The organism is Gordonia sp. ABSL11-1, assembly GCF_030315685.1.
Lineage (GTDB): Bacteria > Actinomycetota > Actinomycetes > Mycobacteriales > Mycobacteriaceae > Gordonia.
In genome coordinates, this window is the sequence record NZ_JASXSI010000019.1 from 1 (window position 1) to 57,322 (window position 57,322).

At 68.2% G+C, this 57,322-nt stretch carries 52 protein-coding genes and 1 pseudogene (1 of these 53 cut by a window edge); 28 read left to right on the forward strand and 25 right to left on the reverse strand.

The features are described from left to right. Positions 1-97: 97 nt before the first annotated feature. Together QSJ19_RS19240 and QSJ19_RS19245 are read right to left on the reverse strand one after the other, a co-directional pair. Positions 98-382, reverse strand: coding sequence for a YciI family protein (locus QSJ19_RS19240; RefSeq protein ID WP_286322602.1), 285 nt, complete (start codon positions 380-382; stop codon positions 98-100). 18 nt (positions 383-400) lie between these two features. Then, positions 401-1,000, reverse strand: coding sequence for an amino-acid N-acetyltransferase (locus QSJ19_RS19245; protein WP_286322603.1), 600 nt, complete (start codon positions 998-1,000; stop codon positions 401-403). Positions 1,001-1,194: 194 nt separating this feature from the next. On the opposite strand from QSJ19_RS19245, the gene pgsA reads away from it, so the two are divergent. The 7 genes from pgsA to QSJ19_RS19280 all read left to right on the forward strand — a co-directional run bounded on the left by pgsA (position 1,195) and on the right by QSJ19_RS19280 (position 6,896). Continuing rightward, positions 1,195-1,893, forward strand: a complete 699-nt coding sequence (gene pgsA / locus QSJ19_RS19250; protein ID WP_286322604.1) for a CDP-diacylglycerol--glycerol-3-phosphate 3-phosphatidyltransferase — start codon at positions 1,195-1,197, stop codon at positions 1,891-1,893. A gap of 302 nt (positions 1,894-2,195) precedes the next feature. Next, entirely contained in the window at positions 2,196-2,558 is a 363-nt protein-coding gene (locus tag QSJ19_RS19255; protein WP_286322605.1) for a helix-turn-helix domain-containing protein, read from the forward strand. Positions 2,559-2,707: 149 nt separating this feature from the next. Next, positions 2,708-3,532, forward strand: a complete 825-nt coding sequence (locus QSJ19_RS19260; protein ID WP_286322606.1) for a PspA/IM30 family protein — start codon at positions 2,708-2,710, stop codon at positions 3,530-3,532. A gap of 139 nt (positions 3,533-3,671) precedes the next feature. Then, complete coding sequence (locus tag QSJ19_RS19265) at positions 3,672-4,838, forward strand: glycosyltransferase (RefSeq protein ID WP_286322607.1); 1,167 nt, start codon at positions 3,672-3,674, stop codon at positions 4,836-4,838. Positions 4,839-4,847: 9 nt separating this feature from the next. Further along, positions 4,848-5,042: a DUF3046 domain-containing protein gene (locus tag QSJ19_RS19270; RefSeq protein ID WP_187582058.1), complete on the forward strand. Its 195-nt coding sequence runs from the start codon at positions 4,848-4,850 to the stop codon at positions 5,040-5,042. A gap of 284 nt (positions 5,043-5,326) precedes the next feature. Continuing rightward, complete coding sequence (recA, locus tag QSJ19_RS19275) at positions 5,327-6,370, forward strand: recombinase RecA (RefSeq protein ID WP_286322608.1); 1,044 nt, start codon at positions 5,327-5,329, stop codon at positions 6,368-6,370. 7 nt (positions 6,371-6,377) lie between these two features. Further along, complete coding sequence (locus QSJ19_RS19280) at positions 6,378-6,896, forward strand: regulatory protein RecX (protein WP_286322609.1); 519 nt, start codon at positions 6,378-6,380, stop codon at positions 6,894-6,896. A 40-nt stretch (positions 6,897-6,936) separates the two neighbouring features. Here the strand turns inward: QSJ19_RS19280 and QSJ19_RS19285 are convergent, their stop codons facing one another. The 4 genes from QSJ19_RS19285 to QSJ19_RS19300 are packed head-to-tail and all read right to left on the reverse strand — an operon-like array spanning position 6,937 to position 10,287. Next, a complete protein-coding gene (locus tag QSJ19_RS19285) occupies positions 6,937-7,827 on the reverse strand; it encodes an amino acid ABC transporter permease (protein ID WP_286322610.1) in 891 nt (296 codons plus the stop codon). Then, positions 7,824-8,507, reverse strand: a complete 684-nt coding sequence (locus tag QSJ19_RS19290; protein ID WP_286322611.1) for an amino acid ABC transporter permease — start codon at positions 8,505-8,507, stop codon at positions 7,824-7,826. Before QSJ19_RS19290 ends, QSJ19_RS19285 begins: the two co-directional genes overlap by 4 nt. 21 nt (positions 8,508-8,528) lie before the next feature. Then, positions 8,529-9,557, reverse strand: a complete 1,029-nt coding sequence (locus tag QSJ19_RS19295) for a glutamate ABC transporter substrate-binding protein (RefSeq protein ID WP_286322612.1) — start codon at positions 9,555-9,557, stop codon at positions 8,529-8,531. Position 9,558: 1 nt separating this feature from the next. After that, positions 9,559-10,287: an amino acid ABC transporter ATP-binding protein gene (locus QSJ19_RS19300; protein ID WP_286322697.1), complete on the reverse strand. Its 729-nt coding sequence runs from the start codon at positions 10,285-10,287 to the stop codon at positions 9,559-9,561. Positions 10,288-10,463: 176 nt separating this feature from the next. Between QSJ19_RS19300 and miaB the strand changes: the two genes are divergently transcribed. From miaB to QSJ19_RS19320, 4 genes and pseudogenes are all read left to right on the forward strand, one after another. Further along, positions 10,464-12,050, forward strand: a complete 1,587-nt coding sequence (gene miaB, locus QSJ19_RS19305; protein WP_286322613.1) for a tRNA (N6-isopentenyl adenosine(37)-C2)-methylthiotransferase MiaB — start codon at positions 10,464-10,466, stop codon at positions 12,048-12,050. Beyond that, on the forward strand, positions 12,050-12,688 hold the full coding sequence (locus QSJ19_RS19310) for an Rv2732c family membrane protein (protein WP_286322614.1): 639 nt from the start codon (positions 12,050-12,052) through the stop codon (positions 12,686-12,688). The genes miaB and QSJ19_RS19310 overlap by 1 nt, the downstream gene beginning before the upstream one ends. Positions 12,689-13,314: 626 nt before the next feature. Then, positions 13,315-13,678, forward strand: a pseudogene (locus tag QSJ19_RS19315) (hypothetical protein); the annotation flags it as partial. Positions 13,679-13,807: 129 nt separating this feature from the next. Continuing rightward, positions 13,808-14,227, forward strand: a complete 420-nt coding sequence (locus tag QSJ19_RS19320; RefSeq protein WP_286322615.1) for an acyl-CoA thioesterase — start codon at positions 13,808-13,810, stop codon at positions 14,225-14,227. Positions 14,228-14,276: 49 nt separating this feature from the next. Here the strand turns inward: QSJ19_RS19320 and QSJ19_RS19325 are convergent, their stop codons facing one another. Then, positions 14,277-15,674, reverse strand: coding sequence for a DUF349 domain-containing protein (locus QSJ19_RS19325; protein WP_286322616.1), 1,398 nt, complete (start codon positions 15,672-15,674; stop codon positions 14,277-14,279). 215 nt (positions 15,675-15,889) lie between these two features. Here QSJ19_RS19325 and QSJ19_RS19330 point away from each other — a divergent pair, with 215 nt between their 5' ends. The 4 genes from QSJ19_RS19330 (at position 15,890) to hflX (ending at position 20,115) form a co-directional block, all read left to right on the forward strand. Beyond that, a complete protein-coding gene (locus tag QSJ19_RS19330; protein WP_286322617.1) occupies positions 15,890-16,627 on the forward strand; it encodes a class III extradiol ring-cleavage dioxygenase family protein in 738 nt (245 codons plus the stop codon). Beyond that, positions 16,624-17,571, forward strand: coding sequence for a tRNA (adenosine(37)-N6)-dimethylallyltransferase MiaA (miaA, locus tag QSJ19_RS19335; RefSeq protein WP_286322618.1), 948 nt, complete (start codon positions 16,624-16,626; stop codon positions 17,569-17,571). Before QSJ19_RS19330 ends, miaA begins: the two co-directional genes overlap by 4 nt. Positions 17,572-17,635: 64 nt before the next feature. Beyond that, entirely contained in the window at positions 17,636-18,550 is a 915-nt protein-coding gene (gene dapF / locus QSJ19_RS19340) for a diaminopimelate epimerase (RefSeq protein ID WP_286322619.1), read from the forward strand. A gap of 65 nt (positions 18,551-18,615) precedes the next feature. Continuing rightward, complete coding sequence (hflX, locus tag QSJ19_RS19345) at positions 18,616-20,115, forward strand: GTPase HflX (RefSeq protein WP_286322620.1); 1,500 nt, start codon at positions 18,616-18,618, stop codon at positions 20,113-20,115. Positions 20,116-20,332: 217 nt separating this feature from the next. Here hflX and QSJ19_RS19350 read toward each other — a convergent pair whose 3' ends face one another. The 4 genes from QSJ19_RS19350 to QSJ19_RS19365 form a co-directional block, all read right to left on the reverse strand. Continuing rightward, positions 20,333-20,593, reverse strand: coding sequence for an HPr family phosphocarrier protein (locus QSJ19_RS19350; RefSeq protein ID WP_286322621.1), 261 nt, complete (start codon positions 20,591-20,593; stop codon positions 20,333-20,335). A 147-nt stretch (positions 20,594-20,740) separates the two neighbouring features. Next, positions 20,741-22,834 carry a PTS fructose transporter subunit IIABC gene (locus tag QSJ19_RS19355; RefSeq protein ID WP_286322622.1) on the reverse strand — a complete coding sequence of 698 codons (2,094 nt, stop codon included), beginning with the start codon at positions 22,832-22,834 and terminating at the stop codon, positions 20,741-20,743. A gap of 71 nt (positions 22,835-22,905) precedes the next feature. Then, entirely contained in the window at positions 22,906-23,916 is a 1,011-nt protein-coding gene (locus tag QSJ19_RS19360; RefSeq protein ID WP_286322623.1) for a 1-phosphofructokinase family hexose kinase, read from the reverse strand. After that, positions 23,913-24,683, reverse strand: coding sequence for a DeoR/GlpR family DNA-binding transcription regulator (locus QSJ19_RS19365; protein ID WP_286322625.1), 771 nt, complete (start codon positions 24,681-24,683; stop codon positions 23,913-23,915). Before QSJ19_RS19365 ends, QSJ19_RS19360 begins: the two co-directional genes overlap by 4 nt. Before the next feature lie 196 nt (positions 24,684-24,879). Here QSJ19_RS19365 and QSJ19_RS19370 point away from each other — a divergent pair, with 196 nt between their 5' ends. Then, positions 24,880-26,550: a phosphoenolpyruvate--protein phosphotransferase gene (locus QSJ19_RS19370; RefSeq protein ID WP_286322627.1), complete on the forward strand. Its 1,671-nt coding sequence runs from the start codon at positions 24,880-24,882 to the stop codon at positions 26,548-26,550. Between the two features lie 15 nt (positions 26,551-26,565). On the opposite strand, the gene lexA is transcribed toward QSJ19_RS19370, so the two are convergent. Then, entirely contained in the window at positions 26,566-27,321 is a 756-nt protein-coding gene (lexA, locus tag QSJ19_RS19375) for a transcriptional repressor LexA (RefSeq protein WP_286322628.1), read from the reverse strand. Between the two features lie 243 nt (positions 27,322-27,564). Between lexA and QSJ19_RS19380 the strand changes: the two genes are divergently transcribed. Both QSJ19_RS19380 and nrdR read left to right on the forward strand, forming a co-directional pair. Next, entirely contained in the window at positions 27,565-28,143 is a 579-nt protein-coding gene (locus QSJ19_RS19380) for a LysM peptidoglycan-binding domain-containing protein (RefSeq protein WP_286322629.1), read from the forward strand. Positions 28,144-28,245: 102 nt separating this feature from the next. Next, the gene (gene nrdR / locus QSJ19_RS19385; RefSeq protein WP_286322630.1) at positions 28,246-28,725 is read left to right on the forward strand and encodes a transcriptional regulator NrdR; all 480 of its coding nucleotides are present in this window, start codon (positions 28,246-28,248) and stop codon (positions 28,723-28,725) included. A 13-nt stretch (positions 28,726-28,738) separates the two neighbouring features. On the opposite strand, the gene hrpA is transcribed toward nrdR, so the two are convergent. Next, positions 28,739-32,644, reverse strand: a complete 3,906-nt coding sequence (gene hrpA / locus QSJ19_RS19390; protein WP_286322631.1) for an ATP-dependent RNA helicase HrpA — start codon at positions 32,642-32,644, stop codon at positions 28,739-28,741. A gap of 105 nt (positions 32,645-32,749) precedes the next feature. Between hrpA and QSJ19_RS19395 the strand changes: the two genes are divergently transcribed. Further along, positions 32,750-33,979 (forward strand): aminotransferase family protein, encoded by a 1,230-nt coding sequence (locus QSJ19_RS19395; protein ID WP_286322632.1) that lies wholly within the window; start codon positions 32,750-32,752, stop codon positions 33,977-33,979. Positions 33,980-34,046: 67 nt separating this feature from the next. Here the strand turns inward: QSJ19_RS19395 and QSJ19_RS19400 are convergent, their stop codons facing one another. Beyond that, the gene (locus QSJ19_RS19400; RefSeq protein ID WP_286322633.1) at positions 34,047-34,580 is read right to left on the reverse strand and encodes an alkyl hydroperoxide reductase; all 534 of its coding nucleotides are present in this window, start codon (positions 34,578-34,580) and stop codon (positions 34,047-34,049) included. A gap of 11 nt (positions 34,581-34,591) precedes the next feature. Further along, positions 34,592-35,179, reverse strand: a complete 588-nt coding sequence (locus tag QSJ19_RS19405) for a peroxiredoxin (RefSeq protein WP_286322634.1) — start codon at positions 35,177-35,179, stop codon at positions 34,592-34,594. 132 nt (positions 35,180-35,311) lie between these two features. On the opposite strand from QSJ19_RS19405, the gene QSJ19_RS19410 reads away from it, so the two are divergent. Then, entirely contained in the window at positions 35,312-36,259 is a 948-nt protein-coding gene (locus QSJ19_RS19410) for a hydrogen peroxide-inducible genes activator (RefSeq protein WP_286322635.1), read from the forward strand. Positions 36,260-36,300: 41 nt separating this feature from the next. On the opposite strand, the gene QSJ19_RS19415 is transcribed toward QSJ19_RS19410, so the two are convergent. After that, complete coding sequence (locus QSJ19_RS19415; protein ID WP_286322636.1) at positions 36,301-38,403, reverse strand: DEAD/DEAH box helicase; 2,103 nt, start codon at positions 38,401-38,403, stop codon at positions 36,301-36,303. Beyond that, positions 38,400-39,407: a PAC2 family protein gene (locus QSJ19_RS19420; RefSeq protein ID WP_286322637.1), complete on the reverse strand. Its 1,008-nt coding sequence runs from the start codon at positions 39,405-39,407 to the stop codon at positions 38,400-38,402. Before QSJ19_RS19420 ends, QSJ19_RS19415 begins: the two co-directional genes overlap by 4 nt. 248 nt (positions 39,408-39,655) lie before the next feature. Between QSJ19_RS19420 and QSJ19_RS19425 the strand changes: the two genes are divergently transcribed. Next, positions 39,656-40,300: a hypothetical protein gene (locus QSJ19_RS19425; RefSeq protein WP_286322638.1), complete on the forward strand. Its 645-nt coding sequence runs from the start codon at positions 39,656-39,658 to the stop codon at positions 40,298-40,300. 127 nt (positions 40,301-40,427) lie between these two features. Further along, entirely contained in the window at positions 40,428-41,576 is a 1,149-nt protein-coding gene (locus QSJ19_RS19430; RefSeq protein WP_286322639.1) for a DUF4192 domain-containing protein, read from the forward strand. 10 nt (positions 41,577-41,586) lie between these two features. Here the strand turns inward: QSJ19_RS19430 and QSJ19_RS19435 are convergent, their stop codons facing one another. Beyond that, positions 41,587-42,270 carry an iron-dependent transcriptional repressor DtxR gene (locus QSJ19_RS19435; protein ID WP_286322640.1) on the reverse strand — a complete coding sequence of 228 codons (684 nt, stop codon included), beginning with the start codon at positions 42,268-42,270 and terminating at the stop codon, positions 41,587-41,589. 195 nt (positions 42,271-42,465) lie between these two features. On the opposite strand from QSJ19_RS19435, the gene QSJ19_RS19440 reads away from it, so the two are divergent. Then, on the forward strand, positions 42,466-43,731 hold the full coding sequence (locus tag QSJ19_RS19440) for an acetoin utilization protein AcuC (RefSeq protein ID WP_286322641.1): 1,266 nt from the start codon (positions 42,466-42,468) through the stop codon (positions 43,729-43,731). Positions 43,732-43,738: 7 nt separating this feature from the next. Then, positions 43,739-46,585, forward strand: coding sequence for a bifunctional acetate--CoA ligase family protein/GNAT family N-acetyltransferase (locus QSJ19_RS19445; protein ID WP_286322699.1), 2,847 nt, complete (start codon positions 43,739-43,741; stop codon positions 46,583-46,585). A gap of 39 nt (positions 46,586-46,624) precedes the next feature. On the opposite strand, the gene QSJ19_RS19450 is transcribed toward QSJ19_RS19445, so the two are convergent. Further along, on the reverse strand, positions 46,625-47,638 hold the full coding sequence (locus QSJ19_RS19450; RefSeq protein WP_286322642.1) for a sigma-70 family RNA polymerase sigma factor: 1,014 nt from the start codon (positions 47,636-47,638) through the stop codon (positions 46,625-46,627). A gap of 156 nt (positions 47,639-47,794) precedes the next feature. Beyond that, positions 47,795-48,220 carry a DUF3099 domain-containing protein gene (locus QSJ19_RS19455; RefSeq protein WP_286322643.1) on the reverse strand — a complete coding sequence of 142 codons (426 nt, stop codon included), beginning with the start codon at positions 48,218-48,220 and terminating at the stop codon, positions 47,795-47,797. A gap of 132 nt (positions 48,221-48,352) precedes the next feature. On the opposite strand from QSJ19_RS19455, the gene QSJ19_RS19460 reads away from it, so the two are divergent. Next, on the forward strand, positions 48,353-48,622 hold the full coding sequence (locus tag QSJ19_RS19460; protein ID WP_187582128.1) for a DUF3039 domain-containing protein: 270 nt from the start codon (positions 48,353-48,355) through the stop codon (positions 48,620-48,622). A gap of 3 nt (positions 48,623-48,625) precedes the next feature. Here QSJ19_RS19460 and QSJ19_RS19465 read toward each other — a convergent pair whose 3' ends face one another. After that, positions 48,626-49,843, reverse strand: coding sequence for a YihY/virulence factor BrkB family protein (locus QSJ19_RS19465; RefSeq protein WP_502876265.1), 1,218 nt, complete (start codon positions 49,841-49,843; stop codon positions 48,626-48,628). A 414-nt stretch (positions 49,844-50,257) separates the two neighbouring features. Here QSJ19_RS19465 and QSJ19_RS19470 point away from each other — a divergent pair, with 414 nt between their 5' ends. Further along, positions 50,258-51,991: a DEAD/DEAH box helicase gene (locus tag QSJ19_RS19470; protein ID WP_286322644.1), complete on the forward strand. Its 1,734-nt coding sequence runs from the start codon at positions 50,258-50,260 to the stop codon at positions 51,989-51,991. A gap of 204 nt (positions 51,992-52,195) precedes the next feature. Here QSJ19_RS19470 and QSJ19_RS19475 read toward each other — a convergent pair whose 3' ends face one another. Together QSJ19_RS19475 and QSJ19_RS19480 are read right to left on the reverse strand one after the other, a co-directional pair. Then, a complete protein-coding gene (locus tag QSJ19_RS19475) occupies positions 52,196-52,402 on the reverse strand; it encodes a DUF7455 domain-containing protein (RefSeq protein WP_187582134.1) in 207 nt (68 codons plus the stop codon). Between the two features lie 248 nt (positions 52,403-52,650). Then, the gene (locus tag QSJ19_RS19480; protein WP_286322645.1) at positions 52,651-53,610 is read right to left on the reverse strand and encodes a sulfite exporter TauE/SafE family protein; all 960 of its coding nucleotides are present in this window, start codon (positions 53,608-53,610) and stop codon (positions 52,651-52,653) included. A 256-nt stretch (positions 53,611-53,866) separates the two neighbouring features. On the opposite strand from QSJ19_RS19480, the gene QSJ19_RS19485 reads away from it, so the two are divergent. Further along, positions 53,867-54,256, forward strand: a complete 390-nt coding sequence (locus tag QSJ19_RS19485; protein ID WP_286322701.1) for a DUF952 domain-containing protein — start codon at positions 53,867-53,869, stop codon at positions 54,254-54,256. Positions 54,257-54,363: 107 nt separating this feature from the next. Here QSJ19_RS19485 and QSJ19_RS19490 read toward each other — a convergent pair whose 3' ends face one another. Then, positions 54,364-55,791 carry an RNA polymerase sigma factor gene (locus QSJ19_RS19490; RefSeq protein ID WP_286322646.1) on the reverse strand — a complete coding sequence of 476 codons (1,428 nt, stop codon included), beginning with the start codon at positions 55,789-55,791 and terminating at the stop codon, positions 54,364-54,366. Positions 55,792-55,982: 191 nt separating this feature from the next. Further along, complete coding sequence (ppgK, locus tag QSJ19_RS19495) at positions 55,983-56,777, reverse strand: polyphosphate--glucose phosphotransferase (protein WP_286322647.1); 795 nt, start codon at positions 56,775-56,777, stop codon at positions 55,983-55,985. A 167-nt stretch (positions 56,778-56,944) separates the two neighbouring features. Here ppgK and QSJ19_RS19500 point away from each other — a divergent pair, with 167 nt between their 5' ends. Then, positions 56,945-57,322 carry the beginning of an inositol monophosphatase family protein gene (locus QSJ19_RS19500; protein ID WP_286322648.1) on the forward strand. Its footprint extends 507 nt past the window's final position, so only the first 378 of its 885 coding nucleotides appear in the window; it begins with the start codon at positions 56,945-56,947; the stop codon falls past the right edge of the window.

Consider the following 57,322-nt stretch of genomic DNA (forward strand, 5'->3'; position numbering starts at 1 on the left):
CCCGGGGGCCCGGGCCCGCACCCGATGCAACGTCAACCAACCCGGCAACCCCAACACCAAAACAACAAACCCCGACGGCCCCTATTTCAGCAGTCTCCTAGGAGTCGAAGGGACCGAACACCTGCGTCCACTCGACGACACGCACACCGTCGACGGCCGCGTGCGCGATGAACGGATCGTTCGCCAGGAACGCCTCGGCGCCGTCGAGACTCTCCGCGCGGATCATGATCAGCGCACCGCTACCGTCCGGATACGGCCCGCAGGTCAGCACGTTGCCGGCGCGGAATTCCTCACCCAGCCATTCGCGGTGCAGCGGGCGGTGCTCGTCGCGGCGCGCGGCCTTCATCGGCCCGTAGGCGTAGTGCACGGCGAAGATCGCCATCGTCGTCTCCTGTCGTGGTCAGTTCAGGGTGGCCAGCATGCGGGTGTTGCCGAGAGTATTCGGTTTGACGTAGCTCAGATCGAGGAACTCGGCGACGCCCGTGTCGTAGGACCGGCACATCTCCTCGAAGACCTCGCGGGTGACCGGTGTGCCCTCGATCTCGGCGAAACCGTGCCGCGCGAAAAACGAGGTCTCGAAGGTCAGCACGAACACGCGCGACAGTTGCAGCTCGCGCGCCGCCCCCATCAGCTGGCCGACGAGTCGGTGCCCGATGCCGCGACCGGCGTGGGCGGTGTCGACGGCGACCGTGCGGACCTCACCCAGATCGGCCCACAGGACATGCAGCGCGCCACAGCCGACGACGACGTCGTCGAGGTCCGCCACCCAGAACTCCTGGACCGCCTCGTAGAGCGTGACGAGGTTCTTCTCCAGCAGGATGCGCCCCGCGTACTGGTCGATCAGTTCCTTGATGCGGGGGACATCCGAGGTGCGTGCCCGCCGGATCACGACGTCGCGCTTCCTCGCGGCTGCCGGTACGGACCCGGCCGGGGGCGTGGTCGGGCCCGGCGGAGCGGGTTCCGGTGTCGGGGATGCCGGTTCGGGGGCGACAGGGGACATGGCATCTCACAGTAGTCGCGTCCGCGAGGACACCGCACGAGTGATTTCCGGTCGCGGGCGGCTGTCTCGCGATGCACGATCGTGGTCCGCTGATGCACACCTGACGGATCGTCGGCGGGGGCTGCCGATAGGCTTGGGTACGTGCGGGAGCAGTATCGCCGGGTTGAACGGCGGCCACCACGGATCGGTATGTCATGACCGATCGGATGCGGCGTGCGGTCTCCGAGCACGGCATCGCCGGTGCCGGGCGCGGACCCGACCACATCACCGATCCGGTCGATCCGGTACCCGTGGTCAACATCGCCAACGCCCTCACCGTCTTTCGGATCGTTCTCGTACCGGTGTTCATCGCGGCACTGTTCGTCGACGGTGGTGAAGACACCGGGTGGCGGATCATCGCCGCGCTGATCTTCGGGATCGCCGCGATCACGGACCGGTACGACGGCCGGTTGGCGCGTCGCCGCGGTCTGATCACCGATTTCGGAAAAATGGCCGATCCGATCGCCGACAAGGCGCTCATCGGGGCGGCATTGGTCGGGCTGTCGATTCTCGGGGATCTGTCCTGGTGGGTGACCGCGGTGATCCTGGCCCGCGAACTCGGTGTCACCGCTCTGCGCTTCTGGGTGCTGCGACACGGCGTCATCCCGGCCAGCCGGGGCGGCAAGCTCAAGACCCTGCTGCAGGCAGTGGCCATCGGTCTGTACCTGCTGCCGCTGGCGGGAGCCTGGCATGTCGTGGCCGCCGTGATCATGGGTGTGGCGCTGGTCGTGACCGTTTTCACCGGCTTCGACTACGTGTGGCAGGCCGTCACCTTGCGCAACAGATCGACATCGGGTGCCCGGACGGGGGCCGCCGACCCGGACGGGACCCGGACCGACGCAGGGCAGCGCTGACGCACTCGTCGTCGCCGCGCGTCGTGTTCGCCGACGGCGCAACCGGTGCGACGCGCTCGCCCGGGACGGCACCGGGTGGATTGTTCGACTACTCTCGTCGGCACGAGCCTGGTCTCGGCAGCCGGGGATGTCGGGAACCCGGAACGGGGTCTCGGCGTTGTCCTGATGACGTTGTCGTGATCGAGATGGCGTTGTCGTGACGATGTCGGTCGTGATGATGATGTCGGTCGTGATGATGATGTCGGTCGTGATGATGTCGTCGTCACGACAGGACAGACCACAGAGCAGTGAGGAGGACCTCGATGGCAGTGCTACTGCGGGAGGCGCTCGGCGACAGTCTTCGCCGCGTGCGCACCGCGCAGGGTCGCACCCTGCGTGAGGTGTCCACCGACGCCCGGGTCAGCCTCGGCTACCTGTCGGAGGTCGAGCGTGGCCAGAAGGAGGCGTCGAGCGAACTGCTCGCCGCCATCTGTGACGCCCTCGACGTCGAGATCGCCGAACTGCTGCTGGACGTCGGTCATGCGATGCTCCCGGCCGACAGCGAGCGGCTGATCGGTGCGTCCGAGGCGGCCGCGGCGGCCGCGGAGATGGGCGTGCTGGACGCCAAGGTCGTCATCCCGGGTCCTCCCGGGCGGGCTGAGACCGCCGCTCTCGCCGCGGCCTGAGCTCAGACGTCGATGTTCATCCCACCCGCACACCGTCCGGCGTGCGGGTCGCGGTTTCGTACCGTGAGTGCGTCACCGCGTCCGGGACACAACAGCTAGATTGGTTTAGACAATCCCACCGACCACCGGACTATGGAGTTGACGCAAGCATGGCGAACCCGTTCGTGAAGTTGTGGCGCTACCTGATGGCACTCGGCAACGCGAAGATCGACGAGAACGCGGACCCGAAGATCCAGATCCAACAGGCGATCGAGGACGCTCAGCGTCAGCATCAGGCGTTGTCGCAGCAGGCGGCGTCGGTCATCGGTAATCAGCGTCAGCTGGAGATGAAGCTCAACCGGCAGCTCGAGGAGATCGAGAAGCTACAGGCCAACACCCGGCAGGCGCTGACCCTCGCCGATCAGGCGAGTGCGGCAGGCGATGCGGCGAAGGCGCAGGAGTACACCAACGCCGCCGAGGCGTTCGCCGCGCAGCTGGTGACCGCCGAGCAGAGCGTCGAGGATCTCAAGGTCCTGCACGATCAGTCGCTGCAGGCCGCCGAGCAGGCGAAGAAGGCCGTCGAGCGCAACGCGATGATGTTGCAGCAGAAGCTGGCCGAGCGCTCCAAGCTGCTCAGCCAGCTCGAGCAGGCGAAGATGCAGGAGCAGGTCAGTGCCTCCCTGAACCAGATGAGCGAGCTCTCGGTCCCGGGCAACACCCCCAACCTCGATCAGGTGCGTGACAAGATCGAGCGGCGGTATGCGAACGCACTCGGACAGGCCGACCTCGCCAAGAACACCGTGCAGGGCCGGATGCAGGAGGTCGAGCAGGCCGGGGTCCAGATGGCCGGCCACGCGCGTCTCGAACAGATCCGGGCCAGCATGGGCGGTGGTGCACTGCCCGCGTCCGGGAGTGGGACCGCACAGCCGACCGCGCAGCCCGCACAGCCGGCAGCTCAGCCCACCACCGAACAGCCGCCGCAGACCGGCAACTGATTCAGAAGACGACGCGGCAGCAGTCAGCCGCATCCGACGGCCTCTCACCTCGTGGGAGGCCGTCGTTGTTCCCGGGTTCCCGGCCGACGCGGTCGCCGATCGGCTGTCGCGTGTCGTCCGTCGTCGTGAGGAGTGTGCCGTGGCGCATGTCGCCATCGTTGCGGGACCTGATGCGGGACATGCGTTTCCGGCGTTCGCGCTGGCCGGACGCCTCGCCGCCGAGGGTGTCGAGGCGGTCGTGTTCACCGGTAGCCGGTGGACCGGTGCCGCCTCGCCTCGCGGGATCGATGTCGCGGAGCTCCCGGGGCTCGCCGCCCGCGCCGCCGACGACGACGAGGATGCGGGGGCCAAACTGAGTCGGCGCGCGGCGCGCATCGCGTGCGGATTGGCTCCCCAGCTCGCGCTCCACAAGACCGATCTCGTCATCTCCGACGTCATCACGGTCGGCGGTGCGTGGGCGGCGGAACTGACCGGCCTGCCGTGGATCGAACTGTCGCCGCATCCGCTCTATCGGCCGTCGCGCGGGCTGCCCCCGATCGGCGCAGGTCTCGCGTCCGGTACCGGGTGGTCCGGGCGGGCCCGTGACGCGGCGATGCGGACGGCGACGTCGTGGTCGCTGCGACAGGGTGAACGTCAGCGGGCGCGGGTGCGGACGGCGATCGGGCTCGACGGTGCTCCCGTCCCTCCCGTCGCGCGACTGATCGCGACACTGCCCGCCCTGGAGGTCCACCGGCCGGACTGGCCGGCGGACACGCACCTGGTCGGCCCTCTACTGTGGGAACCGACAGACGAGGTGTTCGCGCAACCCGCGGGCCGGGACCCGCTGATCCTCCTCGCCCCGTCGACCGCGGTGACGGGCGCGGCCGACATGGTGTCCGTCGCCCTCGAGGCGATGCGGCCGGAGATCTTGGGATTCCCTGTACGCGTGGTGGTCTCGGCGCTCGACATTCCCGACGGTGTACCCCACTCGGACTCGGTGGTCGCAGGGACGGCGCGTCAGGACGAGTTGCTGGCCGATGCCGATCTCGTCGTGTGCGGCGGAGGGCACGGGATGCTCGCGAAGGCGTTGTCGGCAGGGGTTCCGGTGGTGACGGTCCCCGGCGGTGGCGACCAGTGGGAACTGGCGAATCGGGTCCTGCGACAGGGCAGCGGACTCCTGGTACGGCCGGTGACCGCCGATGCGCTGGCGGGCTCGATCCGATCGGTACTCACCGATCGGCGCTTCGCCGAGGCCGCCGCCGAAGCCGCCGGATCGGCGCGTGCGACGGTCGATCCGGTCCGCGTCGTGTGCCGGTTGCTCCCGTAGGCTGGCGGGGTGCGATTGACCGAATTCACCGAACTGATCACCACCGAATTCGGGGAACGGTCGGCGGATTCGATCCTGATCGACCATGTCCTGACCGAGTTCGGCGGACGGACCGGCGCCCAGGCCATCGAGGACGGGATCGACCCGCGCGACGTCTGGGTGGCGATCTGCCGGGACTTCGATGTCCCGCGCGAGCGCTGGTAGCGCCACTCCGCCGAAGGGCGCGCCGAGGTGGCGCGGACAGGCCGGCGGACCTCCTCGACACGCTGGCGTGTCACACTTGCCATCGAACACATGTTCGTCCACTCTGGACTCCGACGGAACCGCGTTCCCGTCGTATGCGTCAAAGACACGGGACATGAATGACGTGGAGCCGAGCCGACGAACATTGTCAGACCCCATGGCTAGCGTGCTCATCACAACGGCCACAGCACAGACCCACACACCATCCGGCCGGATCGCCGGTCGAGAGTTCGGAGGAGATTCCCATGGCAGCTGCACCCCAGGATCGGGAGAAGGCGCTCGATCTGGCACTCGCGCAGATCGACAAGAACTTCGGCAAGGGATCGGTCATGCGCCTCGGCGAGGAGACGCGTCAGCCGATCGAGGTCATCCCGACGGGTTCCATCTCGCTGGACGTCGCTCTGGGCATCGGCGGGCTCCCGCGCGGCCGCGTCGTCGAGATCTACGGACCGGAGTCGTCGGGTAAGACGACGGTCGCCCTGCACGCCGTGGCGAACGCGCAGGCGCAGGGCGGCATCGCCGCATTCATCGACGCCGAGCACGCACTCGACCCCGACTACGCGGCCAAACTCGGTGTCGACACCGACGCCCTCCTCGTCTCGCAGCCCGACACCGGTGAGCAGGCACTCGAGATCGCGGACATGCTGATCCGCTCCGGGGCACTCGACATCCTCGTCATCGACTCAGTGGCCGCGCTGGTGCCGCGCGCGGAGATCGAGGGCGAGATGGGTGACAGCCACGTCGGCCTGCAGGCACGCCTGATGAGCCAGGCGTTGCGCAAGATGACCTCTGCCCTGAGCAATTCGAAGACCACGGCGATCTTCATCAACCAGCTGCGCGAGAAGATCGGCGTCATGTTCGGTTCGCCGGAGACGACCACCGGTGGCAAGGCGCTCAAGTTCTACGCATCCGTGCGTCTGGACGTGCGTCGCATCGAGACGCTCAAGGACGGCACCGACGCCGTGGGCAACCGCACCCGCGTCAAGGTGGTCAAGAACAAGGTCGCCCCGCCGTTCAAGCAGGCCGAGTTCGACATCCTCTACGGACAGGGCATCAGCAAGGAGGGCTCGCTGATCGACATGGGTGTCGCCGAGGGCTTCATCCGGAAGTCCGGTTCGTGGTTCACCTACGAGGGGGACCAGCTCGGCCAGGGCAAGGAGAACGCCCGCAAGTTCCTGCTCGAGAACGACGACGTCCGCGACGAGATCGAGAAGAAGATCAAGGAGAAGCTCGGCATCGGAGCCGTCGTCGACGCCGACGAGGTCGCTCCCGCGCCGGTGGAGTTCTGATCGGGTCATGAGCACCACCACGGACCCCGAGGAACGGAAGGGCCCCAGCGCCTGGGACACCGCACTCCGACTCCTCGGGGTCCGTGCGCGTACCCGGCAGGAGATGGTGGACAGGCTGGCCCGCAAGGGTTTCGACCCCGACGACATCGACGACGTGATGACCCGGCTGGACCGTCATCAGCTCCTCGACGACGTCGAGTTCGCGAACGAGTGGGTGCGCTCGCGCCACGCGTACTCCGGCCGCGGCCGGGTCGCGCTACGGCACGAACTGAAGGCCAAAGGCGTCGACGCCGGCGTCATCGAGTCCGCACTGGCCGAGGTCGATCCCGACGACGAACGTGCCGTCGCGGCCGACCTCGTCGCCAAGAAACTCACGCCCAGCCAGGTGGAACGACTCCAGGCCGATCCGGCGCTGCGCGAGACGCTGTTCCGTCGGCTGGTCGGGATGCTGGTCCGGCGCGGCTATCCGCAGGCGACGGCGATCGACGTCGTGAAAGACGCGCTCGACGCCGTCGCGGCGGCCTGAGGGCCGACCGCGACGGCCCTGCGATCAACGACGTCGCGGTCTACTTCTGCCCGAACGGCATGTTCTCCATCGCCGCGAGATCGGCTTCCTCGGCGTCGGGAACGACGGTACCGCGCTTGCCCTTCCGCAGGCGTCCCTCGAGATACGTTGCCAGCGTGGTCAAACCGAAGTTGATGACGATCATCACGATGGCGACCACGACCAGGGCCGGCAGATAGTTGCCGTAGTACGACGCGGACTGGATTCCCGAGCGCACCACCTCGATGTAGCCGATGGCGTATCCGAGTGCGCTGTCCTTCAGTGCGATCACCATCTGCGAGACGAGCGCGGGCAGCATGGCGGTGACGGCCTGGGGCAGCAGGATGACCCGCATCATCTGGGACTTGCGGAGCCCCAACGCCATCGATGCCTCGGTCTGACCCTTCGGCAGCGAGTTGATTCCGGATCGCAGGATCTCGGCGATGACCGACCCGTTGTACAGGGTGAGACCGGTGACGACGGCGGCGAACGCGAGTTGTGACGACGGGAAGATCGCGTAGTCGGCGAAGAGGTAATAGGCGAAGATCATCAGGATCAACACCGGGATCGCGCGGAAGATCTCCACGAACACACCGGACAGGCGTCGCACCCAGCCGTGGTCGGACAGTCGGCCGATACCGAGGACGGCACCGAGGACGAGAGCCAGCACGATCGAGAGGGCGGCGGCCTTCAGCGTTCCCCACAGCCCGGGCAGGATGTAGGTCGTCCACGTGGTCGATGTGATGAAGGGATCCCATTTCTCGCCGCTGAGCTGATCGTTACCGGCGAGGATGACCAGGACGTACACGGCGACGGCGACCAAGATGGCGATGAAGATGACCGCGATGATCCTGTTGCGCAGCCGCGCCTTCGGTCCGGGGGCGTCGTAGAGGACGGTGGCGTCGGCACTCATCGCTTCACCGCCAGTCGCTTGGCCAGATATCCGAAGACGAATCCTTCGGTCAGGGTGATGATCATGAAGCCGATCGCGATGATGACGAAGATCGCGACGATCTGGTCGGAGTACGTCTCGATCTCCTCCTTCATCAGCAGCGATGCCTCCGCGACACCGATCACCGAGGCGATGGTGGTGTTCTTGGTGAGTGCGATCAGCACGCTGCCGAGGGGGCCGATGACCGATCGGATCGCCTGGGGGAGAACGATGATGCCGAACACCTGGGGAAAGGTGAGGCCGAGCGAACGGGCCGCCTCGGCCTGCCCGAGCGGCACCGTGTTGAAGCCGGAGCGCAACGTCTCGCACACGAACGTCGCGGTGTAGAGCACGAACGCGAGCGCCGCGAGCCAGAAGTTGTTGTTCTCGATGAAGTTCTCGTTGTCGGGTGCGAGGGCGAGTCCGAGATTCTGGTAGAGCCCGATCGAGCAGAACAGCACGATCAGCGTGAGCGGGGTGTTCCGGACGATGTTCACGTAGGTCTCGGCGAACCCACGCATCACCGGCACCGGGGACACCCGCATCGCCGCCAGCAGCGTCCCCCAGACCAGCGCACCGATGGCCGAGAAGAAGGTCAGTTTCAGCGTCACCCAGAAGGCCGGCCACAATTGTGGCCCCATGTCCGCCCAGAGTTCACTCATTGCGCGTCAATCCCTTCCGCGTCAGCTCAGGCCCGGCGGGCACGGTGTGGAGGTGGAGTCGAGGAACCCCAGATTCCCGGGATCGGGAGTGAACTTGTACTTCGAATCAGGCGCGTCTGCGCGGGCGATCATCGAGTCCACGGTCGGGTTGCCGATCGCATCGCGTAGCGCACGGTCCCAGGGCGACTCACCGCCGGGGCCGGGCACCATCATCGCGTCGAGCGCCTCGTTCACCTTGGTCACCGCCTCGGGATACTGCTTCGCCATGCCGATGCCGTAGTACTCGGTGGAGAACGGCGTCCCCGCCCTCTTCAGCGCATCCTTGACGCAGGCGTCCTTCGGATAGCTCATGCCGACCAGCTTGAACTCGCCGGGGAAGAAGTTCGCATACCCGGCCAGGATCACCTCGTCGGTCGTCAGCGCGTCGACCTTGCCGCGCCGCAGCGCCTCGACGCACGACGAGTAGGAGTCGTACTCCTGCAACTGCACCGACGGCAGCTGTGCCTTGACGTTCTGCGCGGGAGTCGATCCGGTGACCGAGCACAACTTCTTCCCGGAGTTCAGATCGGTCAGGGTGGAGATGGAGTCGTCGTCCTCGCGGACCAGCAATCCCTGGTAGTTGACCAGGTAGGGTCCGGCGAAGTCGACCTCCTTCTGTCGCGCCGCGGTGATCGAGTACGTCGCGGCGATCATGTCCACCTCGCCATTGTCGATCAACGTCTCACGCTGTGCCGACGGTGTCTCGCGCCAACGGATCTCGGGCCGATCGACCCCGAGCGAGTCGGCGATGTGATCGATGACGAACTCCGAGACCGAGGGGTCGAAACCGGTCACCGACTTGTCGGGGTTGCGGATGCCGAGGCCCGGCTGATCGTACTTGGTACCCAGGACGACGGACCCGCTGCGGATCGAGTCGATCAGGTTGCGAGGGTCGGTGTTGCCGCACGCGGAGACGGTGCCCGCGAGGAGAGCGAGGGCCAGGGCGAGGACGGCGAGACCGGAGAACCGACGTACGCCGGGGTGCGATGTGGATGCTCGGGTGGCCGCCATGTCAGTGGCCCAGGATCTTCCCGAGGAAGTCCTTGGCGCGCTCGGATCTCGGTGCCGAGAAGAAGCTGTCCGGGTCGGAGTCCTCGACGATCGCGCCGTCGGCCATGAAGATCACCCGGTCGGCCGCCTTGCGCGCGAAGCCCATCTCATGGGTGACCACCAGCATCGTCATGCCCTCCCTGGCGAGCGAGACCATGACGTCGAGTACCTCGTTGACCATCTCTGGATCGAGGGCCGAGGTCGGTTCGTCGAACAGCATGATCTTCGGGTCCATGGCCAACGACCGCGCGATCGCCACACGCTGTTGCTGACCGCCGGAGAGTTGCGCCGGGAACTTGTCTTTCTGGCTGGCGATGCCCACACGGTCGAGGAGCTCGAGTGCCCGCTTGGTGGCGTCGTCCTTGCTCTTCCTGCGCACCTTGATCGGGGCGAGGGTGACGTTCTCCAGGATCGTCTTGTGGGCGAACAGGTTGAACGACTGGAACACCATGCCGACGTCGGCACGCAGGCGGGCGAGATCCTTGCCCTCCTCGGGCAGGAGTTGCCCGCCGATGGAGATCTCACCGCCGTCGATGGGCTCGAGACGGTTGATCGTCCGGCACAGTGTCGACTTGCCCGATCCCGACGGGCCGAGCACCACGACGACCTGTCCGGCCGGCACCTCGAGGTCGATGTCGCGGAGCACGTGCAGCGACCCGAAGTGCTTCTGGACGCCCTTCATCACGATCATCGGCGCCGCCTGCCCGGTCGTCGCATCCCCGGTCGTCACGGAATCGTCGCTCGGCGAATCGGTCATAGACGCTCACCTTAATCGTGCCTCGCCCCTGCGTCGCGACCATCGGGTCGATCGCGAACGCCGCGAATGCCGCGCAAGGCCGATTTGCGCAGGCCAGTACCCTGGAAAAGGTGAGCATCGAGTTGTCGCAGCGGCGTGGCGCCCACGGACAGTGGTCCGGGGCGTCGGCCGATTCCACCCGCAGTTATCAGGTCCGGACGTACGGCTGCCAGATGAATGTGCACGATTCGGAGCGGATCGCGGGACTGTTGGAGGACGCCGGTTACGTTCAGGCCTCCGACGGCGGAGACGCCGACCTGGTCGTCTTCAACACGTGCGCCATCAGGGAGAACGCCGACAACAAGTTGTACGGGAATCTGTCGCATCTGGCGCCTGCCAAGGCCGAGCGGCCCGGCATGCAGATCGCCGTCGGCGGCTGTCTCGCTCAGAAGGACAAGGACGCGGTCCTGCGTAAGGCGCCGTGGGTCGACGTCGTCTTCGGCACCCACAACATCGGGTCACTGCCGGCACTGCTCGAACGCGCCCGGCACAACGAGACCGCCGAGGTGGAGATCCTCGAGTCCCTCGAGAGGTTCCCGTCGACCCTTCCCGCCAAGCGGGACTCGGCCTACTCCGGGTGGGTGTCGGTGTCGGTCGGCTGCAACAACACGTGCACGTTCTGCATCGTGCCGTCGCTGCGTGGCAAAGAGGTCGACCGACGCCCCGGAGACGTCCTGGCCGAGGTGTCCGCGCTCGTCGAGCAGGGCGTGCTCGAGGTGACGCTGCTCGGCCAGAACGTCAACGCATACGGCATGTCCTTCGCCGATCCTGCTCTCGGCCGACAGCGTGGGGCATTTGCCGACCTGCTCCGGGCGTGCGGGCACATCGATGGTCTCGAGCGTGTCCGGTTCACCTCTCCGCATCCGGCCGAGTTCACCGACGACGTGATCGACGCCATGGCGCAGACACACAACGTCTGCCCGCAGTTGCACATGCCGCTGCAGTCGGGGTCCGACCGGATTCTCAAGTCGATGCGACGCAGCTATCGGCAGCGGAAGTTCCTCGGCATCCTCGACAAGGTCCGCGCGGCCATGCCCGATGCCGCGATCACCACCGACATCATCGTCGGGTTCCCGGGTGAGACCGAAGAGGATTTTCAGCAGACACTGGATGTCGTTGCGCAAGCACGATTCTCGAGTGCGTTCACCTTTCAGTACTCGCCCCGCCCCGGGACCCCGGCCGCGACGATGCCGGATCAGGTACCACCGGAGGTCGTCGGGGAGCGGTACCGCCGACTGATCGCCCTGCAGGAAGAGATCTGCCTCGACGAGAACCGGCGGATCGTCGGGTCCGAGGTCGAACTGCTCGTCGTCGCCGATGAGGGACGCAAGTCCGCGCACACCGGACGCATGACCGGCCGAGCGCGCGACGGACGTCTGGTCCACTTCGCCACGACGGCCGGGGAGCACGGGTATCTCGACCCGGCCGCGACGATCAGGCCCGGGGACGTGGTCACGACCCGCGTCACCGGAGCCGCACCGCACCACCTCATCGCCGATTCCGGTCCGGCGACGCATCGTCGCACCAGGGCGGGCGACGCACATGAGGCGAGTCGCATGCCCACCACGGCGCCGGTCGGCGTCGGCCTGGGTATGCCCACCATCGGGGCCGCGCCGGTCGAGCCGGTCACCGTCGGATGTTCAGGAGGATGTGGCTGATGACCGCAGACGATGACCGCCAGACCGACCGGCCGTCGGACCCCCGGGCACGACGAGAGTCGGATGTGGGTCGGTTCGCCGAATACGAGGGAGATCTCCGCAAGGCCGAGCGCAAAGTCGCCGGCGAGATCGACCCGGGGATGCGCGCAGTGGTGGTCGCGGTGGCAGTTCTCGTGGCCATGCTGTCGTTGGTGCTCCCGCACACCGGAACCGCCACTGGTATCGAGGTGCTGACCTTCGCGCCGGACTCGGTCGCCGAACGGGTGACCATCACGTCCAAGGTGTTCGTCTACCTGGTGGCGATCTTCGGGATCGGCGCCTCGGTCCTCGCACTGCTCACCCGGCGCTGGATTCTCGCCTGGATCGCGCTGTGCGGCAACGCGATCGCTTGTGTGGCCGGCATGCTGGCGTGGTGGTCGCGGAACACCCCGGGCGTCGGAGGAGTGCAGCCGCCGTCGGGCGTCGGCATCGGTCTCATCGTCGGCTGGCTCGCCGTGCTGGTGCTGACCTTCCATTGGGCGCGTGTCGTGTGGGCGCGCAGCACCTACCAGCTGGCCCTCGAGGAGGAACGCCGCAAGGAGGCGGCCGCGCGCGAGGACCTCGCCCGGTCGTTGCAGCACAAACCTGGTCAGGGGTGATCGGACCCGACCGGTGCCGGTCGGCCATCCGGGTGTGCTCGCCCCCTACCGCCGGGGCCGCGTCTCGGGCAGCACGACGTAGAGCCCTGACCGCCGGGCGGCTGTCGGTGGTCCGTGTGCACAGCTCGACCTGGCAACTTCCACCGTCGACGAGATCGCGATACATGACCCCGGCATGCTGGAACCGATTGGCGACCGATTCCGCGGTGATCATTGTGTTCCCGCCCAGGGCGGCACCGTTGAAGGCCTCCTCCTCCATCGTCGCCGCCCACACGCCGTAGTCGACGGCGCGTCCACCCGGGCGCGGGTCGATCACCCAGTACCTCGTCCATGCGCGTCCGATCCCCGCTGCGCCGACGACCGGGTATCCGTCGAGATCGTCGATCCGCAGTGAGTCCCGGACGGCCAGTTGGCTGTCGGCCGGCAGAGCGACCACCCGCTTCTCGGCGTGCACCGGCCAGGGCATCGAACCCGTTCGTGTCGTCGTAGGGCGGCCGGGCGAGGGACGCGTCGACATCGCCGTCGAGCAGCCGACTGATCTGTTCACCCCAGCTGAGTTGGACGAAGGCTAGGGTCACTCCGGGTTTCTCCCGCCGGAATCGGTCCAGGAAACCGTCCTGGCCGCCGTGCTGGTGATGTGGACAGGCAGGCAGAAGATGGCCGTCGCCGATTGGGGCTTTGCCGGAGAGGCCCGAGTTCAGTCAGTTCGTCCCGGACGGATGTTGGGGGACAACGTCTTCGGTGCACTCGACGACGATTCCGCATCCACCCGGTCGGCGTTCGACCCCGACGGCTGGTATCTCGTCCGTCGGACGCTGGGCGTTCGTCTGGCCCTACGACGAGAAGGTCCGGATGATCGGCGAACACGTCTACGAGGACGCCGAGTTGAAGGTGGTCACCCAGGTCGCGCCGGACGACGTCATCACCGGTGCTCGTGCGGCGCACCTGCTGTCGCCGATCATCGACAAATACCCGCTGACGCATCCCTGATGCCGGCACCCGGGTGACCGCAGGGCTGACCGCGTCGGCCCGGTGACAGGTGATTCGGCCTCCGCCGTCGCCCTCCGGGCGAGGGAGGAGGCCGAATCCGCCTGCGCGCGGCTGTGGTGGGATCGTGTTATGACCGACACCATCACCGTCGACGACTATCCCGCCCGCGTCACCGAGAAGGTCCGCTATGCGGACACCGATCGGCAGGGGCACGTCAACAATGCGGTGTTCGCGACGTTCCTGGAATCCGGACGCGTCGCCGTCCTCTACGACCCGCACGCACCGCTGGCCGAACCGGGTTCCGGATTCGTCATCGCGCGGCTCGAACTGGACTTCCGGGCCGAGATGACGTGGCCCGGGGACGTGGTCGTCGGGACACGGGTCGCGACGATCGGGCGGAGTTCGGTGACGCTCGAGCAGGGGATCTTCCAAGGCGACCGCTGTGTCGCCACCGCGCGTACCGTCATCGTCTCGATGGACGAGGCGACCAGGCGGTCACGCCCGTTGCCGGAGTCGGCGATCACCGCGCTGACCGCGTTGATCGAGTGAGCCGCGCGTCCCGACGGTCGCGGGAACGTTCGAGCCACCTGCCGGTCGATCAGCGGTCGGCGATGGCGCTGGCCGCGGCGTCGGCCCACTCTTTCCACTGGGCGGCCTGCTCGCGCAGCGTGGCGGCGTCCTTGGCCTTGCCGCGCTCATCGGCTTTGCGCGCCTGATCCTCGAGTTGTGCCGCGCGATCGGCGAACTGGGCGGCCCGGGCCTGCGCCTCGGGATCCGTGCGCTGCCACTGGGCGTCCTCGGCATCGCGCAACCGCTTCTCCAGCGCGCGTGCACGGGCCTCGAGGCTGCCCATCTGTTCGCGGGGTACCTTGCCGACCTCGTCCCACTTGTCCCGGAAGGACCGGAAATCGCGCCGCGCCGCCTCGAGATCCGACGACGGGTCGATGGTCTTCTCGGCCTCGTCCAGCAGTGCGAGCTTGGCCGCCGCGTTGGCCGCGAATTCGTTGTCGCGTTCCGACGTCGCCGCGTTGCGAGCGGAGAAGAACACGTCCTGCGCGGCTTTGAACCGCTGCCACAGCGCGTCGTCGGCGTCCCGCGGTGCGCGGCCGGCGGCCTTCCACTCGGTCAGCAACTCGCGGAACCTCGCGGACGTCGGCCCCCAGTCGGTGGAGCCGGACAGCTCCTCGGCGCGGGTGATCAGTTCTTCCTTGCGCGCCTTGGCCCCGGCACGCTCCCGGTCGAGTTCGGCGAAGTGCGCCCCGCGGCGGCGGTTGAACGCGTCGCGCGCCTTGGCGTATCGCTTCCACAAGGTGTCGTCGGTCTTGCGGTCGACGCCCTTGATGGTCTTCCATTCGTCGAGGATGGCGCGCAGACGATCGCCGGCCACCTTCCACTGGGTGGAGTCGGCGCCGATCTGTTCGGCCTCGGTGGCCAGTTCCTCCTTGCGGGCGATGGCCGCGGATCGGGCCTTGTCGCGTTCGGCCTTGATGGAGTCGGCCACCTCGTCGGCGCTGCCGACGATCACCGTGAGTCGTTCCTCCAGTGCGGCCACATCACCGATCACCGCAGCGGTCGGGAGGGCGTCGAGAAGGTGCTTCGCCGCGGTCTGGGCCTTGCGAGGGTCGCCCGAGCGGGCCGCGAGTCGCTCCTCGAGGATCTCCACCTCGGTCGCGAGGTCGTCGAACTTCCGCGCGAAATGGGCGAGTCCGTCCTCGATCGACCCGGCCTGCCAGGAACCGATCTCCCGCTCCCCACCGCCCCTGCGCAGCCAGACGACGCCCTCGCTGTCGATCCGTCCGAACTTGTGCGGGTCACCGTGCGGTACCAGCGTCGGGACGACAGGGGCGTCGGCCGCACGTGGATGTGGGCCGGGACGTGGGCCGGGTTTCGGCCCGGGCTTGGGTGTCGGGTGCGGTACCGGCGGCGCATCGGCGTCGCCGGAAGCAGTGGCCGGCGCCGTGTCGGAGGTCGTGGTCGGATCGGTCGGATTTGTCATGTGCAGGTGCCCTCTCCCGCAGGTGTGGTGCCGCGCGTCACGGCTGCCGTTGCATCGAAACCGCGTATCGGCGGACGGTGCCGACACATGGGTCTTCCCATTCAAACAGGTCAGGGCTCGTCGTGGGGCCGCTGCCACGACATTGCGTCCGGCAGCTCGGGTATGCCACCGACTCGCCGGTCGCCTCCGGGGTGTGTTCGACTACCGTCGACGTCGTGCTGGCGTCTGTGGTCTTCGTGCCGAGTGCTCCGCTGCTCGTGCCGGCCATCGCCGGACCGCGCGCCGACGACACTGGTCCCGTCCGGACGGCGACGCTGGCGGCAGGGCGCGGACTCGCCGATGCGGCGTCCCGCTGGGTCGCGATCGGCGCCGCGGACGCGGGTCGCAGCGGGCGCGGCCCCTCGGGGACGTTTGCACGGTTCGGCGTCGACGTGCCGGTGAGTCTGCTGGACCCGACGGAAAGCGAAGCCGACAGCGGCGCCGTCGGGATCGACCGGGACATGCCGTTGACGATGCTGATCGCCGGCTGGCTGCGCGGGGAGGTCGGCGTCGGCGAGGTGACCCCCCTGATTCTGCCTCCCGACAGCAGTGTCGACGATTGCACCCGGATCGGTGCGGATGCGCGCGCCCGGATCGATGCCGCCGTCGGACCCGTCGGCGTCCTCGTCGTCGGCGACGGCGCGACCTCGATGACCGCACGTGCCCCCGGCGGCGGGCTGCGCGCATCGTCGATCGTCCTGCAGCAGCGGATCGTCGAAGCGCTCGCCGGGGCCGACCGTGCGGCGCTGGCCGACCTCGAAGCAGGGGAGTGTGACGCCGAAGGGGTGTCGGGACGTCCGGCCTGGCAGGTGGCGGCCGCACTGTGCGCGGACGACGACCTCGACGGTGAGCTCCGGTACGCGGACGCGCCGTTCGGCGTCGGCTACGTCGTGGCCACCTGGACCCCGCGGTGACCGTCGGCTCGCCGCCGCCGGTCGAGCCGACCGCGTCCGTCGGCCCGACACCCGTCGCCGTCGTCGGGCCGACGGCGGGAGGAAAGTCCGACCTCGCGCTCGATCTCGCCGAGCGTCTCGGCGGAGAGATCGTCAATCTCGATGCGATGCAGCAATACCGCGGGATGGACATCGGGACCGCGAAACTGCCGATGGAGGAACGCCGCGGAATCCCGCATCACCAGATCGACGTGCTCGACGTGACCGAGACGGCCACCGTGGCGCGCTACCAACAGGCGGCGACAGCCGACGTCGAACGGCTGCGCGCCGCCGGCCGCACCCCCGTCCTCGTCGGCGGGTCGATGATGTACATCCAGGGCCTGCTGGATGATTGGCGGTTCCCGGCGACCGATCCGGACGTGCGGGCGCGATACGAGTCGCTGCTGGACGAGATCGGGGTCACCGCCCTGCACGCCCGACTCACCGACGTCGATCCGGGCGCGGCGGCATCCATCCTGGCCACCGACGGTCGTCGCATCGTCCGGGCTCTCGAGGTGGTCGAACTGACCGGCCTCCCGTTCGCCGCATCGGCACCGACGATCGGTGAACCTCGGTGGCAGACCCGCATCATCGCCCTCGATCGGGACACCGCCGAACTCGACGAGCGCATCCGCCTGCGTACCCGCCTGATGTTCGAGACCGGGCTGGTCGACGAGGTCCGTGCCCTGTGTGACATCGGTCTGCGCGACGGTCTTACCGCCTCGCGAGCCATCGGTTACGCGCAGGTCCTCGCCGCTCTCCGCGGTGAGCACGACCTCGAGGCCGCCGAGGAACTGACCTTCATCGGGACCCGACGATACGTACGGCGCCAGCGGTCCTGGTTCCGTCGGGATCATCGGATCACGTGGCTCGATGCCGCCCGCGGCGATCTCCTGTCGGCCGCCCTGCGTGCGGCGGGTCAGTGAGGACCACGAGGTGACGGCCGGCCGAGGAAGATCGCGCTCACCGCACCCGTACCCTGGTGGGGTGATGGCACAGCCCCAGGTCGCCGAACGCCTTCGATTCGTCAAGGGCCACGGCACCCAGAACGACTTCGTCATCCTCACGGATCCGGCCGCTGCGCTGAACCTCACCGAGCCGCTCGTCACCGCGCTCTGCGACCGACGTCGAGGGATCGGCGCCGACGGTCTGCTACGGGTGGTCCGATCGGCGGCGCTCATCGAACGAGGTGTGCTCGACGCACTGCCCGATGGTGTCGGACCCGACGACTGGTTCATGGACTACCGCAATGCCGACGGCTCGATCGCCGAGATGTGTGGAAACGGCGTACGCGTGTTCGCCCATCATCTGCGGGCCGCCGGCCTGATGGCCGACGACCAGTTCGTCGTCGGTTCGCGTGCTGGTGCCCGACCGGTCATCGTGCACTCCCATGACGCGGTGCACGCCGACGTCACGGTCGAGATGGGTGCGGTCACCGCGGACGGCGCATCGCTGGTCCGGATCGGCGACGACGCCTACCGCGGACTCGTGGTCGACGTCGGGAATCCGCATCTCGCATGCGTCGTGCCTGATCTGACGCCGGACGCGCTCGCTGCCGTCGACTTCACGGCCGGGGTCACGCTCGACGACGAGGTCTTCCCCCACGGCGCGAACGTCGAACTCGTGACACCGGCCGGCCCGGCGGACGACGCCGGTCGTCTCCCCGCCGCGATGCGTGTCTTCGAACGCGGCGTCGGTGAGACGCGCAGTTGCGGGACGGGGCTGGTGGCCGCCGGCGCAGCCGTCCTCGCCACCCGAGACGACAAGGTCGGCACCCTGGTCATCACCGTCCCGGGAGGCCGGGTCGAGGTCGGTATCCGGGACGACGGCGCGACGCTTCGCGGACCGTCGATGCTGGTCGCCGACGGGACGCTGCACCCCGGCTGGGACCGCCCACACCGCTGACGAGGTCCCTGCCCGGGAAAACCGGATGCCTCGCGGTGTCGGCCCGTGAGATCATGGTCCTACTCATGACCGAATCAGCATCCACACCGTTTCCCGAATCCTTCCCGGAGGACGACCTGGCCGACCCGCCGGAGAGCGACACCGCTCCGGGGTCCCGGGCCGATATCCTGCGCGGTCTCACCCAGCCGACCACCGGTGAACTCCAACTCGAAGAGCGCGCGTCACTGCAGCGTGTCGCGGGTCTCTCGACGGAACTCACGGACGTCACCGAGGTCGAGTATCGCCAGCTGCGACTCGAACGCGTCGTCCTCGTCGGCGTGTGGACCGAGGGCAGCGCAGCCCAGGCACGCGCCAGCATGGTCGAACTCGCCGCGCTCGCCGAGACCGCGGGTTCGCAGGTGCTCGACGCACTCATCCAGCGGCGCTCACGCCCCGACTCGGCGACCTATATCGGTTCCGGCAAGGCAGACGAGCTCCGTGAGGCCGTTCTCGCGTCCGGCGCCGACACCGTGATCTGCGACGGTGAGCTCACGCCTGCGCAGCTGACCGCGCTCGAGAAGATCGTCAAGGTCAAGGTCATCGACCGGACCGCGCTCATCCTGGACATCTTCGCGCAGCACGCGACGTCGCGGGAGGGCAAGGCGCAGGTCTCGCTCGCCCAGATGGAGTACATGCTCCCGCGACTGCGCGGGTGGGGTGAGTCGATGTCCCGACAGGCCGGCGGCCGCGCCGGCAGCAACGGCGGCGTGGGTCTGCGCGGACCCGGCGAGACGAAGATCGAGACGGATCGTCGGCGCATCCGTGAACGGATGGCGAAGCTACGGCGTGAGATCCGGGGGATGAAGAAGTCGCGGACGGTCATGCGCGCCGCGCGAGAGCGGACCGCCATCCCGCGACTCACCGTAGCCGGTTACACCAACGCGGGGAAGTCGAGCCTGGTCAACGCGATGACCGGGTCTGGGGTTCTCGTGCAGGACGCCCTGTTCGCGACCCTCGACCCGACGACCCGGCGCGCCACCCTCGACGACGGACGCGCAGTGGTGTTCACCGATACCGTCGGCTTCGTCCGCCACCTGCCCACCCAACTCGTCGAGGCCTTCCGGTCCACCCTCGAAGAGGTCGTCGACGCCGACCTCGTCCTCCATGTCGTGGACGGGTCGGATCCGTTCCCCACCGAACAGATCTCGGCCGTACGTCGCGTGATCAACGAGGTGGTCGCCGAGGAGAACGTGGCGCCACCACCGGAACTGTTGGTGGTCAACAAGATCGACGCGATCGACGCGACCCGGATGGCCGAACTGCGTGGTGCGCTCGGCGATGCGGTGTTCGTGTCGGCCCGTACGGGCGAAGGTCTACCCGAACTGTTCGACCGGGTCCGCGAGTTCGTGGGCCGCGGCGACGTCGAACTGACCATCGACGTCCCCTATACCCGTGGCGATCTCATCTCGCGTATCCACGAGGAGGGTGAGGTGCTCTCCAGCGAGCACACCGCTGCCGGCACCACCATGCGTGTCCGGGTCCCCGCCGCCTTCGCCGGCGCACTGGACGACCTCACGACGGGTTAGGCTCGCGCGCCGAGCGGGTCCAGGATCTCGCCGATCGGGTCCCGCAGTCATGAACCGGGCACGGTCGGCGAAAACGTGGACACAGTCGGCGGATTCGAGGGCACGGGGGGCGAATTCGAGGGCACGGTCGGCGCGGGGCGGTCGGGGAGCCGATCTACCCGCACCCCCATTCACCGGCACGCCGGTCGTGGCGCGAACGAGCGGAGGCGTGCGAGGCCTACTCGGCGTCGAGGTCTTTCGCGACCAGGGTGGCGATCGCGTCGAGGGTGGCCTGATCCTCGGCGGTGACGACGACGGTGGTGCCCTTCTCCGCACCCAGGGTCATGATCATCAGCGCGGATCCGGCATCCACCGGTTCGCCGCCCTCGAGCGCGAGGGTCACCGTGGTCCCCGCGTCGCCGACCGCCTCGGCGATGATCGTTGCGGGACGGGCGTGCAGACCGACGGCGGACCCGACGGCGACGGTGGTGCTGGGCATGGTCACTCCTTGGTGTGAGTCTTCGGGGACGAGGATACGGATGGTCGGGCGAGGATGGTGCTCAGTGGACGATGGGGTGCCCTCGCGGACACCCCATCGTCGTGGTCGGATGGTCAGGTCATCGGTCCAGTGTGTCCTGAGTCGGACTCAGGCGGGGACGGTTTCGAGTTCCGACACCACCGTGGCACGGTCACGCTCGGTGTGCCACTGCTTGGCCACGATCACGAGGACGGCGCTGAGTATGGTGCCCGCGGCGAGTGCGATCAGGAACAGATACCAGTGATTCATCGTGAAGAACACGAAGATCCCGCCGTGCGGCGCCCGCTGGGTCACGCCGAACGCCATGATCAGCGCGCCGGACAGTGCGCCGCCCGCCATCATCGACGGGATCACGCGGAAGGGGTCGGTGGCCGCGAACGGGATCGCGCCCTCCGAGATGAACGACGCACCGAGCAGCCAGGCCGCTTTGCCGTTCTCGCGCTCCGGCTCGGTGAACAGCCGCGGTCGGAGCACGGTCGCCAGTGCCAACGCCAGCGGCGGGACCATTCCGGCGCACATGACGGCTGCCATGATCTCGAGTTGTGCGGTGCCGCCGATCGCCAGTCCGGCGGTGGCGAACAGGTAAGCCGCCTTGTTGACCGGACCACCGAGGTCGAAGCACATCATCAGGCCGAGCACGATTCCGAGTGCGATGGCGGAGCCACCGGACATGCTGTTGAGGCCTTCGGTCATCTGCTCGGTGACCCAGGCCAGCGGCTTGCCGAGCAGCATGTAGAGCAGGACGCCGATGATCAGGCTGCCGAGCAGCGGGATGATCACCACGGGCATCAGACCACGTGCCCACTGCGGCAACGGGAGTCGTGAGATCCAGAGGCATGCGATGCCGGCGATCAGACCACCGACCAGGCCGCCGATGAAGCTGGCGCCCACGGCGACCGACACGAGACCGGCGACGAAACCCGGTGCGATGCCGGGACGGTCGGCGATGGCGAAGGATATGTAGCCCGCCAGGACCGGGACGAGCATGCTCATCGCGAGTCCGCCGACCGCGAACAGTACCGCGCCGATGTACTGGCCGAGGCCACCGGCGGGCAGGTCCCACAGGCTGTTGTTCAGTGCGATGAACTGGCCGTCGTTGAGCGCGCCGCTCGTGTCGAGAGTGCCATTGGCGATCTCGTAGCCGCCGAGGAAGGGCAGGAAGGCGAGCGCGATGAGCAGACCACCGGCCGCGACGAACGGGATCATGTAGCTGACGCCGGTCATCAGGGCCTGCTGGGTCTGTTTGCCCAGCCCGACGCCACCGGCGTCGCCGGAACGGTCGGCGCCGGTGTCTCCGTCGCCTGCGGTGACCACCGCGGCACGCGGATCGGTCGATGCCGCAACGGCTTCGGCGATCATCGTGTCGGGCTCGTTGATGGCGCGCTTGACACCCGAGGAGATGACCGGTTTGCCGTGGAAGCGTTCCTTGCCCTTGACGCCGACATCGGTGGCGAAGATGACGGCATCGGCGTCGGCGATCACCGACGGATCGAATGCCGTGGTCGCCGACGACCCCTGCGTCTCGACATGGAAGTCGACATCGGCGCGCTCCGCCGCGTACTTGAGTGCGTCGGCGGCCATGTAGGTGTGCGCGATGCCCGTCGGACACGCCGTGATCGCCACGATCGACGGGCGCTTGTCGGTCGTCGCCGGTGCCGCAGATGCCGGGGGTGTCGTGGCAGCGGCAGCTGGGGTGGCCGTCGCGGCCCCCGTCGCAGCGGGTGCCGCCGCTGTCGGAGGTGTCGCCGGCGGATTGATCGCCTCGTCGACGAGTTCGACGACCCGTTCGTCGCTGTCCGCCGCACGCAGGGCCGCGACGAAGTCGGGCCGCACCAGCGACCGCGCGAGCGAGCTCAGCAGTTTCATGTGCTCACTCGCCCCGCCCGCGGGAGCGGCGATGAGGAACACCAGATCCGCCGGTCCGTCCGGTGCGCCGAAGTCGACCTTCTGGGAGAGGCGCGCCATGGCCAGACTCGCCTCGGTGACGGATTCCGCGCGGGCATGCGGGATCGCGATGCCACCGGGGAGCCCGGTCGCGGACTTGGCTTCGCGTTCGAGGGCGCCGCGGGCGAGGTCGGTGGCGTCGGTGGTGCGGCCTGCGTCCGCGAGCGCGTCGGCGAGATAGCCGATGACGGCGGCGGGTTCGGCGCCGGCATCGACGTCGAGACGCACCGTCTGCGTCGTGATGATCTGTTCTGACATGGGATTTCCTTTGTCGTCGAGAGGGGATCGGCGGGGTGGGTTCGCGTGGGGAGCGCGATGGTTGTGCGACGTCATCTCCTCGGGGCGGCTCCCGAGAGTTCGGTGATCCCGACACGGTCGAGGTCGAGCGAGTCGGGCGACGGTGGTTGGGTGCCGGCCAGAGCGGTGGCCGCGGAGCCGTAAGCGACCGCGGTGCGGAGCCGGTCGGGTTCGGCGTCTCCGCGCGTCTCCGCGATGAGGTAGCCGGCAAGGGCGGAGTCGCCGGCACCGACCGTGCTGCGCGGGACGATGGGCGGCGGTGTCGCGAACCAGGTCCCGGACCCCGTGATGAGCATCGCGCCGGAGGCGCCGAGGGTCGCGAGGATCGCGGCGCCGGTCCGATCGACGAGTGCCCGCGCAGCAGCGATCAGTGGATAGTAGTCACCGCGGGCGGTGGCGGCGACGAGCCGTGCCGGGTCGACCCCGGTGGCCTCCGCGAGCTCCTCGTCGTTCGGCTTGAGCAGGTCGACACGCCCGGTGACGGTTGCCGACAGCGGTGCCCCCGAGGTGTCGACGGCCACCCGGCAACCGAGGTCCACGAGGCCATCGATGACGGTGCGATACCAGGTGTCGGGCAGTCCCGGCGGCAGGGACCCGCACAGGGCGACCCAAGCCGTGTCGCGGGCGTTGTCGATCACCAGATCGGCGAGCCGGCCCGCCTGTGCGGCGTCGAGCGCGTGGCCGGGCGCGTTGATCTTCGTCGTCGTGCCGTCGGGGTCGGCGACGGTGATGTTCGACCGGACCTCGCCGTCGATCGGAAACGCCAGGTAGGGGAGTGCGACGCCGTCGAGGGCCGTCAGCAGGGGGTCGCCGGCGCGCGCGGGCAGGATCGCCCGCGTGCTGATGCCCGCCTGGGCGACCACCCGAGAGACATTCACGCCCTTGCCGCCCGGTTCCGCGCGTACCGCCCGTGCGCGTTGGACGCCACCTCGGGCCAGCGGGGCGGGCAGCTCCAGGGTGCGGTCGAGGCTGGGATTCGCGGTGACGGTGAGGATGGTGGGTGCGGCCGGGATCGGAGATGTCATGTCGTCTCTCTCGCTCATGCGATCACCACGTCGATACCGCGCGCGGAGAGCGCGGCCGAGGCGACCGGGTCGATGTCGTCGTCGGTGATCAAGACGTCGACGTCGTCGAGATCGGCGAACGAGGACAGGTCCTCCCGATCGATCTTCGACGAATCTGCCAGGACCACAACGCGATTGGCGACACGTACGATGGCCGACTTGATGGCGGCCTCGTCCGGGTCCGGGGTCGACAGTCCGTGGGAGTGGCTGATGCCGTTGCTGCCGACGAATGCCGTCGAGACGCGCAGCCGCTCGAGGGCGGCCACAGTCTCGGCGCCGACGGTGGCCTGGGTGAGGCCACGGACGCGTCCGCCGAGGACATGGAGGTCTGCGCTGCGGTTGTCGGCGAGGACCGCGGCGATCGGGATGCTGTGCGTGATCAGGGTCAGGCGTCGGTCCCGGGGCATGGCGAGCGCCGCCTGGCAGGTCGTGGTGCCGGCGTCGAAGAAGACCGAGCCGCCGTCCGGAGGAAGGAAGCGCGTCGCGGTCCGGCCGATCGCGAGCTTCTGATCGGTCCGGGTCATCTGACGTTCGTCGATGCCCTGCTCACCGAGAACCGGGGTCGTCCCCGGGCGAACCGCCCCTCCGTGCACCCGCTGCAGGTGCCCGGAGCGCTCGAGAACCGCGAGGTCGCGTCGGACGGTCTCGCTGGTGACGTCGAACAGCGTCGCGAGCGCGGTCACGGACGCACGACCGTTGGCGCGCACCTGATCGGCGATCGCCTGCTGGCGCTCTTCGGCGTACACGGTTCCTCATCTCATGCGGATCATGCGAGACCTGAAGGTCTGTGGATTTGTGTGGCTTTCGATGTTGCTATATCTGTGTTTACGCCTGTTTGTGTTGACAAGTCAAGGATTTCTTGTAACTTGAATCACAGAACTGGTCGAATGCGGCGTCAATCCACATTGGGCCGCGCCCGGTCGACGCAGAGATAGGACTTCGGTGGAGCAGACACAGGTACTGAGCGGAACCCCGGTCGTCGGCGGTCAGGCCTACGGTCCCGCGGTGTGGCCCGGTGAGCGACCCGCGTACGACCCCGCGACCGCGGTACCGGTGCCCCCGGAGGAGCGTGAGGTCGAGACCAAACGGTTCACCGATGCGGCGTCTGCCGTCGCCGGACGGCTCCGTGAACGCGCCTCCCACTCGTCGGGAGCCGCCTCCGAGGTGCTCAGCGCGACGGCAGCTCTGGCCGAGGACCGGGGGTGGGTCGGTGCTGCATCAGCGCTGATCGGCAAGGGGACGGCCGCACCTGCGGCCGCGACTGCCGCCACCGAACAGTTCGCCGCGATGTTCACCAAGCTCGGCGGGCTGATGGCCGAGCGTGTCACCGATCTCAACGATGTCCGCGACCGCGTCGTCGCCGAACTGCTCGGCGTCCCCGAACCGGGTGTCCCCGAACCCGACGAGGCGTCGGTGTTGCTCGCCGACGACCTGGCCCCGGCCGACACGGCCGGCCTCGATCCGGTCAAGATCATCGCCCTGGTCACCCGGCTGGGCGGACCGACCTCCCACACGGCGATCATCGCCCGGCAGTTGGGAATTCCCTGTGTCGTGGCGGTCACCGGACTCGGCGTCGTCGCTGCCGGCAGCACGGTCCTCGTGGACGGGACGGCGGGGACCCTCGAAGTGGACCCGGACGAGTCCGCCGCAGTGGCGGCCGTGGAGTCGAGTCGCCGTGCCGCTGCGGCCATGGCCGGCTGGGAAGGGCCCGGACAGACCGCCGACGGTCGTTCGATCTCGATCCTCGCCAACGTCGCGGACGGCACCTCGGCGCGCACCGCCACCGGTCATCCCGTCGAGGGGGTGGGACTGTTCCGGACCGAGCTGGCGTTCCTCGACCGTCCCGATGAGCCGTCGGTCGACGAGCAGACCGCGCTCTATCGTGAGGTCCTCGAGGCGTTCCCCGGGCAGAAGGTGGTCATCCGGACACTGGATGCCGGGTCGGACAAACCGCTGAAATTCGTGACGCCCGCAGACGAGGCGAATCCCGCACTGGGTGTGCGCGGCAACAGGATCGCGATCGACCATCCCGAGATCCGCACCGCTCAGCTCGATGCGATCTCAGCTGCCGGTGCGGCCGCGGGCACCACCCCGTGGGTGATGGCCCCGATGATCGCGTCGGCCGCTGAGGCCGCCGAGTTCGCGGCCGAGGTCCGGCAGCGTGGCATGGTCGCCGGTGTGATGGTCGAGGTGCCGGCTGCGGCGATCCTGGCCCCGTCGATCCTGGCGGAGGTGGACTTCGTGTCGATCGGTACCAACGACCTCACCCAGTACACGATGGCGGCGGACCGGATGTCCGCGGAACTGGCCGCTCTCACCGACCCGTGGCAACCGGCCGTGCTCGCCCTGATCGGGATGGTGGCGCGGGCAGGTCTCGATGCCGACAAGCCGGTCGGGGTGTGCGGTGAGGCGGCCGCGGACCCATTGCTCGCGTGCGTCCTCGTCGGCATGGGCGTGACGTCGTTGTCGGCGGCGCCCGCCGCGGCCGCCGCGGTCGGGGTCCGGCTCGGCGGCGTCACCCTCGATCAGTGCCGCATCGCCGCCGACGCCGCTCTGGCGACGTCCGACCCGGCCGCTGCCAGAGCGGCCGCGACGGCCGCGCTGCAGTCCTGATCACCCAGGGCCGGATCAGATCCGACGCATCACCGTGACGACCTTGCCGAGGACGGCGGCGTCGTCGCCCGGGATCGGCTCGAAGAGTTCGTTGTGCGGCATCAGCCAGACGTGACCGTCCTTGCGCTTGAACGTCTTCACCGTCGCCTCACCGTCGATCATCGCGGCGACGATGTCCCCGTTGTCGGCGACGTTCTGCTGACGCACGACGACCCAGTCGCCATCACAGATCGCCGCGTCGATCATCGACTCGCCGACAACACGGAGCAGGAACAGTGATCCTTCGCCGACGAGCTCGCGGGGGAGCGGGAAGACGTCCTCGACGGCTTCCTCGGCCAGGATCGGTCCACCGGCGGCGATGCGACCCAGCACCGGTACGAAGGTCGGGGTGGGCAGGCCGCCGTCCTCGGCGCCCGCCGCGGATCCGCCGGGCGGCGTGTGATCGCCGTCCTGGATGTTGACCGCACGCGGCCGGTTGTGGTCGCGTTTGAGCAGACCCTTGCGCTCCAGCGTCCGGAGCTGGTGGGCGACCGACGAGGTCGACGTGAGGCCCACCGCGTCCCCGATCTCCCGGATGCTCGGCGGGTAGCCGCGCTCACGGACGGACCGGCGGATGAACTCGAGCACCCCGCGCTGCCGGGGGGTGAGGGTGGCCTCGGCGACCTCGGGGTCGGCGACGACGGGGTCGGTGGCGTCCGGGTCGGTGCCGCCCGCCGTCGTGGGGTCGGAACCGCGGGCGGCTCCGCGCCGCCCGCCGGCCTTCTCGCTCATCGGTGAGTCCTTCCTGTCGGGATGTCGGCGAACCCGCTCAGTGGGCCGGATCGGGACCGTGAAGCAAAACTGCTGGCTGATGGGGTTCTGTAGGGCCGACACTAACGGACCGAACCGACATCTTCAAACATTTGTTCGACGTGTGTCGAGACTTTGTCGGGGCATCGTGCTAGAAATCGAACATGCGTTCCATCGAACACGTGATCGATCACCCGGGTCGGTCGGGGACGCCAGGAGGACATGATGAGCACGGCAACTCTCACGCGCACCACTCCGTACGTCCGCCGCGGGGACGTCGGCGTCGCGGTGTCGGATCCGACTCCGACCCCGAAAGCGGCCCGTCGCCGGGTCGGTGACCCGTCGATCGACGTCCCGGGCCGTGCCCCGCGACAGACGGGTACCGGTTCACGCCCCCGCCGCGCAGCACGGATGGAACCGACACGGCCGGCCGATCGTCGTCCGGCGGGGCCGGTCCCGACCTCTCGTGCGGCGAGCACGCGATGCGCGACTCCCGTGACCGATCGCCGGGTCTTCGCCCGACGTCGCGCCACCGCGCTCGCCGTCGTGGTCGGTGCCGCGCTCGCGCTGATGGTGTGGGTGGTCGCGATCGTGGGCTCGAACTACGCTGCCTCGGTCGCCCCGACACCGGTCGGCACCGAGGTCGTGCACGTCCGAGCAGGCGACACACTCAGCTCGATCGCCGACCGCGTCGCACCCGAACTGCCACGTCAGTCGGTGATCGATCAGATCGTCGAGCGCAACAACCTGTCGGGTGCGGGCCTGCGCGTCGGGCAGGCGCTGATTGCGCCCGCGTACCGCTGAGTCGGGGGCGGTATCCTCGTGGCACAAGGTCCGGCCGGAAACCGGCACGGTGCAACGGGCATGCGGTGCGCCGGTGTGTCCCGAGATGTGCGTGAGGATGACATGCGCTGCCCGTTTTGCAAGAACGAAGACACCAAGGTCATCGACTCGCGTGTCGCCGATGAGGGGCAGGCGATCCGACGACGCCGTTCGTGTGCGGAGTGCGGTCGCCGGTTCTCGACGGTGGAGAGCGCAGTCCTGTCGGTGGTCAAGCGCAACGGCGTGACCGAGCCGTTCAGTCGCGAGAAGGTGATGCGCGGGGTTCGCCGCGCGTGCCAGGGTCGTGACGTCGCGGAGGACGCGCTCGCGAAGCTGGCGCAGCAGGTCGAGGATGCGGTCCGCGCGTCGGGGTCGGCCGAGATCCCCAGCAACGAGGTGGGGCTGGCCATCCTCCGGCCGTTGCGCGATCTCGATGAGGTCGCCTATCTGCGCTTCGCCTCGGTCTACCGATCCTTCGACTCGCTGGAGGACTTCCAACGGGAGATCGACGACCTGCAGGGTGACCTCAGCCAGGAGAAGTCGGTCGACCCGGCAGGCACCTGACTGCCTCGCCGTCTCAGGTGAACTCGGCGATCGATCGCACGGCCCGCTTCTCCGAGATGGGATACGCGGTGCCGAGTCGCTGCGCGAAGATACCCACCCGGAGTTCCTCGATCAGCCAGTGCGCGAATTCGTCGAGCGCGGAGCGACGTGCTGCCGGGAGTTGCGCCGATCGCTGATTCCATCGGGCCACGACCCGATCGATGGCGGCCACCCCGTCGCGATCGCGTGACGGTGCGACGGACAGATCGGCCAGCCGGTGCTCGGCCGCCTCGAGATACCGCGGGATGTTCGCGAGATGGCGGTGTGGCGTCGTGGCGACGAACCCGTCGAAGACGAGTTCGGCCAGCTGTTCGGCCACATCGTCGGCAGCGAGTGTGCCACTGAGACCATCGATCTCGCGGCGCAGCGGCGCCACACGCCGCAAGACCTCGGTCGCCGAGGCGAAGATCTCGGGTGCCTTGGCTGCCACGGCCGGCCGCATGCGATCGGCCAGCTCGGTGAACTGCTCAGGTGTCCGGATCGACGCGAGATCCCGCGTCGCCGCGAGGTCGCGGATCGCGCGGCGGGTACAGTCGCCGATCAGGTCGTCGGGCCGCAGATACGGGCTCTGGCTGAGCGCGAGGCGTCCAGCCGGGTCCAGGGTCCCGGTGATCTTGCGCGACAAGGCCGGCAGCCGGAGTTCGAGCAACGCGACCACCGCCTCGGTGAGTCGTCGGTCCCGTTCCGCGGTGGAGGCCGCCAGGCCGGTGCGGACACCGACGATGCGGTTGCGGTCCGTGGCGACCTCGAGTGTCGGGTACCGAGTGATCGCCTGCCCGGCGACGGTCGACGTCTGCTCGTCCGCCAGGTTGCCGATGCCCTCGGCGGTCCAGTCCGTGAACACCTCACGTCGCGCCGGAGCGTCGTCCTCGGTGTCGGTGAGACGCTTCTTGAGTGCGGTGAGCGACTTCCCGCTGGCGATCGTGGCGCCGTCGCGGCCGACGACGGCGAAATTCATGGTCAGGTGCGCCGGGATGCGTTCGAGGTCGAAATCCTTGGGGGACACCGTCATCGTCGTGATGGTCGACAGTTCGCGGGCCAGCCCCACCGTCAGGGGTTCGGCGCGCGGGGTCAGGCGGGACAGTGCGAGGTCGGCGAATCGCTGGGCCGGCGCCATCGACTTGCGCAGCGACTTCGGCAGCGACTTCACGAGCTCGGTCGCGAGTTCGGATCGCAGTCCGGGCACGGTCCAGTCGAAGCCGGCAGTCCGGACATGGTCGAGCAGCGGACGCGGGATGACGACGGTCACCCCGTCGTCGGGTGCTCCGGGTTCGAAACGGTAGCGCAGTTCCAGACGTGTCTCGCCCTGCTGCCAGGCGCCCGGGAAGTCGGTGTCGGCGACGGACACGTCGGCGGCGACGTCTTCGGGCCGGAGGTCGAGGAGGTCGGGATCGGAGCGTCGCGCCGCCTTCCACCAGGTGTTGAAGTGACGAGTCGACACCACGTCGGCGCCCACGCGGGCGTCGTAGAAGTCGAACAGCTGCTGCTCGCTGATGACCACGTCCCGGCGCCGGGCCCGGTGCTCGACGTCGGCGGCGGCCTCGAGTAGATCCCGGTTGTGCTGGAAGAAGCCGTGATCGGTGCGCCAGTCGCCCTCGACGAGCGCGTGTCGGATGAACATCTCGCGCGACGTGACGGGGTCGATGGCGCCGTACGGGACGCGTCGCCGGGCCACCAGCGGCACCCCGTACAGCGTGACGCGTTCATACGCCATCGCCGCGCCCCTCTTTCCGGACCAGTGCGGCTCGCTGTAGGTGCGCCGCACCAGATCGCCTGCCAGCTTCTCCGCCCAGAGCGGATCGATGCCGGCCACCGTGTGGGCGAACAGCCGCGACGTCTCGATGATCTCGGCAGCCATGATGAACGACGGCGGCTTCCGGGCCAGCGACGACCCGGGGAAGATCGCGAGTGTCGTGTTCCGGGCGCCGGTGAAGTCTCGTGTGTCGCCCTGACGGACAGCGATGTTGCCCAGCAGTCCGGACAGGATCGCACGGTGGATCGCGTCCGGATCGCGTTCGCTGCCGGGGACCGTCCAGGTGAGGTCGGCGACGATACGCGACAGCTGCCGGTGCAGTTCGGTCCATTCGCGGATTCGCAGGAAGTGGAGGAACTCGCGCTCGCAGAGCCGGCGGAACTGGTTGCCGGACAGCTCTCGTCGTCGTTCCTCGAGGTAGGACCACAATTCCAGGTAGGTGAGGAACTCGGACCCGGGAACCGCGAATCGACGATGTGCGGCGTCGGCGGCCTCGCGGTTCTCGGCCGGCCGCTCACGGACGTCGGCCAGCGAGAGTGCCGCTGCGATCACGAGAATGTGGTCGAGACAACCGAGTTCGTGCCCAGCGATGAGCATGCGCGCCAGCCGTGGATCGACCGGGATGCGGGCCATGTCACGCCCGACCGGCGTCAGCACGGGTTCGTGGTCGTCGCGGGTGGTCTCTCGGATGGCGCCGAGTTCGGTGAGGACGGCCATGCCGTCGCGGATGGCGCGCGCGTCGGGAGGCTGGACGAACGGGAACGCGGACACGTCGCCGAGGCGCAGGGCGGCCATCTGCAAGATCACCGCCGCCAGATTGGTGCGCAGGATCTCCGGGTCGGTGAAGGCCGGTCGGGCGTCGAAGTCGTCCTCGGTATAGAGACGGATACAGATTCCCGGGGCCACACGGCCACACCGGCCGGCCCGCTGTCGCGCACTGGCCTGGGAGATGGGTTCGATAGGCAGCCGGTTCACCTTGGAGCGTGTCGAATAGCGGGAGATGCGGGCGGTGCCGGTGTCGATGACGTAGCGGATGCCCGGGACCGTGAGCGATGTCTCCGCGACATTCGTCGCCAGCACGATGCGGCGCCCCGAGGACGGCGCGAAGACGCGTTGCTGGTCCGCGATCGAGAGTCGCGCGAACAGGGGCACGATCTCGGCGCCCGCCGACACCCGGTGCCCGAGAGCATCGGCGGTCTCGCGGATGTCCCGCTCGGTCGGCAGGAACACCAAGATGTCGCCGGTGCGGCGCGACGACCACAGGTCGCCGACGGCCTGATCGATCGCCTGGGCCTGGTCGAGATCGCGGTGGTCGGAGTCGGGGTCGCGGGCGTCGCCGAACGGGCGATAGCGGATCTCGACGGGGTGGGCCCGTCCGGACACCTCGAGGATCGGCACCTCGGTCGACTCGTCGCCGAAGTGCCGCGCGAAGCGGTCCGGTTCGATCGTTGCCGACGTGATGATCACCTTCAGGTCGGGACGTCGCGGCAACAGGCGTTTGAGATAGCCGAGGATGAAGTCGATGTTGAGACTGCGCTCGTGCGCCTCGTCGATGATGAGCGTGTCGTAGTGGCGTAACAGGGGGTCGGTGCCGATCTCGCGCAACAGGATTCCGTCGGTCATCACCTTGACGAGGGTGTCGGCGCCGGATCGGTCGGTGAAGCGGACGGAATAGCCGACGGCGTCACCGATCTCGGTCGCGGTCTCGTCGGCGATACGCCGGGCGACCGAACTCGCCGCGATGCGCCGCGGCTGGGTGTGGCCGATCACGCCGCGGACGCCTCGGCCGAGTTCCAGGCAGATCTTGGGGAGCTGCGTCGTCTTACCGGATCCGGTCTCGCCGGCGACGACGACCACCTGGTGATCGGCGATGGCGGCGGCGATCTCGGCGCGCGCCTCGGAGACCGGCAGCTCCGGTGGGAAGGAGATGACGGGCACAGTGGCCCGCCGACGATCGATCCGGCGTTGCGCCGACTCGACGTCGGCGGTCAGACGCGTCCACGCCGCTGCCTGTGGCGACCGCCCCAGCTTGTCGAGCCGACGGTGCAGTCGATGAGCATCGACGATGGTGAGTTCGGAGATCTGGTCGGCGAGCTGTCGTCGGTCGTCGGTGGTCGGCGCGGGCATGATGGTTCCAGGATATTCTCCCCGTCGCGCGGGGGCGTCACGCGCCCGCCGGTGCGCGCCGGACCTGATTCGGCCCGTCGTCCGACCACCCTGCATGATTGGGGCATGGCAGGTTCACTCTGGCACGGTTTCGCCGACATGGGCTCGGTCACCTCGAACGGCCCGTTCGTGGTCAGTCGCGGGCACGGGACACGCATCTGGGATGCCGAGGGACGCGAGTACCTCGACGCCACCGCAGGTCTGTGGTTCACCAACATCGGGCACGGGCGCACCGAGGTGGCGCAGGCGGTCGCCGATCAGCTCGGGCGGCTCGCCCATTACTCGGGATTCGGTGACCTGACCGCCGACGTCACGGTGGATCTCGCCGACCGGCTCGCCGAGATCGCGCCGGTGCCCGGCAGCAAGATCTTCTTCACCTCGGGTGGCAGCGATTCCGTCGACACCGCGGCGAAGCTGGCGCGGCGCTATTGGCATGAACGGGGCAAGCCCGAGAAGAACATCATCGTGGGCCGCACCAAGGCGTATCACGGCATGCATGTCGCCGGTACCGCGCTCGCCGGGATCCCGGTGAACCGCGAAGGCTACGGGGAACTGATGGCCGACGCCGAGACGGTGGAGTGGGACAACGCCAAGAGCCTCCTGGGGCTCATCGAACGGCTCGGCGCCGACCGGGTCGCGGCCTTCTTCTGCGAGCCGATCATCGGCGCGGGCGGTGTGTACCTCCCGCCCGAGGGCTACCTTTCCGAGGTCCGCCAGATCTGCCGCGACCACGATGTGCTGTTCGTCGCCGACGAGGTCGTCACCGGCTTCGGCCGTATCGGCGGCGATTCGTGGTTTGCGTCGTCACGGTTCGACCTCGAACCCGACCTGATGACCACCGCCAAGGGCCTCACGTCGGGCTATGTCCCGATGGGTGCGGTGTTCATCGCCCCGCGCATCGCCGAGCCCTTCTACGGGGGTGGGGTCTGGTGGCGCCACGGCTACACCTACGGCGGTCACGCAGGAGCGGCGGCAGCAGCGATGGCCAACCTCGACATCATCGAGAAGGAGGGGCTGCTCGCCGAGGCATCGCGTCTCGAAGGCGATCTGGCGCGGGCACTCTCGCCCCTGACGGACCTCGAGTCGGTCGCCGAGGTGCGGACCGGGCTCGGCGCGGTCTCGGCAGTGCAACTGGCGGACCCGGCACAGGCGATCCCGACGATCGGCCGACTCCGCGAGTGCGGGGTCAGCGGTCGCGCCGCAGGCCAGGGAGCCCTGCAGATCTCGCCCGCCTTCGTCATGACCACCGACGAGGTGACCGAGCTCGCCGACCGGACGCGCGCCGCGCTCTCCTGACCGAGACGGACCGACGACGGCAGGCCCGCCGGAATCCGGTGGGCCTGCCGTCGTATGTGTGGTCGGATCAGACGCCGGCGAGGACCTCGGTCGTCGCGATCGCCTGCGCGACACCGGCGACGATCGAGGCGACCTTCAGCGCCTCGAAGATCGCCTCACGATCGACGCTCGCTTCGCGCAGCGTGTTCTCGTGGGCGCCGACACAGTGTTCACAGCCGTTGATGGAGGACACCGCGAACGACCAGAGTTCGAACAGCGCCTTGTCGACCCCGGGATTGCCGATGATGTTCATCCGCAGGCCGGGACGGAGATCGTCGTACTTGCCGCCGAGGAATCCTCGACCACGGTAGAAGACGTTGTTCATCCCCATGATCGAGGTCGCCCCGAGCGCAGCGTTGTAGGCCTCGGCCGACAGCGTGTCGGCTGCCTCCTCGGCGATCTCGGCCAGCACCTTGGCATTACGGGTCGCCGCGGCCGTCGACAGCAATGTGCCCCATAGCTGCTCCTCGGTGAGGGCGGTGGTCCGGCTGATCGAGCCGAGATTCAGCTTGAGATCCTTGGCGTACTCGGGAAGTGCGTCCTTCAGGTTGTCGATGCTCATGCGGTCTCCTCTCAGACGCTCGCGGTGAGCAGTTCACCGGCGTCGATGGTCGGGTCGCCCTTGCGCCAGTTGCAGGCGCAGAGTTCGTCGGACTGCAGCGCGTCGAGCACGCGCAGGACCTCGTCGACATTGCGGCCGACCGATCCGGCGGTGACCGAGACGAACTGGATCTCATTATTGGGGTCGATGATGAAAGTGGCGCGGTCAGCGACCCCGTCGGCGTTGAGAACGCCTGCAGCGGAGGCCAGTTCACGCTTGAGGTCGCTCAGCATCGGGAACGGCAGCGTCTTGAGGTCCTCATGCTGTGCGCGCCACTGGAAGTGCACGAACTCGTTGTCCACAGATGCGCCGAGAACCTGGGCGTCACGGTCGGCGAACTCGTCGTTGAGCTTGCCGAAGGCAGCGATCTCGGTCGGGCACACGAAGGTGAAGTCCTTCGGCCAGAAGAAGACGATCCGCCACTTGCCGGGATGATCCTCGCTGGTGACCGTCGTGAAGTAGTCATCGGGCTGCTGTGCGTTCACCTTGGACAGATCGCCGCCGATGACGGCGGTGAGATCGTAGGCGGGGAACTGATCGCCGATTGTGAGCAGAGCCATGCGCTGTTTCGCTCCTCGTGGTGGTGTGGATCGGTACGTCATGTGCGCGAAGGAATTCGTCGTCAGACATGCACCATCGTGCCGGATTCTCGGCTAGAGCGAAACGTGATGATAGGCACTATATTGATAGGCATGCCCAATAGAACTTATCAGCCGTCGGTGACCGGGCTCCGGGCTTTTGTCGCCATCGCGAAGCGACGCCACTTCGGTTCCGCCGCTGAGGATCTCGACCTGAGTCAGCCGACGTTGTCGCAGGCGCTGAGTGCTCTGGAGGCGGGACTCGGGATGCAATTGGTGGAGCGGACCACCCGGCGTGTCTTCGTGACTCCGGAAGGGGAGCGGTTGTTGCCCAAGGCGATCGCGGCAGTGGACGCGGTCGACGACCTCGTGGCCGAGGCCTCGGGCCGTGGCGATCCCTTGTCCGGTGGCCTACGACTGGGACTCATTCCCACTGTGGCGCCGTATATCCTGCCGACAGTGCTGCGCGGCATCGGCGAGCGACTGCCGTCGCTGGAGCTGCAGATCATCGAGGATCAGACCGGCCGCCTGCTCCGTCAGTTGAGAGACGGATCACTCGATGTCGCGATCATGGCGTTGCCCACCGTCGAACGCGGATTGACCGAGATTCCCATGTACACCGAGGACTTCGTGCTCGCGCTGCCTGTCCGGCACCCGCTGGCCGGTCGTCGCCGGGTCGATCCGGCATCGTTGGCCGATCTGCCGCTGCTACTTCTCGATGAAGGACATTGCCTCCGAGATCAGGCGCTGGAGGTGTGCCGGTTGGCCGGCGTCGCTCCCGAACTCGGCCAGACACGGGCGGCGTCGCTGGCGACGGCGGTGCAATGTGTGGAAGGCGGGCTGGGGGTGACGCTGATCCCGCAGACGGCGGTGGCAGCCGAGACCGACGGCGGATCACTCGCCACCGCCACGTTCGCGCGACCGCGCCCGGGCCGGCGGATCGGATTGGTGTTCCGCGAGTCGGCCGGCCGGTCGGATTCCTATCGGACCCTGGCCGGAGTGATCGCCGAGATCGTCGACGCGACGGGCGACGTGCAGCGTGAACAGGGAATGAGGGAGTAGGGGGGTCCCGGCGTGAACCGTGAGCCGGCCCGGGGCCGAACTCACCCGCGGGTGAGTGTCATCTCCTCCCATTCGTCCAGGAGGCTGGAGTCGACCCCGCGGACCGCGTCGCCGAGCTGCTCGGTGATCTCGATGATCGCGGGCGTGCTCACCGTGTTCGGCAGCCCTTGCCGCAGAACGCGATAGCAGTCGGACAAGTAGCGCAGCACGACACCTTCGCTGCGTGCGAGGCCGTAGGCCGAGATGAGTTCGTTGAACGTCATCGCGCGCTCGAGCATCTCGCGGAGCACAGATTTCGGCGACGGCGGATAGGACGACACCCACGGATGCCCGCGGCGATACACACCGTAGGCGAACTCGATCTCCTCCGCGAGTGGCCGCGGCCAGGTGATCTCCTCGAGTCGGGCCATGCGTTCCTCGTATTCGACCCCGTCCGCCTTCATCTCGGCCAGCGCCGCATCACGGGCGGCCTTGCGCTGCGCGAACACGAGTGGACGTGGATCCTCGAGGGTCGACTCGAGGATCGACACCACGTCCAGCGGATAGGTGGAGGAGTCGGGATCGAGGATCTCGAACGCCGCGACGGCGAACGAGGAAAGTGGATTGGTGAGCGCGAAATTCTCGGGCATGTCCACCGACAACCGGACATTGCGGCCGTCCTCGTCGGGGGCGTCGAGCTGCACCACGATGCCCGATTCGCGGAGTCCGCGGTAGAGCTCGATCGTGTGTCGGATGTGACGCAGCTGGCGGTTGCGTGGCTCGTGACTCTCCTCGAGGAGATGCCGCATCGCGGCGAAGCAGTCACCAGGACGCGACAGCACCTCCATGAGGATGGCGGTGGTCATCCGGAAATGGGATCGCAGTGGCTCGTCGGGCGCGTCGATCAACTGGGTGAAGGTCTTCTCGCCCCACGACACGAAGCCCTCGGGGGGCTTCTTGCGTACCAGCTTTCGCAGCTTCTTCGGGTCGTCGCCCGCCTTGGCGACCGCCCGTGCGTTCTCGACGTCGTGTTCGGGGGCCTGTGCGACAACATAGCCGACGGTGTCGAATCCTGCCCGGCCCGCGCGGCCCGCGATCTGATGGAACTCGCGGGCCCGCAGACGGCGCACCCGGGTTCCGTCGTACTTGCTCAGCGAGGCGAACAGCACCGTGCGGATGGGGACGTTGATGCCGACGCCGAGGGTGTCGGTCCCGGCGACCACCTTCAGCAGGCCCTGCTGGGCCAGTCGCTCCACGAGCCGTCGGTAGCGGGGCAGCATTCCGGCGTGGTGCACGCCGATCCCGGCACGCAGCAACTTCGACAGGGTGCCGCCGAACCCGGTGTGGAAACGGAAGTCGCCGATCGCGGCGGCGATCACCGCTCGCTCGGCCTTGTCCGTGATCTTCGCCGACAACAGTGCCTGCGCCCGCTCGACGGCGGCCGCCTGGGTGAAGTGGACGACGTAGATCGGGGCTCGGCCCGCGGTGATGAGTTCTTCGATCGTCTCGTGGACCGGGGTCATCGCGTAGCTGTGTTGGAGCGGCACCGGCCGTTCGGTGCCGGTGATCGCGCTCGTCGGACGACCCGTCCGGCGGCCCAGGTCGTCGACGAAGAACGACACGTCGCCGAGTGTCGCCGACATCAGCAGGAACTGAGTGTGGGGGAGTTCGAGGATGGGAACCTGCCACGCCCAACCGCGATCGGGTTCACCGTAGTAGTGGAACTCGTCGGCGACGAGCATGCCGATGTCGCTGCGCGAACCGTCGCGCAGGGCGAGATTCGCGACGATCTCCGCCGTGGCACAGATGATCGGTGCGTCTGCGTTGACGGCCGCGTCGCCGGTGAGCAGTCCGACCTCCGCGGCCCCGAAGGTGGCGCACAGCTCGAAGAATTTTTCGCTGACCAGGGCCTTGATGGGCGCGGTGTAGAACGCGCGTTCGCCTCGACACCGCGCGAAGTAGATGGCCCCCGAGGCCACGAGGGACTTGCCCGACCCGGTCGGCGTCGCCAGGATCACGTTGCCGCCCGAGATCAGCTCGAGCAGCGACTCCTCTTGATGGGAGTAGAGCTCGATGCCGCGGTCTTTCCACCAGGACGTGAAGTTCGCGAATGCGGTGTCCTCGTCGGCGACCGGAGTCAGGTACGCCTCGCCCGCGGCGGTCACATCGGTGATGGGGGACCGCCTGGTTCGTCCGGACCACCGTACGGACCGGTGCCGAACTGCCCGCCGTCCTCACCGCCGTCACGCATCTGCTCGGCCAGGAACTTCTCCAACTCGGCGCCGAGTTCCTCTCCGCTGGGCAGATCGGATTCGGCGGCGAGCAGTGACGCACGCTCTTCCTGGGCCTGGGTGAAGGTGTCGTATTGCGCCTCGAGCGCGGTGACGACCGACTCGATCTCCGCGTTTCCGGAGACCTCGGCATCGATCTGCGTCCGCACCTTGGCCGCCGCGTTGTCGAGCGCCGTGATCGGCAGTTCGAGGCCGGTGAGTTCACCGACGGCGCCGAGCAGCCGTGCCGATGCCGCGGGGTAGTCGGCCTGCGACAGATAGTGCGGCACGTGCACCGACAGCCCGGCAGCGCGGTAATCGTGCTCGCTCATCCGCAGTTCGAGGAGCATCGACGCGCTGGCCGGCAGCCTCATCGCCGATCCCCAGCGCGGGAGATCGCCGAGACGCTCCGGGTCGCTGCCGTGAGCGGTGATCGAGGGCGGGCGGGTGTGGGGGACCGCCATGGGGATGGCGTTGAGTCCGATCACGTCGGTGACGCCGAAGCGCTCGGCGAGACCACGGACAGCCTCAACGAACTGTTCCCAGCGCAGATCGGGTTCCGATCCGGCGAGCAGCAGGAACGGTCGCCCGGCCGTGTCTCGGATGGCGTGCATGGTCAGCGACGGCATCTCGACGTCGGTGAACGTGTCGCCGTTGAAGCTGATGGTGGGCCGACGCGAGCGATAATCGATCAGTTCGTCGCTGGAGAACGTGGCCACCAGTTCGGAGTCCAGCGCATCCCGCAGATGCTGGGCGGCGAGCGCGACCGCATGGCCGGCGTCGGCAAACCCGTTCAGTGCGTGGACCAGCACGGGGCCGGTGCCCTCGTGGTCGGTGACCTGGGGTGCGGGGAACTCGAGTGAGTACAGCGAACTGCGCTCGACGGACTTGTCGTCCATGAGTCGTCCCTCCTCGTGTCGTGTGGAGAAGATTGTCCCGCATCAGAGCGGTCCGGGGCCAATTCCCCCGGTCCATGCGGTATCGATCGGTTCAACAACGTCCGGCGGGGGTCGATTCCCGCCGGTGTGGTTGCCCTCGGGCGGAGATGCCGCCGGGTGTCGGTGCGCGAGATGGCCGAGGCGCGGTGGCACAGTGGAACCTTGTGACCGGAACAGAACGCCCCAGAGCGCGTCGGGGAGTCGCTCTCGTGCCGTTCGTGGTCGCCGCACTGTGGACTGCACTGTCCGGGTGCAGTGTCGACGGGCAGGCCACGGCCGGGGCGGGCGATCTCGCGGAGAACGCCGTGTCGTCCAGCGCCTTCCCGGCGGGCACCGCTACCCGCGTTCCGGCCGCCGCGGTGCCCGGGGCGCTCGCCGACCTCGCCGGACGCCCGCTGAACGGCTCGGTGAGCCCCGCCGACTGCACACCCGTCGCCATCCCGTCCGACGGCGCGGTCGTGCTGGTGGGTCCGTCGCCGACGACCCCGACGGCGACGTTCACCTCGGCGGTCGCCCATGCCGCGAATTCTGTCGACGATGTGACCGAACTCGCAGGCCGCTGCCCGCACACGACGTCGGGCTCAGTGCCCACCGCCGCGTCGGCGGTGAGCACCGAGGTCGTCCCGGCGCCCGGCCGTGACTCGGTGCAGACCGGGGCGATCGAACGCACCATCACCACGGGTGGGCCGGGTGCGCCGCCGATGATCACGTCGACGACGACCCTGATGGCTCAACGTGAGGGAGTCCGGGTGCTCGTCGAGTACCGCCGGCAGGGCGGCGGGGCGATGACACCCGAGACCGGAGCACAGCTCGATGCGTTGTTCGACGACGCGGTCGACGCCGCTTTCGGCTGAGAATCCCGCGCTCATCCGGCGCATCGACGCAGGTGGATCTGTGGATGGTGCGGGATCTGTGCACAACCCGGTTCGCCGACGGGTCTGCGAGCGTTGACGTGGCAGGCCCCCACGCCACGATTCGGGCATGTCACCCATTCCCAGTGCTCGCCCGCTGTCCCCGACCGGCCTGCTCACCGCTGTGCCGGGTCTGCTCGGATTCATCCCCGACCGCTCGATCGTCGTCCTGGCGTTCGGCGACGACCCACGCATCGTGCGGACAGCGATGCGCCATGACCTCGTCTTCGACGACGACGGTGAGCTGGTACCGGCCCTTGCCGAGCTGTTCAGCAGCCTCGCCGAGGTGTGTGTACGCAACGAGGTGCGCGCGGCCGTGCTCGTGATCGTCGACGACAGGTTCCCCGCAGCCGACCTGAGATATCGGCGGGTATGTGGGATCGCCGATCGTCGGTTCTCCGAGATCGGTGGAATCGCAACAGGTTTCGTGATTCCTGAGTTCACAGAGGGCGGTCGTTGGCTCACTGTCTGGGAGGCCGGCCGCGACCCGCTCGTCCACGGTTCGATCATCCCGATCGCCCGCGACGCCCCGACGCGTGGACGTCTCGGCGATCCGCAGTCAAGTCCGACCGCACTCCAGCGAGCCGTCCGGACGGGGCACGGTGTGCTCGCCCGCCGATCAGACATGGAGGCGATGCTGGCCCCGCTCGACCACTGCGCCGGACCACATCTCGACGAGGTGGACCACGGTGCATCGGCCGGCGTGGACCAGATGGACACCGCGGACGAAACGGACGAGACGGACGACGCGTCGCTACTGCGCGCCGTCGTCCATCAGGTGATCGTGGCCTCGGGACCGCGACGACCGGATGAGGCGGCGGATCTCGACTGTGCGGAGGTGACCCGGCTGGGCGTCGCCCTGACGCGACTGCCGGTCCGGGACGCTGCACTCAGTTTCGCGGTCACGGATCTGCGCGGGGCCGCGGAGTCGCTCTGGCGTGAACTCGCCCGACGGCTCCGCGGTCCAGCACAGGCCAGTGCGGCGACGATGCTGGCGCACCTGCACTACATCAACGGGGAGGGCGGGCATGCGGGTGTGGCACTCGATCACGCGTTGCGCGCCGATCCCCATTGGTCGTTGGCGACCCTGCTCGACAGCGCGCTGCGGGGCGGACTGGCACCACATCTGCTACACGACATGATCGACGACTGCTATGACGTCGCGGAGCGGCTCGGTGTGCCGCTGCCGGCGCCGACCCTCGAACGTGACGCCGGGTGACGGCGGTGGATCAGACCTTCTCCACGAACACCGAGTGCGCCATCTCGTCCGACAGTTCGAGACCGTCGTGCCCGGGGGAACTCAGGACGGCCTTGCCCGGTGCGAGGGTGACCGTGACACGGGCGTTGGGCACCACACCGGCGTCGCGCAGCTCGCTGATGAGCGCGTGATCGGACTGGGCGTGCTCGGACAGGCGGCGCACGATGACGACGACCGGATCCCCCTGCGGGAGATCGGAGAGACGTGTCGCGCTGCCGCCGAGGGGGGCCTGCTGGGCGCCGAGCAGTTCGAGACCGGGGATCGGGTTGCCGTAGGGGGATGTCGTCGGGTTGTCGAGGACGGTGAGCAGACGACGCTCCACGTTCTCGCTCATGACGTGCTCCCAACGGCAGGCCTCCTCATGGACCTCGTCCCAGGGCATCCCGATGACGTCGACGAGCAGTCGCTCGGCCAGCCGATGCTTGCGCATGACCGCGATCGCGAGTTCACGGCCCTTGTCGGTCAGCTCGAGGTGCCGGTCACCGGCGACGTGGAGCAGACCGTCTCGTTCCATCCGCGCCACCGTCTGCGACACGGTCGGACCGCTCTGCTCCAACCGTTCGGCGATACGCGCGCGGAGAGGGATGATCCCTTCCTCTTCGAGGTCATAGATCGTCCGCAGGTACATCTCGGTGGTGTCGACAAGATCGTTCACTGTGCGCAGTCCCTTCGTCTGTGCCCAAGGGTACCTTGACCAGCACCTGGCATTCGCTGCCCGCGTGTCGTCGCGTCGGTTGAAATGTCGGAATCCGCGGCCCGTGCTGCCGGTGGCGCCCGGAGACGCGCCGGTCCACGGTGGGGCGGACGGTGAAGCACGTCGGTGCGTCCGGGGACGCACTAGCCTGGGGTCGTGACGCGGACAAGGGGCGACGAGGCGGCAGCGGTCATCTGGAGCGAGGATTTCCTGTCCTACAAGTGGGCGCACACCCACCCGATGAACCCGGTTCGGCTGGCCCTGACCATGACGCTCGCGCAGAGTCTCGGTGTCCTCGACGGCGTCGACAGTCGGGCGCCCCTCGAGATCGACGACTCAGCGCTGACCGTCGTCCATTCGACCGACTACATCGACGCGGTCCGCGCCGTCGGTTCGGGTACCGCGTCACTCTCCGGGCCGTTGCTCGAGCGCCTCTTCGGACTCGGTGACGCCGACAACCCGGTGTTCGACGGCATGCACGAGGCGGCGCGACTTCTGGTCGGCGGCACACTGGCCGCCGCACAGGCGGTCGGATCGGGCTCGGTGCGTCGGGCCGTGAACATCAGCGGGGGGATGCACCACGCGATGCGCGCCCGAGCCGCCGGGTTCTGCATCTACAACGACTGTGCGATCGCGATCGACTGGTTGCTGGACAACGGATTCGACCGGATCGCCTACCTCGACATCGATGCGCATCACGGCGACGGTGTGCAGGCTGCGTTCGCCGCCGATCCTCGCGTGCTGACGGTGTCGCTGCACCAGCACCCGGCGACGCTGTGGCCGGGCACGGGCTGGCCCACCGAGGTCGGAGACGACGCCGGACAGGGCACCGCGGTCAATCTGCCGCTCATGCCCGACGTCACCGACCGTCTCTGGCTGCGGGCGTTCCATGCGGTCGTGCCATCGGTGCTCGAGCAGTTCCGCCCCCAGATCCTGATCAGCCAGTGCGGCGTGGACAGTCACCGCGCCGACCCGCTCACCGATCTCGCGCTCACCGTCGACGGGCAGCGGGCGGCCATGCAGGCCATGCGTGGTTTCGCCGAGAAGTACTGCGACGGGCGCTGGATCGCCGTCGGCGGCGGCGGTTACGGTGTCGTCAACGTCGTGCCGCGCAGTTGGGCGCACCTGCTCGCCATCGTCCTCGACCGTGACGTCGACGTCGACACGGAGGTCGACGACTCCTGGTGTGCCACCGCCGAACAGATCGCCGAGCAGGTGCACTCGGAGTACGCCCATTCACCCGTCGCCGTCATGGGTGACGGGGGCGACGTGGACTTCGTGGCCTGGGACGGGGACACTGGTCAGCCGCCGCCCGAGGGGATCAGCGATTCCGCGCAACGCCAGACCGACCGGGCCATCCTGGCCACCCGTCGTGCGGTGTATCCGCTGCACGGTCTCGATCCGGAGGACCCGCGTGACTGATCAGGACATGACGGCACCGGCGGAGGGCGCCCCCATCGCCGAGCAGCCCCAGCCCCGCGAGCCGTGGGACTATCCGCGCCACTGGATCGCCGACGTGTTGGCGTCCGACGGCGGCGTCGTACACCTGCGACCGATCGTGCCCGACGACGCGGACCGGGTGGTGCGCTTCCACGGCGGTCTGTCGGAACGCACCCGATACATGCGGTACTTCGGGCCCACGCCGACCCTGCCTCCCCGCGAGGTGGCGCGGATGACGACGGTCGACTACCAGAAGCGGGTCGCGCTGGTCGCGGTCCTCGGTGGAGACATCATCGCGATCGGCCTCTACGAGGGTCTGGAGTTCGACGGCAAGCCCGAATCCGCGGAGGTCGCGTTCGTCGTCTCCGACGACCACCAGGGCCGCGGCCTGGGACCGATCCTGCTCGAGCATCTCGCCGGGGCGGCGGCGGAGAACGGCTTCACCCGATTCGAGGCCGAGGTACTCAGCGAGAACCCCAACATGGTCGCGGTGTTCCGCGACGCCGGCTATCAGCTGTCGCGGAGCTTCGACGGCAGCACCGTGCACGTCGAGTTCCTCATCGACCCGACCGAGGCGATGACCTCGGTGCGCAACGCCCGCGAACGCGCGTCGGAGGCGCGAAGCGTGGCCAACCTGCTGCGCCCGTCGTCGGTCGCGGTGATCGGTGCGTCGACCGATCGCAAGAAGGTCGGAAACGCGTTGCTGGCCAACATCATCGCCGGAGGATTCACCGGTCCGGTGTTCCCGGTGAACGGTCCGGGCACCCCCGACGACGAGCCCCCGGTGGAATCCGATGGGTCCGCCCGATCCCACGGTCCCGGCCCGGCTCGGACCACGCCCGCGCAGCGTCGCGGCCACCCGCGACCGCCGTCGGTGCGGGGTATCCGCGCCTATCGCACGGTTCGCGACATCCCCGACCCGGTCGACCTCGCGGTGGTGGCCGTGCCGGCGGCGACCGTCGACGACGTCCTCGACGACTGCCTTGTGAAGGGTGTCCGGACACTCGTCGTCGTCTCATCGGGCTTCGGTGAGGCCGGCGAGGCCGGACTCGAGAGCGAACGCAGACTCGTCGACCAGGTCCGCGAGCACGGCATGCGCCTGGTCGGGCCGAACGCGCTTGGAGTGGCCAACAACGATCCCGATGTGGCGCTGAACGCGACGCTCGCACCCCGCATCCCTGCCGCCGGCCGGGTGGGGTTCTTCTGTCAATCCGGTGCGCTCGGCATCGCCATCCTCGACACGGCCGCGCGACGGCAGATCGGCCTGTCCACGTTCGTCTCGGCCGGGAACCGTGCCGATGTGTCCGGCAACGACCTCTTGCAGTACTGGGACACCGACACGTCCACCGATGTCGTGCTGTTGTACCTCGAGAGCTTCGGCAATCCACGGAAGTTCTCCCGGATCGCCCGGCGGGTGTCGCGGTCGAAGCCCATCGTGGCGGTGAAGTCCGGCAAGGGTGCGATGACTGCGGCGCGGGCGGCCCGGTCGTCGGCCTCGAGCCTCGACGACCAGATCGCGCAGATGGTACTCGAGCAAGCCGGTGTCATACAGGTGCACACCATCTCCGAATTGTTCGACTGCGCAACGGTGTTCGCGTATCAGCCGATCCCGCGCGGACCGAGGACACGGATCATCGGCAATTCGTCGGTGTTGGGCAGCCTGGCTGCCGACACCGCCCGCGGCGGTGGCCTCGAGGTGACTGATGCCATCGATCTCGGTGCCGGGGCCACGGAGGATGCCTTCGAGGCCGCGGTCACCGACGCGATGGCCGATCCGTCCGTGGACGCGGTGATCGTGGTCTTCGTGCCACCTGTCGCGGTCGACGCCGACTGGCATGCGCGTGCGCTGATGGCGGCGGCGACCACGCCCGCCGCCGACGGACCGAAACCCATCGTCACGACATTCCTCGCTGTCGAGGGCATCCCGCCGGGTCTGATGAGGCCCGGACCCAACGGTCTCCCGCAGGCCGGTTCGATTCCGTCGTACGGCAGCCCGGAGAGGGCGGCGAACGCGCTGGCACGTCTGTGGCAGTACGCGCGCTGGCGCCAACGCCCCGAGTCCGAGATCCACCGCCCCGATGGCACGGATCCCGAGTCCGCGCGGGCGTTCGTGCGCGAGGCGATGGACGTATCCGCAGGGAAACCGGCACCGGGGGATCCGGGTGGACGGACTCTCGGGCACGTCGAATCGGCGATGCTGCTGCGCTGGTACGGCATCCCGATCGTGCCGTTCCGCGAGGTGAGCACCATGCACGAGGCGTCGGCGGCCGCTCGTGACCTCGGATTCCCGGTGGCGGTCAAGGCGACCTCCGACATGTGGCGTGGACGCCTCGACCGCGAGGGTGCGCGACTCGACCTGCCCGACGCCACCGCCGTCGTGACCGCGTTCACCGAACTGGCGGACCTGACCGGCGATCGGGTGTTGCACGTCCAGAAGATGGCGCCCAAGGGGATCGGGACCACCATCCGGGTGCGCGACGACCCGTCGTTCGGTTCGCTGATCTCGTTCGGTCTGTCCGGGCGAACCTTCGACCTGCTCGGCGATCACGGTTACCGCGCGATCCCACTGTCGCCGCTGGACGCGGCCGAACTCGTCGACGAGCCGCGGTCGGCGCCGTTGCTCGCGGGCTATGCGGGGGAGCCGCCGGTCAGCCGCGACGCCCTGGCCGATCTGCTGCTGCGCATCTCGACCCTCGTCGACGACATCCCGGAGGTGCGCGAGGTGCTCTGCGACCCCATCCTGGCGGCGCCGGACGGCGTCGCGGTCCTCAACGCCCTGATACGTGTCGGCCCGGTGCCCACACGAGCGGACACCGGGCCGAGACGACTGGGGTGATCTGGGGACCCGCCGGCGCACTGCCGGCAGGACATCCGATCAGCTGGCGTAGGCGCGCAACCGTTCGGCGCGCTCGCCCTGACGCAGTTTGCCCATGACCTCACGTTCGATCTGACGCACACGCTCACGCGACAGGCCGAACATGCGACCGATCTGGTCGAGCGTGCGTGGCTGACCGTCGTCGAGGCCGTAGCGCATCCGGATGACCTGCTGCTCGCGCTCGTCGAGCGTGGACAGCACCGACCGGATGTCGGAGTGCAGCAGACCGGCGATCACGGCATTCTCCGCGGAGGTGGCCTCGGCGTCCTCGATGAAGTCACCGAGCGGGGCCTCCTCGTCGCTGCCGACGGGCATGTCGAGGCTCACCGGGTCGCGGCTGTGGTCGAGCAGATCCGCGATCTTCTCGGCCGGGATGCCGGACTCGTTGGCCAGTTCGTCATCGGTCGCCTCGCGGCCGAGTTGTTGATGGAGCTCGCGCTTGATGCGCGCCAGCTTGTTCACCTGCTCCACGAGATGGACGGGCAGCCGGATCGTGCGGCTCTGATCGGCCATGCCGCGGGTGATCGCCTGACGGATCCACCATGTGGCATACGTGGAGAACTTGAAACCCTTGGCGTAGTCGAACTTCTCCATAGCGCGGATCAGACCGAGATTGCCCTCCTGGATCAGGTCGAGCAACGGCATGCCGCGGCCGGTGTAGCGCTTCGCGAGCGACACGACGAGACGCAGGTTGGCCTCCAGGAGGTGCGAACGGGCGTACTCGCCCTCTCGGACGATGATCGCCAGGTCACGCTTCTTGGTGGCCGAGAGGCGCTTCTTGGTCGCCAGGAGGTGCTTGGCATAGAGCCCGGCCTCGATCTGCTTGGCGAGTTCGACCTCCTGCTCGGCGTTGAGCAGGGCCGTGCGGCCGATGCCGTTGAGATAGACGCGGACGAGGTCGGCAGCCGGTGACTGGGCGTCGAGATCCTGTTCGGTCATCGCGGGGCGGGTCCGGGCGGGATCATCGGCGAATCCAGTAGTCGTGGTCGGGCGTGAAACTGTCGAGCGTGACATTCGGCCTCCTGACTTGAGTGCGTTCAAGGGGTTCAACGCGAACAGGTGGGCGAAAGTTCCCGGGGCGCTTCGGCCCGAAGTCGCCGTCGCCTGCGCTGACCTGCGCAGATGCCTGCGGGTTCAGCCGGGTACATGAGAAGTTGCTGAGAGTGTGGGTCAGCGGGAACGGCGGTCGTGTTCGTCGCGTCGGACGTCGTCCGAGGGCTCCGTCGTCGAGTCGACGATCCGCGTCTCGAGTGACGACCCGGGACCGCTGAGGGAGGATCGGCCGACCACGGAATGATCGGCGCCGTACTTGTACTGGGGAACCTCGCCGCGCTTGCGGGGCGGCCGGTCGTTGGCGATCAGGACCGCGATCCACGGGATCGGGATGGAGGCCGCGACGATCGCCAGAGCGAGCAGACCCGAGCCGGTCGAGCTGTAGACGATCCCGGCGATGACCAGGGCGGGCACGCGAAAAGCCATCAGCGTCAAGTACTTGCGCACACGCGTGCGATGCTGATCCTCCAGCGATTGCTGCGCGTGGGTGATCAGAAAGGCTTCGGGGTCGGTTCCGTGCCCCGTAGGTCCTTCTCTGCCCATGTCTCCACCATCCCACTTCGATGTCACGGATGCACTCGCGCCCCCTGCACAGGGAACCGTCCGGGTGATGTCTCACAGAGGTCATTCGGAGCGGTCCACCTTTCGGCGTTGTGGTGACGCACAATGGTCGGTATGGGAACTCAGACAATCGAGCGGCCGGACCTCGACGAGAAGACCGACGTCGACGAACGGCCCGATGCCGACAGCACCGACCAGGGTGATGACGATCGCCCCAAGTTCTTCCACTACGTGAAGAAGGACAAGATCGCGGAGAGCGCGGTCATGGGTAATCACGTGGTGGCGTTGTGCGGGGAGACATTCCCCGTCACCCGGTCGGCCAAACCAGGTTCACCGGTCTGCCCGAAGTGCAAGAAGATCTACGCGCGCATGCGCAAGGAGTGACTCTCAGGGGTCCGGGTGGTCGCGGTGCTTCGTCGGCCGCCCGGACTCGGCGTCCGTCCGGCCCCGGCGTATCGGCCCGGTCGCGAGCCGATCGGGCAGTGTCTTGAGTTGTCCGGTGAAATCCGAGGTCTGCGAGGACACCCAGTCGCGCACCTGGGTCGTCGGCGACGGTTTGGCAGGCCAGAGGGACTGCACGGCGGCATTGAACTCGGCGCCGACGACGATCGCGAAGCCGAGGAAGAACGTGAACAGCAGGAACGCGATCGGTGTGGCGAGCGCACCGTAGGTGTAGCCCGCGCGGGTGATCGCGGTCAGGTACATGCGCAGGATGTAGCTGGCGACCCAGAAGAACACCCCGGCGACGATCGCGCCGCCGACGAGACGGTGCCACGGCAGTGGATTCGGCAGCGCCAGGTGATAGAGCGTCGTCAGCACGATCAGTAGCAGCGCCGCGACGAACGGGAAGTAGCCGTAGTCGATCAGATTGGTGATGATCGGGTCCCACGAATCGGGCACGATCTCGTGCAGATAGTTGGGTCCCAGCGCCACCAGGGGCAGCACGAAGACCGACACCAGCAGGAACCCGATGTAGAGCAGCAACGCGAAGATCCTCTGCCACACCGGGTTTCGCACCTCATGCTGATCGTGCGCGCGCACGATGGAGGCGACGAAACACGAAACCGCCGATGATCCGGCCCACAGGGAGATGAGGAAGCCCGCCGAGATGACCCCGACACGTCCACGTCCGAGCACGTTGTCGACGGTCGGCGTGATCAGGTCGGTGACGACGCTCTCCGAGAAGGTGCGGCTGGCGAACGAGATGATCCGGTCGTAGATGACGTCGACGGTGTCCGGACCGAACCACCCGGACACGTAGCCCACGCTGCCGAGGAGTCCGAGGATCAGCGGCGGCAACGACAGCGCCTGCCAGAACGCGGCCTGGGCCGCCCAACCGACGATGCCGTCGTCCCAGGCCTTCTTCGTCGTCCGCCAGACCAGCACATGCAGGTTCGGGAGAACGGGCGGGCCCGGTTCGTGGGGGACGTCGATCGGGTTGTCGTGGCCGGGGTCCGACGGCGGACTGTGATCGTGGTCGGTGGTGGCGGTGTGGTCGTCTGGTCCATTCGTCGCGGCAGACGCGGCTCGTGGATCGGTCGGGGCCGGTACGCGGGTGGACCGGGCGCGCGGCGCGGCGTTCTGTTGGGGCGGGCGCGCCGGCAGCGGTGTCGTCGGCGTCCCGGGATCGATCAGCGGGATCGTCGGTGAGGTCGCCGGGCGTGAGGACTCGTCTCGGCGGGCACGCCGGTAGCGACCATCGGCCGACGACGTGCCGTCCTCGGTGATCGGTGCTGGGTTCCGCTCACGACTGCTGATGGCTCGATCATCCCTGATCGAGGAAACAAACGGGTGACCGGTCCGGGTGCGGTGCGTCGCCGTGACGAACCCGACCGTCGACCGGTTGGGTCCGTCGGCCCACGTCGCGCGACGGACTGCGCGTCGGGCGCGCTGTCGTCGGCGGCCCCCGGTAGCATGGCGGGCGTCCCCTCGTGTGGTGATCGCATGCCCGAGGGGACGTTTCATGCGCCGGAGCGTGCCGCCCGGAGTGATCGAACTGGTGTCAGGAGCAGTGCAGGAGTGACCTCAGCAGCCGACGACCCGACCATCGCCGACGTCGCCGCCCCGGCGGGCCCGCCACTGCGAGCCTGGCAGCGACGTGCCCTCACGAAGTATCTGACCCGACGGCCGGCCGACTTCCTCGCTGTCGCGACGCCGGGCGCCGGCAAGACCACCTTCGGCCTGCGGGTCGCCAGCGAGTTGCTGGCCGACCGGACGGTGGACCAGGTCGCCGTCGTCACGCCGACGGAACATCTCAAACACCAGTGGGCCGAGGCCGCCGCCCGTGTCGGCATCGCACTGGACTCGCGGTTCAGCAACTCCACCGGCCAGACGAGCGCCGATTACCACGGGGTGGCCCTCACCTATGCACAGGTCGCAGCACATCCCACCCGCCACCGGGTGCGCACCGAGAATCGGCGGACCCTGGTCATCCTGGACGAGATCCACCACGGTGGAGACGCGAAGTCGTGGGGCGAGGCCATCCGCGAGGCCTTCTCCGACGCGACGCGGCGGTTGGCGTTGACGGGTACCCCCTTCCGTTCCGACGATTCGCCGATCCCGTTCGTCACATACGAGCCCGAGGGTGGGGGAGTCCTGCGCTCGAAGGCCGACCACACCTACGGGTACGCCGATGCGCTCGCCGACGGCGTCGTCCGCCCTGTGGTGTTCCTCGCCTACAGCGGGCAGGCGAGCTGGCGGACGAGCGCGGGTGAGGAGTTCACCGCGCGGCTCGGGGAGCCGTTGTCGGCCGAGCACACCGCACGCGCGTGGCGTACGGCGCTCGACCCGCACGGCGACTGGATACCGTCGGTTCTCGAGGCAGCGCACACGCGCCTGAAGCAGCTGAGGGCTGCCGGGGTCCCGGACGCCGGCGGCCTCGTGATCGCCACCGATCAGACGGTGGCCCGTGACTACGCCGAGCTGCTCACCGCGATCAGCGGCCGGAAACCGACCCTCGTGCTGTCCGACGACCCGAAGTCGTCGTCGCGGATCGCGGAGTTCGCCGCATCCGACGACGAGTGGATGGTCGCGGTCCGCATGGTGTCCGAGGGCGTCGACGTCCCGCGACTCGCCGTCGGCGTCTACGCGACGAGTTCGTCGACCCCGCTGTTCTTCGCCCAGGCGATCGGCCGGTTCGTGCGGTCACGCCGGCCCGGGGAGACCGCGAGCGTGTTCCTGCCGTCGGTCCCGGTGCTGCTGAATCTGGCGAGTCAGATGGAGGCCGAGCGTGACCACGTGCTCGGCAAGCCGCACCGGGAGAGCGACGGCCTCGATGACGCGCTGCTCATCGACGCCAACAAGCAGAAGGACGAGCCGGGCGAGGAGGAGAAGGCGTTCCAGTCACTGCACGCCGACGCCGAACTCGACCAGCTGATCTTCGACGGCGCCTCCTATGGCACCGCCACCTTTTCCGGGAGTGAGGAGGAGTCGGAGTACCTGGGTCTGCCGGGTCTGCTCGATGCGAATCAGGTCCGCGAACTCCTCCGCAGGCGGCAGGCCGAACAGGTGGCGGAGCGGTCGGCGGCGGTGACCCCGGCGGTGCCCGCTGAGCCGGCGCGTCCGGCCGGTGAGAACCTGCACGCGCTCCGCAAGGAACTCAACACCCTGGTCGCCATGCATCATCACCGGACCGGGAAGCCGCACGGGATGGTGCACAACGAATTGCGTACCCGGTTGGGTGGGCCGCCGACCGCGATGGCGACCGCCGATCAGCTGCGCGAGCGGATCGCCGCGCTGCGCGAGTGGCGCTGAACGGGTCAGCGGAAGCGACGACGGCGGAAGCGACGACGGCAGAAGCGACGACGGCAGAAGCGACGACGGCAGAAGCGACGACGGCAGAAGCGACGACGGCAGAAGCGACGACGGCAGAAGCGACGACGGCAGAAGCGACGACGGCAGAAGGCCCGACCAGGATGTCCGGTCGGGCCTTCTGCCAGTCGTTGTCGGCGGTGGTGATCAGACCAGCTCGCCCTCGGATTCCACGACGGTGGCCGAGAGCTCCACGAGCTTGGTCTCATGCTCGTTGAAGTGGTGACGGCAGAAGAGAAGTTCTCCGCCGGCAGGCAGCACGGCCCGCACCTTTGCGGCAGCGCCGCAGCGGTCGCAGCGGTCGGCAGCGGTCAGCGGCATGTAGATCGGGGGTGTGGTGGCGGTGTCTGACATGATTCCTCCGTCCCGGTCCGGCGGTCCCGTGCGGTGCCGGTCGCCATTCCCTTCGTGAGCCGACGCATCGGTCTGTGCGTCACCCTCACCCTTTCAGACGTTTGGGGGTTTCGTATTGTTCCGCGGGTCACCCGGGTGTGTCGTCACTCACCCGTAACAACGGCTCTCCTGACGGCAACATCGGCTCACCGAAGTGTTGCGCGTAGTGCGACGCAGATCTCACCTCGGCTCACGACGACGTTGCGAGATCAGCTCGCCGCGACGGCGTCGCCCTCGTCCGAGCGTGCCCCGACCTGCTCCTGCTCCTCGCGTACCCGGGAGACGGCGTCGGAGGACTCGTTCTCACGGTCGCCGAAGTACTGCTGCAGCGAGTAGGCGAAGGCTGCGGCCCACGCGACGATGATGATTCCGTAGATGACGGTCTGCGCCGTCTGCGGGACGTCCACGAGATCGCTGCGGAACAGGCTGCGGGTGTTGGTGAAGATGATCAGGCCGCCGACCGACGATCCCAGGAGTCGCGGCGGGATGTGGCGGACCAGCCATGCGGCGATCGGCGCGGCGATAACACCACCGACGAGGATGGCAGCCACCCATGCGAAGTTAATCCCCTGCGAGCCGAGGCTGAACAGGAAGCCGAGGCTCGCGGCGACGGCGATGATGAACTCACTGGTGTCGATCGACCCGATGACCTTGCGGGGTTCGAGGCGGCCGCTGGCGAGGATGGCAGGTGTGCCCACCGGACCCCAGCCACCGCCGCCGGTGGCGTCGACGAACCCGGCGACGAAGCCGAGCGGCCCGAGGAAGCGCTTGCGCAACGGCTTGCCGAGGTTGTGGCGCGGGATGCCCTGGAAGGTGAAGCGGAGAAGGATGTAGAGCCCGAGGAGCAGCAGGATGATCGCCATGATCGGCGCCGCGGCCTCGGTCGACAGGTTGGACAGGATCGTCGCGCCGAGGAATGCGCCGATGGCGCCCGGAAGGGCGATCCGGCGAACGACCTTCCAATCGACGTTGCCGAACCGCCAGTGGGAGACGCCGGACACGAGTGTGGTGCCGATCTCCGCGAGGTGCACGGTCGCCGACGCCGCGGCCGGGTTGGTGCCGATTGCCAACAACAGGGTCGTGGTGGTGACGCCGTAGGCCATACCGAGGCTGCCGTCCACGAGCTGCGCGGCGAAACCGACGATGGCGATCAGGACAATGGTTCTCATGGTGAGTCGGTGACTTTCGGAGGAAGGGACGAGATGACGGACCGCGAGGCGCGTCGCAGGGGGATCAGGCGATCACGCCGCGACGCACCTGACACAGCATCGACGCCACCCGGAGGAGGTCGACGGTCGGTCGGGTCACCAGCATGCGCAGAATCGTAGGTGGTCGCCGCCGGAAATCCGGCATTCGGGACCGCGAGGGAATCGGTGCGAGCACAACCCTTGACGGGAGGACTGTCGGATGGCAGGACGTGATGGGATGGCCTTCGGCGACGACTCCGACACGGAACCGGACGTGCCCTCGGACGCGATCCTCCTGCACCTGTGCACCGTGACCGAGTGGGACGCCGCCCGAGAATCGGGACGACGGGAACCCGACTCCTTCGCCGACGACGGATTCATCCACCTGTCGGCTCCAAGACAAGTGCACCTCCCGGCCAATCGACTGTTCGCCGGCCGAACGGATCTCGTGCTGCTCGTCATCGATCCCCACCGGCTGAGCGCACCGGTGGTCTGGGAGTCGGGGGTGCCGAGCGATCCCGACGGCATGCGCTTTCCCCACCTGTACGGGACGCTGCCGGTCGACGCTGTCGTCGATGTCCGCCTCTACCCTCCGGGCCCCGACGGCACGTTCGTGCCCATCGCCTGACCTCGAGGTCCGTCGACGGATGACCGGCCGGAATCAGCCTGCGCCGCGAGACGGGCGAGGGGACCATCGCTCGTGCGATGATCCCCTCGTGGGTCGTCTGTCCCCGGTCAGTCGAGGTAGTCGCGCAGCACCTGCGACCGCGACGGGTGACGCAGTTTCGACATCGTCTTCGACTCGATCTGACGGATGCGCTCGCGCGTGACGCCGTACACCTGCCCGATCTCGTCGAGGGTGCGGGGCTGTCCGTCGGTGAGCCCGAACCGCAGCCGTACGACGCCGGCCTCGCGCTCGGAGAGCGTCTCGAGCACCGACTGCAGCTGATCCTGCAGCAGCGTGAAGCTCACCGCGTCGACGGCCACCACGGCCTCGGAGTCCTCGATGAAGTCGCCGAGCTGACTGTCGCCCTCGTCGCCGATGGTCTGATCCAGCGAGATGGGCTCGCGCGCGTACTGCTGGATCTCCAGCACCTTCTCCGGCGTGATGTCCATCTCCTTGGCGAGCTCCTCCGGGGTGGGCTCGCGGCCCAGATCCTGGAGGAGCTCACGCTGGATGCGACCGAGCTTGTTGATGACCTCGACCATGTGCACCGGGATGCGGATGGTGCGGGCCTGGTCGGCCATCGCGCGGGTGATCGCCTGACGAATCCACCAGGTGGCGTACGTGGAGAACTTGTAGCCCTTGGTGTAGTCGAACTTCTCGACCGCGCGGATGAGACCGAGATTGCCCTCCTGGATGAGATCCAGGAACGCCATGCCGCGGCCGGTGTAGCGCTTGGCGAGCGACACCACGAGTCGGAGGTTGGCCTCGAGGAGATGGTTCTTCGCGCGGTTGCCGTCACGCGAGATCCAGTTCAGATCCCGCTTGGAGGCCGTGCTGAGCTTCTCTCCGGAGTCGACGATGCGACGCAGGCGCTCCGTCGCGAACAGGCCGGCCTCGATGCGCTTGGCGAGCTCGACCTCTTCCTCGGCGTTGAGCAGCGCGACCTTGCCGATCTGCTTGAGGTAGGCGCGGACCGAGTCGGCGGACGCGGTGAGTTCGGCGTCCTTGCGAGCCTGACGCAGGGCTTCGGATTCCTCTTCGTCCCAGACGAAGTCGCCGGCGGTCTTGCTGTTCTCCTTCTCCTCGGCTGCCTTCGCGCGAGCCGTCGCCGGCTTCGCGGGGTCGGCTGCCGCCGGAGTGGACTCCGCCTCGGTCTCGTCGTCGCCGTCGTCGGCTTCGTCCTCGTCGTCGTCGACCTCGAGATCGTCGTCGATCTCGACGTCCTCGTCGAGTTCACCGTCGGGCGCGTCGATGTCGTCGATCGAACCGGCGTCGTCCTCGACGTCGTCGGGACTGTCGGCACCGGCCGGCTTGGTGGCCTTCTTCGCACCGCGTTTGGCAGGAGCCTTCTTGGCCGCCTTCTTCGCGGTGGCCTTGCGAGCGGGGGCCTTCTTGGCGACCTTTTTGGCGGCGGGCTTGGCCGGCGCGTTCTCCGTGGCGGTAGTCGCGTCTGTTGAGTCGTCGACGTCGGCCTGTCGGGTCTTGGTGGCTGCCACGTACAACCTTTCGGAACTGACTATCGTGAATCACTCACGGCGGCATGCGCCGACGCGGAGCAGGGCTTGAATTCTCGGTCCGTGATGACCGGTGTGGACCATTGTAACGACATCGCATCTCGTGATGTGGCAAAGCCCAGGTCAGTGGGCTGTCGCACCGTGGAGACGACGTACTCGACGGCCGTCGGTGATCACGTGCGGAGGCCGGCGTCCACGGCCATCGCGGCGCCGACGATACCCGCCGTGTTGAGCAGGGTCGCCGGGACCACCGGTGTCGTGTTCGTCAGATACGGAATCCACTTGTCCGACTTCCTGCTGATCCCGCCGCCGACGATGAACAACGTCGGCCACAGGAGTGCCTCGTAGACCTCGAGGACATCCGACAGCTTGCCGGCCCATTTCTCGTACGACCAGCCCTTGTCCTCCTTCACTTTCGACGACGCGCGGTGCTCGGCTTCCTTGCCGTCGATGACCAGGTGCCCGAGTTCCGTGTTGGGTACGAGGGTGCCGTTGATCAGCAGTGCGGTACCGATGCCGGTGCCGAGGGTGAGCAGCATGATCACGCCGTCGACGCCGGCCCCGCCGCCGAACCGGTCCTCGGCCATACCCGCTGCGTCGGCATCGTTGAGGACCGAGACCGCGCGGCCGCCGAGAGCGTTCCCGAACAGGTTGTAGACCTCGGTGCCGATCCAGCTCTTGTCGATGTTGGCGGCGGTCCGCATCGTGCCGTCGGTGACGACACCGGGGAGCGTGATCCCGACGGGTCCCGCCCAACCGAAGTGATCGACGACCTCGGCCACGCCCCCGGCGACCGAGTCGGGGGTCGCCGGCTGAGGGGTGAGGACCTTGAACCGCTCACCCACGAGCTGACCGGTCTGCAGGTCCACGATCCCGCCCTTGATCCCGGAACCGCCGACATCCACGCCGAAGCCGAGTGTCCTGGCCGACGTGTCCGTGGCGGTGCTCGCTGTCTCGACGTCGGTCATATCGATGTCCTCTCTGGATGAACCCACGGGAACTGCTGTGGTCTAAGGCTATCCAGCCCGCCGCTGCCATGCTGCCGTCGACACGAATCCGACACCTCGATGACGCCGGGAGATCGCCCACCGGTCCCGTGTGGGCGCGGCTTGCGCAGGTGTGTTGACATAGGTGCGTGACGGATGCCGCCGGTTTCGCCGAACTCGAACGTGTCGCGATCGATGTGGCGGAGCGTGCAGCCGACCACGTCCGGATGCGCCGGCCACAACTCTTCGGTACCGACCCGGGACATGATCCCCGGCCCGGCACCCGCGCCGACGGGCCGGCGCCGGTCGCGACGAAGTCGACGCCAACCGATCCGGTGACCCTCGCCGACACCGAGACCGAGCAATTGATCCGACGGGAGTTGCGCGAGCAACGACCGGACGACGAGGTCCTGGGGGAGGAGGCCGGTGGCACGGTCGAGGTTCCGTCGGGGGTGCGCTGGGTCGTCGACCCGATCGACGGCACGGTCAACTTCATGTACGGCATCCCCGCCTACGCCGTCTCCGTC

Coding starts and splice junctions, on each gene's coding strand:
- QSJ19_RS19450 (WP_286322642.1), bottom strand. CDS start 47,638: ATGTCACGCTCGACAGTTTCACGCCCGACCACGACTACTGGATTCGCC.
- QSJ19_RS19245 (WP_286322603.1), bottom strand. CDS start 1,000: ATGTCCCCTGTCGCCCCCGAACCGGCATCCCCGACACCGGAACCCGCT.
- QSJ19_RS19260 (WP_286322606.1), top strand. CDS start 2,708: ATGGCGAACCCGTTCGTGAAGTTGTGGCGCTACCTGATGGCACTCGGC.
- QSJ19_RS19460 (WP_187582128.1), top strand. CDS start 48,353: ATGGGAACTCAGACAATCGAGCGGCCGGACCTCGACGAGAAGACCGAC.
- pgsA (WP_286322604.1), top strand. CDS start 1,195: ATGACCGATCGGATGCGGCGTGCGGTCTCCGAGCACGGCATCGCCGGT.
- QSJ19_RS19430 (WP_286322639.1), top strand. CDS start 40,428: ATGTCACCCATTCCCAGTGCTCGCCCGCTGTCCCCGACCGGCCTGCTC.
- QSJ19_RS19355 (WP_286322622.1), bottom strand. CDS start 22,834: ATGTCAGAACAGATCATCACGACGCAGACGGTGCGTCTCGACGTCGAT.
- QSJ19_RS19395 (WP_286322632.1), top strand. CDS start 32,750: ATGGCAGGTTCACTCTGGCACGGTTTCGCCGACATGGGCTCGGTCACC.
- dapF (WP_286322619.1), top strand. CDS start 17,636: ATGGCACAGCCCCAGGTCGCCGAACGCCTTCGATTCGTCAAGGGCCAC.
- QSJ19_RS19285 (WP_286322610.1), bottom strand. CDS start 7,827: ATGAGTGCCGACGCCACCGTCCTCTACGACGCCCCCGGACCGAAGGCG.
- QSJ19_RS19295 (WP_286322612.1), bottom strand. CDS start 9,557: ATGGCGGCCACCCGAGCATCCACATCGCACCCCGGCGTACGTCGGTTC.
- QSJ19_RS19405 (WP_286322634.1), bottom strand. CDS start 35,179: ATGGCTCTGCTCACAATCGGCGATCAGTTCCCCGCCTACGATCTCACC.
- hrpA (WP_286322631.1), bottom strand. CDS start 32,644: ATGCCCGCGCCGACCACCGACGACCGACGACAGCTCGCCGACCAGATC.
- nrdR (WP_286322630.1), top strand. CDS start 28,246: ATGCGCTGCCCGTTTTGCAAGAACGAAGACACCAAGGTCATCGACTCG.
- QSJ19_RS19400 (WP_286322633.1), bottom strand. CDS start 34,580: ATGAGCATCGACAACCTGAAGGACGCACTTCCCGAGTACGCCAAGGAT.
- QSJ19_RS19360 (WP_286322623.1), bottom strand. CDS start 23,916: ATGAGCGAGAGAGACGACATGACATCTCCGATCCCGGCCGCACCCACC.
- QSJ19_RS19380 (WP_286322629.1), top strand. CDS start 27,565: ATGAGCACGGCAACTCTCACGCGCACCACTCCGTACGTCCGCCGCGGG.
- QSJ19_RS19480 (WP_286322645.1), bottom strand. CDS start 53,610: ATGAGAACCATTGTCCTGATCGCCATCGTCGGTTTCGCCGCGCAGCTC.
- QSJ19_RS19455 (WP_286322643.1), bottom strand. CDS start 48,220: ATGGGCAGAGAAGGACCTACGGGGCACGGAACCGACCCCGAAGCCTTT.
- QSJ19_RS19280 (WP_286322609.1), top strand. CDS start 6,378: ATGAGCACCACCACGGACCCCGAGGAACGGAAGGGCCCCAGCGCCTGG.
- QSJ19_RS19485 (WP_286322701.1), top strand. CDS start 53,867: ATGGCCTTCGGCGACGACTCCGACACGGAACCGGACGTGCCCTCGGAC.
- QSJ19_RS19420 (WP_286322637.1), bottom strand. CDS start 39,407: ATGGACGACAAGTCCGTCGAGCGCAGTTCGCTGTACTCACTCGAGTTC.
- QSJ19_RS19320 (WP_286322615.1), top strand. CDS start 13,808: ATGACCGACACCATCACCGTCGACGACTATCCCGCCCGCGTCACCGAG.
- recA (WP_286322608.1), top strand. CDS start 5,327: ATGGCAGCTGCACCCCAGGATCGGGAGAAGGCGCTCGATCTGGCACTC.
- QSJ19_RS19240 (WP_286322602.1), bottom strand. CDS start 382: ATGGCGATCTTCGCCGTGCACTACGCCTACGGGCCGATGAAGGCCGCG.
- QSJ19_RS19325 (WP_286322616.1), bottom strand. CDS start 15,674: ATGACAAATCCGACCGATCCGACCACGACCTCCGACACGGCGCCGGCC.
- QSJ19_RS19410 (WP_286322635.1), top strand. CDS start 35,312: ATGCCCAATAGAACTTATCAGCCGTCGGTGACCGGGCTCCGGGCTTTT.
- QSJ19_RS19310 (WP_286322614.1), top strand. CDS start 12,050: ATGACCGCAGACGATGACCGCCAGACCGACCGGCCGTCGGACCCCCGG.
- QSJ19_RS19445 (WP_286322699.1), top strand. CDS start 43,739: ATGACGGCACCGGCGGAGGGCGCCCCCATCGCCGAGCAGCCCCAGCCC.
- lexA (WP_286322628.1), bottom strand. CDS start 27,321: ATGAGCGAGAAGGCCGGCGGGCGGCGCGGAGCCGCCCGCGGTTCCGAC.
- QSJ19_RS19475 (WP_187582134.1), bottom strand. CDS start 52,402: ATGTCAGACACCGCCACCACACCCCCGATCTACATGCCGCTGACCGCT.
- hflX (WP_286322620.1), top strand. CDS start 18,616: ATGACCGAATCAGCATCCACACCGTTTCCCGAATCCTTCCCGGAGGAC.
- QSJ19_RS19300 (WP_286322697.1), bottom strand. CDS start 10,287: ATGATCGTGATGAAGGGCGTCCAGAAGCACTTCGGGTCGCTGCACGTG.
- ppgK (WP_286322647.1), bottom strand. CDS start 56,777: ATGACCGACGTCGAGACAGCGAGCACCGCCACGGACACGTCGGCCAGG.
- QSJ19_RS19255 (WP_286322605.1), top strand. CDS start 2,196: ATGGCAGTGCTACTGCGGGAGGCGCTCGGCGACAGTCTTCGCCGCGTG.
- QSJ19_RS19350 (WP_286322621.1), bottom strand. CDS start 20,593: ATGCCCAGCACCACCGTCGCCGTCGGGTCCGCCGTCGGTCTGCACGCC.
- QSJ19_RS19290 (WP_286322611.1), bottom strand. CDS start 8,507: ATGAGTGAACTCTGGGCGGACATGGGGCCACAATTGTGGCCGGCCTTC.